The sequence below is a fragment of the Paractinoplanes brasiliensis genome (genome assembly GCF_004362215.1).
GTDB classification, from domain to species: domain Bacteria; phylum Actinomycetota; class Actinomycetes; order Mycobacteriales; family Micromonosporaceae; genus Actinoplanes; species Actinoplanes brasiliensis.
The window spans coordinates 6,059,914-6,117,584 of the sequence record NZ_SNWR01000001.1; the positions used below are offsets into that span (position 1 = coordinate 6,059,914).

Sequence of the window (57,671 nt, forward strand, 5' to 3'; positions counted from 1 at the left end):
CTCGTAACCGCGCGGATCGTCCAGTCGGCGTATCACCGCGACCGCCTGCGCGGCGGTGACCTGCCGTGGCGTGGTGCCGTAGCGTCCGACGGTCACCGGGTCGGCGTCGGGCAGCCGCAGCTGTACCGCGACCAGGACGCCTTGCTGCCAGCGCCGTAGCTCTCGGACCCATTGACAGGTGAGCGTGTACGACGGCAGCACCGGCATGCAATACACGCCGCGTCCGCCGTCACGCCCGTGGCTACGCGCGGCGATCCCCGAGCGCCGGATACGCCCGGACGCCCGCGCGGTGGTGATGTGTACGAACTCCGCCATCGCAGGCACCGTAGCCGACCGAGGGGAAGTGAGGACCCCGAATTTCGGCCGCCCAGCGAGGGTACTTTGGACTGCCGAACCCGGCCTCACGAAGATACGGAGCACGGCATGCGGTCACAGTCCGTCGCGCACCGTACGCGGCATGTGAGTAACGTCGGCGCGTGGCAGAAGAAATCACCCTTCGCCTGGACCGGGCGACCGCCGAGGACCTCTACGTGACGCTGTACGAGGTCGGCGAGCACATCGCGGCGGGCGCGCCGGTAACGGCGCCCACCAAGGAAGAAGCCGAGCGACTGGGAGCCCTCCTCCACGAGCTTGCTCACGCAATCGGCCGCCGCTGTAATGCTTACTGCGATCACCTCGGCTGAGGTCGGAGCGACATGTCAGCGGCAAATCCGGACGTTTCTTCAGCGCCTCAACAACTGCAATTCTTCGCCCCAGCTGTCGATGACAGGGGTGAGGACGGGTTCGGTGCGCTCGTTGTCGAAAGTTGTGCACAGCCTTTCGACTCGCTCGAAAGTCGTGCGGATCGTTGACGGGTCGCCGTCCAGCGTGGCGGTCAGCAAGGCAAGCAATTCCTCGGCATGCCAGTGAGGTAGCGGGTGTTGGCGCAGTTCCCACGGCAGGTATTTGTGGTAGGGACGGACCCGTCCGGCCAGTGTGAAGATGACATCCAGCAGCCAAGGCATCGACTCGGCAGCGTCCAGCCGGCGCTCCAGCGGGCGTCCGTCGCGGTCGTTCTTAAGAGCGCGATAGGCGTAGTTGAGCCAGCCATCGAGGCGGTCGTGCTCAACGAGGATCGATTCCGCCTCATCGGCGGTTACGGTTGCCTGCCGCCGCAGCGCGGGCTGCAAGCGTCCTTCGGTGCGGTCGAGCAGCACCGGTGCCCACGCGAACGACCAACGGAACCACCAGCCGTTCGTTCCGAATTGCGGTACCCGCTCCAAGCTCGAGATCGTCACGGAGATCTCATCGACCGCCGAGGATCGGCTCGTCTGGCGTCCGCGCATACCGGCGTCGGTCAGCACGACATACACGTCGAGATCGGACCGGTCGGTTGCGACGCCCCTACCCGCGGAACCTGAAAGGACGAGTCCTAGGAAATCTGCGCCGTGGTCCACCTCGTTTCGCCGCGCCAAGTCGGTGAGTAGGTTGCGCCGTTCGGGGGAGAGGCCGAGCGGGATCTCCAAGGCAATGGATCGGTCCGTCACAGACGTACCCTCGTGGCCGAACGATGGCGTTCGCAACCGAGTTCTGCATCATCGAGACGGATTCCTCTCATCGGCACGAGCGTGCACCGAGACGCCCAGCCGACAGTCACACTGCATGACCAGGCCCCGCGGGTGGCGCGCACGCTCGGCGGCAGATGCGGATGCGGACACTCCCCAGGCTGCCTGGCTTGGTCCCCTGTCGTACCCGGGCGGTACCTTGCTGCGACATCGGCTATGGGAGGGTCCGCGTGCAGGCACAGAAATCGCCTTTTCGTCCTTACTGGTGGGCGTTCGGCCTGGAAGCCGCGGGAGTGGCTAGTCGCGCGACGATGGGCACCTACGGCCAGTTCGAGTTCGAAGCCCTTCCCCCGATCCCGCGCCAGTTGAGCGACAATCTGGCTTGGCTCGAGGATCAGCCGACGCCTCAGGCGTGGAGCATCGGCACCAAGCCGGTCGTCGAACTCCCCGCATTGGAGGCGGCCTGCGGCCAGCTCGGCCTGAAGCTTCCCGTGGTCTTTCTCGACTTCCTGCGTTCGCCGCGGCTACAGAGCAAGATCCGCTCCTGCACAGCGTGCTACATCAGCGTCGGTCCGACGCCGGTCACGGTGCCGGGCATCGATGGCCACCTCATCCGCTTCCTCGCAGACCAGCAGGGCTGCCTCTACTGGTATCTGTACCTCACCGCGACCGATCATGCGGTCGTCTGCTCGGCGGACTTCTACGGCGGCCCGGGCGACAGCTACACAGACGACGGCGAGATTGAGTTCTGCGGCGAGTCTTTCGAGTCGTTCCTTTACCGCTTCTGGCTGGAGAATGAAATCTGGTTCGCAGCCAACGATGGTGAACCCATGTCGGCTGATGCTGAACAGTACATCCGCCGCTATCAGACCGACGACGCCTCTTGCGACCATTGAATCCGATGCTCCCGACCACCCCGCGTGACAGTTGCGGCTCGTCGTGGTGCACGGACGGCGGCAAAACAATGCGCCCCGCCTCAGCTTCTCGGAATAAATAGGGGGCCCGTTATGCATGGAGGTAGATCAGTGCCCTGTGAGCCCTCTCGGTCTTCCTGATTTGCGGCGAGGGCTTCCAACTGGAGGCCTGGTCGACCGCTACTCCGCGAGAGAATGACCGGACGGACGAAGAGTTGACATGATGTCTCGCGTATCCTGCGAATACATGGAGCTTACGCGTCGCATCTATGTGAGTCTGCCGGCCGACGGATGGCTCACCGCCGCACAGAACCAGCTCAAGTGGGGCATCGTCGAGGAGATCGCGAAGCTCGGCTACACCCCCGAGATCTTCACCAATCCGAAGGGTCACCCGGGACTCGCCTCGGCGAAGTCGTGGAGCCCGACGGAAGCCGACGACATCGCCCGACGCTGCACCGGCGCGGTGATCCTCGGCATGCCCCGCTGGACGTTCGACGACGGGCACGGCAACGAGGTTCGGCTGCCCACCGAATTCAATCATTACGAGGGTGCTCTGGCCCGCACCCTGGGCCTGCCCACACTCGTGCTGGTGCAGGCCGACATACCACACCGGGTCGTCTTTGACTTCGCGTTCGGCGGCTATCTCGGCCAGTTCCCGCCCGGTGCGGACGTCTCGTGGCTGCACACCGACGAGTTCCGTGTCCCGTTCGGATACTGGAAGGCCCAGCTCGAGAGTCGCCGCGACCTCTTTCTCGGCTACTGCGGCCACTCGATTGACACGGCCAAAGCCGTCAAGGAGTTCCTGCAATCACTCGGCGCCCGGGTGCTCGACTGGCGGACGGACTTCCTGCCCGGCCGTTCCATCATCGAGCAGATCGAGTCCGCCGCCGCGCGCTCGGTCGGCGGCGTCTTCCTGTTCACCAACGACGATAACCTCGCCGACCAGACGACTGCCGACACCGCAGTCCCCCGCGACAACGTCGTGTTCGAGGCCGGCTACTTCATCGGCCGCAAGGGCAAGCACAACGTGCTGATAGTGCGCGAGGCCGGCTCCAAGATGCCTGCCGATCTTGGCGGCGACATCTACGCCTCACTTCCTGACCGCACCGACATCGACCCTATCAAGCGCGTCCTGACCGCGTTCGTGGGCGCTTTGTGATAGCTCATACTTCTGCGCGGGCAGCGCCAACCCTGGGACCGGCAAGCGACACACAGCGCAACCGGCGTCCAGTGATCCGCATGAAGAACAACGATCTGCACAATGTCTTAAGGCTTCACAGATTCCGTTGTGGCGTTTCTTTTCCTAATGACTCAGATAACTCGACTCCATAGACTGGCCACGCGTCTCGAGCGCGTGATGGATGCACTCTCATCGGCTACTTATTTACTGGTGGTACGACCGCAGCCCGGCCAGGCTTGGTCGAGGTGACCGGTGGGGTCGCTCGCTCATCGGCTGTCCACCGTCTGTTGGTGTGGCTCAGATTTGGCATGCGTCCCGCCGGTCACCGTGGCGCGGAGAGGCTCAAGAGGGGACTGCCCAGCTCGAAGTAGCGCTGCCCTCCTCGCCGGATTCAACCCCGGGTTCGATCGAGGAGAGCAGGCATGGGACAGGTCATCATCGGCATGGATCCGCACAAGCGGTCCGCGACCATCGAGGTCATCAACGACCGCGAGAAGGTCCTCGCACAAGGCCGGTTCAGCACCGACCGCGACGGCTACCATTCGATGCTCAAACTCAGCCGGCAGTACAAGGACCGGATCTGGGCGGTCGAAGGCTGCAACGGCATTGGCAAACACATCGCCCAGCGCCTGGTCGCCGACGGCGAGACCGTGGTGGACGTACCCGCGAAGCTGTCCGCCCGCGCCCGGGTGTTCGATACCGGCCAAGGCCGTAAGACCGATCCGGTCGACGCGCACAGCGTCGCGGTCGCGGCGTTGCGCAGCAAGGGTTTGCGGCAGGTCGACGTCGACGATGTGACGGTGGCGTTGCGGTTGCTGGTCGACTGTCGCGACGGACTGGGCCGCGCTCACACCGACCTGCTCAACCGGATCCACAAGCTGCTGCTCGAGCTGCTGCCCGGGGGCGCGAAGAAGTACCTGTCCGCCGCGCAGGCCCGCGCGCTGCTCAACACGATTCGTCCTCGTGACCTGGTCGGGCGGACTCGTCGCCGGCTTGCCTCCGAACTGATCACCGAACTGGTCCAGGTCGACAAGAAGACCAAAGCTGCGGACAAGGAACTGCGCGAGCTGGTCGAGGCGACCGGTAGCAGTCTGCAGGACCTGCACGGGATCGGGCCGTCCGGAGCCGCCCGGCTGATCGGTGACGTCGCGGACATCAGCCGCTTCGCCAGCCGCGGGCACTTCGCGTCCTGGAACGGCACCGCACCGCTGGACGCCTCATCCGGCGACCAGAACAGACATCGGCTATCGCGGGCCGGCAACCGGCGCATCAACCGCACCCTGCACATCATGGCCGTCGTCCAACTGCGCAACGACACCCAAGGCCGCGCCTACTACCGGCGCAAACTCGCCGCCGGCAAAACCCCGGTGGAAGCCCTGCGCGCGCTCAAACGGCGGCTGTCCGACGTCGTCTACCGGCAGATGGTCAACGACGCCATACGCGTCGAGACGGGCCCGGGAGGACACGTGGGAGCGGCTCTGAAATCCAGCGCGGCCGACCTGATCCCCATGATCGACACTTCGGATAAGTCACTTCCCGGACCCGCCGAGCCTCAGCCTAGAACACAACTCCTCGCCGTCTCTTGACACAGAGGGGTGCCAAATGAGTGAATCGATCATGAAGTCTGACTCTTCAGGCTGTTACCCTCTGTAGTGGCCGATGTTGAGGAGTTGGGCTCTCGGTCGGTCCGAAGCCCGGTGGCGGGTCGGTGGGGACCAACTCTGGCGGAACGGGTCTTCTTCCTGCGTTACCGTGCGATCGTCGTTCTGGCCATGTCGGGAACGAAGCGCCACACCTGTTGGTGGTGCGGGAGCGAGAACGGCGCCTCCGCCGGCGAAAGGTAGCTCAGCGGGCGGTCACCGCCTCTGGCCGTCATGATCCACGGGCGGTGGGTGGGCGGCTGAGGCCGCAGCGCCGATGCTTGTTTGCGGATCCGATCGGTCGGACGAGGCTGCGGCTGAAGGTCGTCGTGAACTGGTCAGGGCAGGCGTTGGCGTACGGCCGTCAACGTCACGATGGTGCCCTGAACAGCGTGAATGCCGTTCGGGTTGCGCCAATCCGGTCTACCGGGTTCTGCTCACGCGGCGCGGCCTCCTGCGGGTGCGTGGCGGTTCTGATCCACCCACCTTTTACCCACCGAAAACAACGTGAACTCGTGGCAAGTGCTGACAACCCATCGAGCCGTATCGGCCGTGTTTGGCCTGGTCAGAAGCAGCTTCTGACAAGCAGTGCATAGTCTCGTGACCCCTTGATTTGGAGCAAGGGGTCGCAGGTTCAAATCCTGTCAGCCCGACAGCGAAGGGATTTTCGCAGGTCAGAGACTTGCGAGAGCCCCTTTTTCGTGTCTGGCGACGTCAGCCGGGTCGAGCACGCCGCTTGTAGACCCTTGACTCGGCAGGTGACGAGAGATGCCCCTACTGAAGCTCGACCGACTGTGCGAAGGCCTGGAGAAGGGCGACTGGGCCGGCTTCCTGCGCGACTGGGACCGCGCTCTACGGGCCGGAATCACCCGGAGACAACCCGCTACAACTACCTTCTGGCCCCTGGTATGGGCCTCGGCCGCGCTGCCCGGTGCGGTCCATGACCTGACCGCTGCCCGCAGCCACGGCATCATCGACGCGCTGACCAGCGCAGACGTCACAACATTCGCCGATAAGGGCTGCCAAAGCGCCCGCGGCAGCGTGCGCACCCGTTCAAGCGGCGCCGCTTCCGGCCGAAGCTGTCACGCCGGCAGAAGGCGGTCAACCGAGCCACGCCAAGATCCGCGCCAGTGGTGAACGGGCGATCGCCGCGCTCAAGACCTGGAGGATCCTGGTCAAGCTGCGTTGCCGCCCACGCCGAGCAACCGCGATCGTGCAGGCCATCCTCGTTCTGCACCACATCGAAGCCAACCGCTACGCAGGATGAAAAATGCTCACTGACTTCCAAATCTGGGTTGGACAGCCTGCGACTCGCCTGTTGCAGCAATTTTTGCAGACTGCCAAGTAACTGTCGAAGCGCGCCATGTACGTCCTCACCAGGCCGTCCGTCTGCAACGGGCCGGACGGTACGCCACTGTGAGGGATTGGCGCAGATGACCAGTCCTTTTGTTGAGCTTCCAGCTCTGCCTGCACGTCCCACAAGGTTCCTAATGTCGCAGGCGAGCATAGGAACAGGAGTCCCAGAAAGCGACCTGCGCTGCACCGAATAAAGCACCACGCGCGACCCTAAGTTGATGCGTCAACAAGGTGCGATAAAGTAACGGCATGTCGAAGACCGCAGCGAGCGGCGTGGGGTCCGGCGGGAGCGAGCCGGCGGAGCCAGCTGCGGAAACGCGCTGGCTGAGTGAGGATGAGCTGGCCGCCTGGTGGGCGAACTCGGCAATCATGATCAGCTTGCCCGCTGCCCTGGACGCGAGAATGCAACGTGAGACGCCGCTGACGTTCTTCGAGTACATGGTGCTCTCGGTGCTGTCCGAACAGCCGGAACATACATTGCAGATGAGTGATCTGGCCGCCCGGACGTCGGCTTCGTTGTCCCGGCTGTCGCATGTCGTCGGGCGGCTGGAGAAACGGGGCCTCCTGGAGCGGGCCCGGATTCCCGGGGCTGGCCGCCGCACCGTCGCGACGCTGACCGAAGACGGCTATCGCGAAGTAGTCGCGGCTGCGCCAGGCCATGTCGCCGCAGTCCGTGAATACCTCATCGACCAGCTCGAGCCCCGAGACCTGGCGGCATTACGCCGGATCGGCACCGCCGTCAGCGCCGCCATCGGCCGCAGGAGACCTGAACCCGATCCGGACAGCGTGACGTGACCACGCCCTCCAAGTGCGCCGCGCCCAGCCGTGTCGGGATCCTCATGCCGGGCGAGGAAAAACCGCCGTCGACCCGCTTTTCCATGCAGGTGTGGCGAGATGGCCGCTGGGTGGTGGCAGCGCTCGAGAACGCGCGCCTGCTCTCCCTGCAGACCATGTCGGCGCTCGAGTCCCTTACTGACGTTTAGGGCCGGCGAACTTTACTCGGCAAGCTGGCGCAACGCGGCATCGCCATCGGTTTCTTCAGAGCGACTCCGGCGGCCGAGATCCACCTGCCGGGTTGGGCGCTGAGCGACGGGGATGATGCTGACGCCGGGCCTCCGTTCCTCAAAGGCCGCAGGCCATTCATGCCCGGCCCACGAGCACTTTTTCAGCCAGCCAGCGTCTTCACCAGACGATCTCGGGGGCTCGCTCGCCTTGCGCCCCGACGCGATCGCTGTGGTCTTCGCCATGCCATCACTCCCTCGGGCCTTGTTGACGTATCAAGTTGAACCCTGCTTTGATGTTGATGCGTCAAGTTCACGCTAGCGGGTACCGAACTGTTCCTGGTACCCGCACCGCGCCGCATCGTTCGAGAGGAGGACCGGCCATGCAGATCACCCGTCTGGGTGGGCTCGAGGTCTCGCGCATCGGGCTCGGGGCCATGGGAATGTCGGCCTTCTACACCGGCGCAGGCCGCGACGACGAGGCGTCTATCCGCACCATCCAACGCGCCCTGGACCTGGGTGTCACCCATCTGGACACCGCCGAGGTGTACGGGCCGTACATCAACGAGGAACTGGTCGGCCGCGCCGTCAAAGGCCGCCGGGACGACGTCGTGCTGGCCACCAAGTTCGGCCTGGTCTCGCACACCGGCCGGCCCGGCCTGGACGGCACACCGGCCAATGTCCGGGCGGCGGTCGACGGATCACTGCGTCGGCTCGGCACCGACCGCATCGACCTGTACTACCAGCACCGGATCGACCCCGGCACGCCCGTCGAGGAAACGGTCGGCGCCCTCGGCGAGCTGGTCGCAGCGGGCAAGGTGCGTCACATCGGGCTGTCGGAAGCCGGCCCGGCGACGATCCGGCGCGCGCACGCGGTCCATCCGCTGGCCGCCGTGCAGACCGAGTACTCCCTGTGGACGCGCGGCCCCGAGGCGGACATCCGGCCGACATTGCGTGAGCTGGGAATCGGCCTGGTGGCCTACTCGCCTCTGGGGCACGGCTTCCTTACCGGCGGCATCCGAACCCTCGACGGCCTGGACGCGGGTGACTGGCGTCGCACCAACCCCCGGTTCACCGGCGACAACCTCACCCGCAACCTGCGCATCGTCGACGCGGTGAGCGAGGTCGCGGCCGACGCCGGTGCTACGCCGGCGCAGGTCGCGTTGGCCTGGCTGCTGAATCGGGGAGACGGCATCGCGGCCATCCCCGGCACCCGGCGCATTGACCGGCTCGAGGAGAACACCGCCGCCGACGGCCTCCGGCTCACCGACGGCCAGATCGCCCGTCTGGATCGGCTCGTACCGGCCTCGGGTGACCGTCACGCCGAGGCCGACATGGCCGTGATCGACCGCTGACACAGCCGGAGGACACCGCTTTCCCCGGTATCGACCGCGCAGCACGGATAGGCCTTGCCGCGCCTAGAAACAACGAACGGAACTGATTCTCATGTCAAGCACAACGATTCGCGTAGGGATCATCGGGGCGGACACCAGGGCCAGTTGGGCCGGGTCGGCCCACGTTCCCGCCCTGGCGGCTCAGCCGCGGTTCACGCTGGCCGCCGTGGCCACCCGGCACGAGGAGAGCGCCCGCGCCGCCGCCGAAGCCTTCGGCACCGAACGCTGGTACGCCGATCCGTACGAGCTCATTCGCGATCCGTCGATCGATCTCGTCACCGTGGCCGTCAAGGTGCCGGCCCACCGCGACCTGGTGCTCGCCGCTCTCGCCGCCGGGAAGGCTGTCTATTCGGAATCCCCGCTGGGAACGAGCGTCGCCCAGGCAGAAGAGATGGCGGCCGCGGCCGGTTCCCTGCACACGGCGATCGGGCTGCAGGGCCGGCTGAACCCTTCCGTACGCCGGGCGGCCGAGATCATCGCGGCGGGCCGGCTCGGCCGGGTGCTGTCGGCCCGGGTCACCTCGACAACCTTCGGCAACGGGCCGGAATCGATCAGCGTCTACGAGTACTTCGACAAGGCGGCGGCCGGTGCCGGTTTCCTGCCGATCGCCGTGGGCCACGTGCTGGACGTGGTCGAAGCGGTTCTCGGCGACATCACCGACATCGACGCCCGTACGGAAATCCTCTGGCCCCAGGTGAAGCTGACCGACACCGGCACGATCGCCGTCCGGGAGGTCCCGGACCATCTCGACGCCGTCGTCAAGACAGCATCCGGCGCGCCCGTCGGGGTCCAGGTGCTGGCCGGCGTCCCCGTGCCCGACGCCCGCTTCAGCCTGGAGATCCGCGGGTCGGACGGCTGGCTGACGCTGACCGGCAACCACCCCGCCGGCGTTCAGGTCGGCGACCTGACCCTGGCGTCGAGCGCCGAGTTCGACGCACCCGACCGCCCCGTGGCTGTCGACGCCGGTCCGGCCGCCATCGACATCTGGACCGGAGCAGCCATCAACGTCGGCGAGATCTACGCCAGCCTTGCCGACGACATCGCGAACGGGACCTACCACACGCCGGGCTTCGACCACGCCTTCCACAACAGCCGGCTCGTCGCGCGACTCGAACAGGCCGCACGTACCGGCATCCGGCAATGACGGGTTATCTCCCTCGGAGTCCCGCGGAAGATTGGAACCATTCAATACCGTTACCTATCCGGCCATTGGAACGTTGACTGGAAAATGGGACTAACCCGCCTTTTACGGTAAGGGTTAACAGTTAAGATCTCAGCCCCCTTTTCATGCGCGCCGTCCTCGGCGACACGGCACTCTTCTTCGCGGGCTCGAGCTACGGCACGAGACCGGGCGCGGTGTACGCCGAGATGTTCCCCGACAACGTGCGCGCACTCGTGCTGGACGGCGCGCTCGATCCGCACGCGACCACCCTCGAACGCCGCGAACAGCAACGGGCGGGTTTTCAGGCGGCGTGCGAATAAATCTTTGCCCGTCTCCGTTACGTGCGTACCGATCAGTCCTGAAAGGGACGTGACCTCACAACCGGGCCTCAAGGAGCGAGCACGCCGGAGCACGCCGCAGCGGAAGTGCCGCCGGCTCGATAAGAAGGAGAAGGATCATCATGAAAGCCACCGTCATCACCTCGTTCGGCGAACCGTCTGTGCTGCGGGTCGCAGAGGCTCCGCGGCCGGTGCCGGGTCCGGGTCAGGTACTGGCGCGGGTTCACGCCGCCGGAGTGAACCCGGCGGAGATCCTCGCACGCGCCGGCGCCTTCCGCCTGCATGCACCCGCCATCATCGGATTCGAGTTCGCGGGCGTCGTCGAGGCGGTCGGCCCGGGTGTCGATGAGGGCCTGGTCGGCGACCGCGTCGCTGGGTGGCCGGACTCCGCCACCCAGGGCTCCTACGCCGAATACACAGTGAGTAGCAACTACGCGACCATCCCCGACGGTGTTACCTTCGAGCAGGCCGCGGCCACTGTCATCGGCGCCGACAATGCGGCGAGGGCTCTCGGGCTTCTGAACCTTCGCCCGGGTGACACGCTCGTGGTCACCGGCGCGAGCGGGGCACTGGGCAGCGCTGCGGTGCAGTTCGCGCGACAGCGCGGTGTCACCGTGATCGGCGTCGCCGGCACCTCCAACGCCGACTTCGTCAAGAGCCTCGGTGCGATCCCGGTCGCTCACGGACCGGGCCTGATCGATCGCATCCGCGCTGCCGCTCCGGGCGGGGTCGACGCCGCGCTGGACACCGCCGGCAAGGGGCTCCTTCCCGCTCTGGTCGAAGTTCTCGGCGGCCCCGACCGGGTCGTGACCCTCGCCGACCGCGATGCCGCACGACACGGCGTCGCATTCAGCCCCGGAGGCAGCGGGAACCGCGACAGCGGTCCTGTCCAGGAAGCCCTGGATCTGATCGCCGCGGGCGCGTGGATCGCGCGCATCGGCCGCAGCTTCCCGCTCGACGAGGCCGCGGACGCTCATCGCCTCGTTGCCACGGGCCACACCCACGGCAAAGTCATCCTCCTTCCCTGACCCCGCCGACCGGCCATTCGAACACGACAACAATCAATTGGAGGATCCGAAATGCCTGCAGTTCTCGTCCACGGTGTACCTGATACCCACCGGCTTTGGGATACCGTCCGTTCCCATCTTCAGCGCGAAGATATTGTCACGATCGATCTCCCCGGGTTCGGTGTACCCCTACCAGCGGGATTCGCGTCGACAAAAGAGGAGTATCTCGATTGGCTTGTCAAGAAGATCGAAGAAATCGGCGAACCCGTCGACCTTGTCGGTCATGATTGGGGGTCTCTGCTGACGGGTCGTCTCGCATCCATCCGACCGGACCTGGTGCGGACATGGACAGGCATCAGCGGGCCCATCGACCCGGAGTACCGGTGGCACTACCTTGCCAAGATCTGGCAAACGCCAGGCGAGGGCGAGCAATGGATGGCGGACCTCGACCTCCAGGAGTTCGCAGCAAGCCTCAACGAAGCGCAGATGCCGCGCGACGCGGCAGACGAATCGGTCCGGCATCTCGATGCCACGATGCGGGCAAGCATCCTCGCCCTCTACCGTTCGGCGATCGAGGTCGGGGCGGAGTGGAAGCCGGGTTTGAGCAAGGTGACCGCGCCCGCGCTGGTGATCTGGGGCCTGGACGATCCGTTCCTTCCGCACCGCTTCGCCGACGAGCTCGGTAATGCAACACGCGCACGTGTCGTCTTCAAGCTCCGCAGCTCGCACTGGCCGATGATCGAGCGTCCGGCCGATGTCGCGCGCGAACTCGAGGCCCACTGGGCTCAGGTGTAAAACCTGTGCGCGGGCACCGGGCTCGAACCCCGCGGCCGTTACGCCAACGGCATCTATTGCCCGCTCGCCATGGTGAGTCCGGGGGCCCACGCATTTGTGCGAAACGAATCATCGTGACGCAGCCGAGCAAGATCTGCCGGGCTGCACGAGGCGGGAGCACTCAAGATGACGAACTCTGCAAACACCCGGATCGGCGTCGGCCTTATCGGGGCTAGTGCCGATAGGGGCTGGGGCGGAATCGCTCACGTACCCGCGCTACAGGCGCTCGACGCGTTCCAGATCCGCGCCGTCAGTACAACTCGTATGGAGAGCGCGAACGCGACCGCTCGTCGGCTGGGCGCCGATCTGGCCTTCGACACACATGAGGCTCTCGTCGTGCGACCGGAGGTCGACCTGGTGGTGGTTGCGGTCAAGGTACCGGAGCATAAACAGATCGTCTCCGACGCCCTGGCCGCGGGCAAGATGGTCTACAGCGAATGGCCGCTCGCAAGAAACCTCTCGGAAGCCGAAGCGCTGGAGGGACTCGCCCGCGAACGACGGCTGCGGACGGTCGTCGGGTTGCAGGGCGGCCTACACCCACCGATCCTCTTCCTTCGCGACCTCATCGCGCAAGGCGTGATCGGCAAGCCGCTCAGCACGAGCATCCGAGCGCACGTGACCGACGACATGTGGGTCGGCCGATATGACCCGCCGCTCGAGTACATGGCTCGCGCAGAGCACGGCGCCACGCTTCTGAGCATCATCCTCGGCCACGGGCTCGAACCCCTCGCGCGTGTGCTCGGCGCGTTCGAGAGCATCTCTGCCGTCGTCGCCAATCAGCGCGGTGACGGCATCCGCCTCTCCGACGGCTCGTCGCTGCCGAAGGACGCGCCAGACGAGATCGTCGTCGCCGGGATTCTCGAAGGCGGAACCGTCACTTCGCTGCACCACAGCGCCGGGCACCCTGCCGGCACGGCGACGGTATGGGAAATCCAGGGCACCGAAGGCAGTCTGCGTGTGGAGTCGGTGTCGGGCTACATCCATTTCACCGATTTCACCATCACGCTGCGCCGCGGCAGCGAGCCTCTCCAAGTGCTACAGGTCCCCCCCGCCTACGCGGCTCCCGACCTGCAACTCGACGCACCCGCGGTGGGGGTCGCCCGCCTCTACACCCAATTCGCCGCCGACCTCCGCGACGGAACCACCCACGCGCCCGACTTCGCGGTCGCACTCGATCACCACCGGGTACTCGAAGCAATCACAAAGGCCGCTGAAACAGGTCATCGGCAGCATCTATCCCGCCCCAACCGATCGAATTCCAGCCTCTGAAACCCGGCAGAGGCACTACTGCAGGACACGAGGAGATGGCGAGCAGGGAGCTAACCCTGGACATGGTCACACAGAGCTGACCGCACCGTGTCGAAGAACTCAGCTGACCAGCGGAGGCCCGTCGCCGAGGCGAGCGGCGTTGATCGCGTCTGCGAGAGCGAGCGGGTCGCTGACGGAGAACGCGATGCGGCCAAGCAGAAGGCCATTACAGAGATGGCACTCGGCAGTCTTCTTGTCCTCATCCAACGCGCTGGACAACCAGGTGGCGACCACCTGCGGAGTCGGCACAGCGATCCGGGTGGGGTCCCAGCAACAACTGCCGTAACTGGGGACGCACCGGGATAGCTGCCCGGATGGTGGTGACCGCGTCACGCTGGCGGCGCAACGCCGCCGCGGCCGGCGCAACGCCGCCGCGGCCGGCGCGACATGCCGCACGAGTTCACCGGCCGCGGGCATGAGCGACGCCCATTCTCTGTCGAACGCGAAGACGCCCTTACCTGCATGCGTTGCTGGTTGTCCAGGTCGATTTTGGTGCTGTTTAGTTGCTGCGGCCCGTAGTGCATCGCCTCGCCGGTGGGTGCTGTGCGAGTGGTGATGGTCTGGAGGTTTGTCCTGGTGGGGCGGCTCCGTTGATCGGTGTTTCGCTCGCGTGCGCTGCGGGTGGTGGCAAGGTGGCAGCCAGACTTACCTATGGCCGTCGGACGGTTTGGTCGTTGTCCGCGACATGATGATTGATCGGGTGGCCCTCTTGCTGGGTGCGGCCGCTCATTCTCATTGGGCCGTCCGCGGTCACCGCCGGAGCGGTGGTGGTGCGGTCTGACAGTGCATCGAGGGAGCTGGCCGCGATTGGTGCCCGTCATCGTGATGTCGGGCTGGCCGGTCCTCGCCGAGCCGGTCCCGTGATCGCTTCAGCGGGCGACGGTGGTGGGTGCGGCTGGTTGCGCGACGATGGTGAACGCGTCGTCGCCGAGGCTGGTCAGGATGTGGGTGGCGTGCCGGACGATCCGGCGGGCCTGTGACAGGCAGGCCCGGTTCGCGTCGTAGCGGTCTTTGACCTGGGTGTAGTAGTCGTAGCCAGGTGCGCAGGCGCGCGCGGAGGTCTTGGCGGCTTCGAACAGCAGCCAGCGCAGCACTTCCGGGCCCTGCCTGGAGAGCCGGCCGGGGCTGCGTTTGCCGTCGGAGGAGTGCACGGTGATGTCCAGGCCGACGAACCTGACTGCCTTGCGTGAGGAGGAGAACCGGTCCGCGCCGCCGAGCCAGGCGCATAGCGCGAGCGAGCTGAGCGGGCCGACGCCGTAGATGCCGTGCATCAACGCCCGGGCGCCCTTGAGCCCGCGGGCGCTCGACAGCAGTCGTCGTCGCAGCCGGTCGAGGTGATCGGCGAGCACGTCCATGACCGCGAGGGCAGTGTTGACCTGCAGTCGGCCGGAGATCGACAACTGGTCATCGATGATCGCGTGCAGCCGGGCCCGGTCGCCGCGGACGATGCCGGCCTGCCCGGGTGCGGTGGTGCCCTGGTGGAAGCAGACCGCCTGGATCCGCTGTGCCCAGCCGGTGTGCTGGGTGCGCAGGTCCTGGTAGAGCTCGAGCATCGCCCGGTACTCCAGAGCTTGAGCCGGCGGGATGTAGCACTCGGGGAGCCGGCCAGCAGCGAGCAGTTCCCGGAGCAGTTTCGCATCGGCCTTGTCAGTCTTGGCCCGCCGTTTCGGGCCACGCAACACGGACGTGTCGGCCGGCTCGGCCAGATGAGCGATCACACCTGCCTTGGCCATTTCCTCGGCGATGTAGCGCCAGCCGGTGCAGCCTTCCATCGCGAACGCCACCGGGCCCGCGGTGGCCGGATCGAACTTGGTCAGCCAGCTGGCCAGGTGTTCCCGGTCGGCCGGGGCAATCCGGCCGCGTTCCCACTTCCCGTTCTGCTCGTCGACCCAGTCGAATGTCAACTGCTTCCGATGGATGTCCAAGCCGCCTACGATCGACATTCGGGACCTCCTCAAGCTCCGTGACCCGCGATGTCTGACACAGGAAAAAACTTGCGTCTGGGCTGAGGAGGCCCTCCGAGTCCGCCGAGGTCAATACCTCGGACGAGGTACACCTCGCCTCAACCCACCGACCGCAACCAAGCCGATGCATGTCATCTCTTTTGCCGCCGATAATGCGCGGCTGGGCGCCGCCGACGGAGTCGTGGCTACTTTTTGTGACGGCCGGCTCCGGAAACCTCAGACCCGGTGGGACCGCCGATGCACGAGGAACCCGGCTACTTCCTGCTCGCGTTGCTCACCCACCGACATCCGATCGCGACGTCATCGACGAAGACGCGCTGAAGTCAGGTCAGGAGCCAGACGCTCGACGAGGGATGGCGATCGAGAGGCTGCGCCGATACGGTACGCCCGCTGCTGCCACACTCGAATGCTCCGGGGGAGACATGGACCTGCGATTCCAGCGCGCCGTTGCCTGGGCTGTTCTGGGCGCCTCCGCCCTGCTCACATCCGCCGCCGCCCTGGTCGCCACGAGCCGCCCGGCGTACGCCGACGAAGCCGTGGCCGACCTGGAGGTGAAGGTGTCGGCCACGACGGCGATCACCGGTGAGCTGTTTCGGCGTCTCGAGCTGACGGTGGTCAACAACGGCCCGTCGGACGTCCCCCGTTCCTGGACCATCGTCTTCGACTTCAGCGGTCTGAACGACCGCAAGGTCACTGTTCTCCCGGTGCAGTTGCCGGACTGCCTACTGAGCGACGACAAGCTGGTGTGCACCGAAACACTCAGCCTGCCGGTCGGGTTCAGCCACCTGCGAACCATGCCGTTCAACCTGGACGCCCGGCCGGGCCAGCAAGGGCCGGTCGGCTCGTTCACGATCACCGCGGCTTCCAGCTCCGTATCCGACCCCAACTCCGAGAACAACACGGCAACCATCGATGTACGCGCCGCGGAACCCTCGACGGCGCCGACCACGCCGCCCGTACCGGGGGATGAACGGTACTGCGAGGCTTACTTCTATACGGGCACCCGGACGGATCTGTGCGCCGACTTCCGTGGTGCCCACAATCCCAGCTGCGACGCCGTCAAATACCGGGTGACCCTCCCCGACTACCGGAACGACCCGTGGGGCCTCGACGGCCCCGCCGGCGCCGCGTTCACCGGCGTACGAGGGCTCGGCTGTGAGAACAACCCGCGCAAGCCGGCGCCCGCAAGTTCCGCTCCCCCAACCGGTGGCGGCGGTGGCGGTGGCGGGCTGCCGGTCACCGGCGCCGAGGTGCCCGTGACGGCCGGCTTCGGGCTGGCACTCCTGGCGATCGGCGCCGGCGCAGTATTGCTCGTGCGCCGCCGCGCGAGGAGGTTCGAGCCCTAACCTCCGTCCTACAGTAAGCCGGGTGCTTTGGTCTTGGGTTAGATCGGTGTGATTCGTGGCGGTGTCCAGGGTCAGGACAGGGGGCCTCGCCCGGCCGGAGGCCGAGGTGCTCCGTAGTCCTTGGTGGTGGATGGGCCGGGATTTATTGGCAGGTAACGTGTCCCTATGGTTCTTGTCAAGCGGCGAGGGCTAGCTTTTCTGCCGGTTTGTGTTGGTAAGGCGTATGCGTTCGGAGCATGGCGTGGAGCACGTCAACGCGGCGACGGGCCAGGCAGATGAGGGCGGCGTTGTGCTTCTTGCCTTCAGCGCGCTTCCGGTCGTAGTAAGCCCGGCTGAGCGGATCGGACAAGGCCGCGAACGCGGACAGGAAGAGCGCGCGTTTGAGCTGCTTGCTGCCGCCTTTGGGTGGGTGCTCACCGCAGATGCTGGTGCCCGAGCGGCGGGTGACGGGGGCGAGCCCGGCGTAGGCGGCCAGGTGGCCGGATGTCGGAAAGGCGTTGCCATCGCCGACTTCGAGCAGGATCCGGGCGGCGGTCCTGACGCCGATGCCCGGCATCGAGGTCAGGACCTCCGAAAGAGGGTGCGCATCGAGCATCTCCTCGACCTGCATCGCGACTTGGTCGCGTTGTTTCAGCAGTTCACGCAGGCTGTCTGCCAGCCTCGGGAGGATGGTCTCGGCTGCGGTGCTGCCTGGGACGACGACGGTCTGAGCGTCGAGCGCGGTGAAGACCTGCTCGACCAGGCGGGCACCCATACGCGGCGCCCGGGGCTCGACGACCTCCGCGAGTTTCGACCGGCCGGCCTTGCGCAGCCCGGCTGGGCCGCCGCACCGTGACAGCGCTTCGAGGACGGCCGGATGCTGCACCTTCGGCCCGAGTACGCGTTCCAGGGGCGGGGGGATCTGGGTGAGTAGGCCGCGGATGCGGTTAGCGATCCGGGTGACCTCGCCGGCGAGGTCGTCGTCGTAGCCGACCAGCATCTCCCGCTCGGCCAGGGTGTCGTCGCCGGTGTCGACCCGGCGCAGCGTGTGCGGCAGCGTCCGGGCCGCGTCCGCGATGACGTAGGCGTCACGGGCGTCGGTCTTGGCGGTGCCGGGGTGCAGGTCAGCGAGCCGGCGCATGACCAGACCGGGAAGGTAGCCGACCTGGTGTCCGCAGGCGCGGGCGACCGCGACGGGCAGCGCGCCGATCGAGGCGGGCTGGTCGACCACGGCCAGGATCCGGCCGTGGCGGGCGAGCTTGTCGAACAGTTTCCGCAACCCAGCCTCGGTGTTCGGCAGCGCCGCGTCGTGCAGCCGCTTGCCCGCCGGGTCCAGTGCGACCGCGTGATGGTCGGTCTTGCCGACGTCCAGGCCCAGGAACACGCCGTACTCGTCGTTCACGCTTTCGTCTCCCACGAAGTCCATCATGGGCTCGGCCGCTGGTCAGAGCGTCGGACTGCCGGCAGCCACGTTACGGAGAGACCTACCCGAGGGGGGTGGCCGGGTCCCTATCAGCGGTCCGCCGACGCCACCCGGCCCGGCGACAACACCCCCCGGATCATTGGTTCGACAGGGGCAGTAAGTCATACCGGACCGAGCGACCGAGCAGGCCCCGGCTGGGGACGTTCATTAGGTAACGGGCAGCCGTAGCGCCCGCGGCGGGCTACGCAGGCCGGGGCAAATCTGTTGACGGCGCCGGGCCAAGACCCGATGGTTCGGTGGTGATGATTCGACGTGAACGTTCCGCCGACGTCCCCGCGATCCACGCGATCACCGCGGCGGCGTTCCGCGACGCCCCCTACAGCGCACCGCCGGTGGAACCGGGAGGCGACCCGGGGGAGGCGACGCTTGTTTCCTGGCTGCGCGCCGACGCCGGTTGGATCCCGGAACTGTCGTTCGTCGCGGTCGAGGACGATCAGGTCATCGGCCACGTCGTCGCGACGCGGGCTCATGTCGAGGGGCGGCCGGTCCTGGGCCTCGGGCCGCTGAGTGTTCTGCCGCGCCGCCAGCGAGCCGGCGTGGGCACTGCCCTGATGCACGCCGTCCTGGGTGCGGCCGAGGCGCTCGGCGAGCCCTTGGTCGGGCTGCTCGGCAACCCCTCCTACTACGGCCGCTTCGGCTTCGTCGCGGCGGAGGCGGTCGGCATCGTCGCACCGGAGCCCGGGTGGGGCGAAAACTTCCAGGTCCGAACCCTCAGCCAGTACGAGGGTCAGGCCGGCCGGTTCGCGTATGCCGAACCCTTCGGCCGGCTCTGAACCCGTCCACGACAGCCCCCGTCCTTCAAGGCCGGCTGCGGGAAGCGGCCGGTGGCACGGTTGTCATGGGTAGGCGGTGCGGCCACGGGACATCTCCATCGGGAACCCGTGACCGTCACCGCACGTGCATGATCTTTGTATGCCCCGTCCGTTTGGCTGTTGACGGTCTCGCACTCAACCGTCAGGAGCCTCTGTGACTGCCTCGATCGGCGTCGGCTTGCCGAATGAAGTTCGTGATGTCGGCCCACGCGCAGTACGCCGAGGCCGGCTTCAACGCCGCGCGCGGCCTGGCACGCCGAGGGACGTGACGGCGAGCCCCGGCTGACGGCGCCGGCCTATTTCGTCCTCGGCGACGCCGACGAGGGCCGCCGCGACGTCTACGACTACTACTCGGTCCTGGGTGAGGACCCGGCGAAGAGCGTCACCGACCAGGTGCTCACCACCCCCGACGAGATCCGCCGTGCCATCGCCGACTGCTCAGACCTCGGCGCAGATCAGGTGATCCTCGATCCCGCCCGGAGTGACCTGTCGGAGGTCCACCGCCTCGCCGACGTCATATGAGTCGGCGATCTCCTGCAGCAGGTCGGCGGAGTCGTCCAGCGTCGGAGCCTCGGCCCGGCGTTCGGGCGGTGACCAGCCGGGGGATGGGACCGGGCCTACGGCGGTGGGTCCGGGACGGATCCCGTAGCGTTCCCGATGCTGGTGCACCGTCGCGTGCAGGCCGGCGGCTCGCGGATCCCCGGCGGCGGCGAGGGCCATGGCTCCGCTGTGCACCACCGACAGGATGCCGCTGAGGTCTTCCTCGTGCCGGAACAGGCGCAACGCCCGGCCCAGGATCGGTAGCACCTCGTCCGGCGTACGACGCTCGGCCAGCAGGCTCTGCGCCGCCATGAGGTAGCTCAGCGCCGCCGTCCACGTCTGGCCGCATGCGATGCCGTGTTCCGCCGCCGCGCGTAACCGATGCCGCGCTTCGCCGGCGCGTCCGGCCAGCAGCAGTGCCGAGCCCTGAGCCATCTCGGCCGAGGCACGCAGCCAGGCGGTGCCGGTTCGGGCGGCGATCCGGTACGCCCGGGTGGCGGCCGACCACGCCAACCGGGCGTCACCGTTCGGGTTCTGCACCAGAGCCTGGTAGTAGAGCATCTCGGCCAGCTGGATCGTGTCGTCGCCGCCCTCGGTGGCTTCCCAGTCGCGGATCGCTTCGGCCAGCAGACGCCGTGCGTCATCGCCGTCGCCACCGACGTAGGCCAGCACGGCGGACGCGGCGCGCGCCTGAGCGACATCCGGCGGTGCGGCGTCCCCGGCCGCCCGCATGGCCGCGGCGAGCGTCCTTCGGCCCTCGTCGAGCAACCCGGCCCGGATCCAGAACCACAGGAGGCCGGTCGCCGTCCGCAGTGCGTCGACCGGCGTCGTGGCCAGGTCGTGGGCGACCGAAACGCGGATGTTCGCCAGTTCTCGGTTGAGCTCGCGGGTCGCCCGCGGCGCCCCGGCGCCGAGTAGTGCCTGCGCCGCGTCCGCGACCATGGCGCGAACCGTGGCGGAATGCAGCTCGCGGCTTGCCCGCGGCGTCGGGTCGACGGCGCGGCAGTACGCCCGGACGGTTTCCAGGACCCGGAATCGGGTGGGGCGGGCGTCGACGTCGACCTCGACGAGTGATTGGCCGACCAGGGAGTCCAGCATGTCCAGCCCGGCCGGTCCGGCGGCCGCCAACGCGAATCCTCCTTCGTAGGGCCACAGCCGCACCAGCAACTCCCGTTCGGCGTCGGCGAGCAGGCCGAAGCTCCAGCCGATGGCGCCGAAGAGGGTTTCGTGGGGGTTCAGCAGGCGATCCGGGACCGTGCCGAGCAGCGCGAACCGGTCGTCCAGCCGCTCGGCGACGTCGTGGAGGTTCAACACGCGGGTGCGGGCCGCCGCCAGCTCCAAGGCCAGCGGAATGCCGTCGAGTGCGACCGCTATGCGCCGCAAGCTCGCGTGATCCCGCGCGTCCTCGGCCCACGTGGGACGGACCGCGCGAATGCGATCGCGGAGGAGGTCCACGGCCGAACCCGTTGCCAGCGGCGCCAACGGCAGGACGTGCTCGCCCGACGCGGTGAGCGGCCGGCGACTGGTCGCCAGCACCCGGAGCCCCGGCGCGCCGGCGAGCAGGACGTTGACGATGCGGGCGAGGGGAGCGGTCAGGTGCTCGCCGTTGTCGAGAATCAGCAGGCCCCGTACGCCGTTCAGCCGGCGCAGCACGGCCGTTGTCGCGTCGCCCGGCTGGTCCGCCACACCGACCGCGCGGCCGATCGAGCCGGCCAACCGGGCCGGGTCGCTCACGTCGGCCAGCCGCACGAACCAGGAGTCGCCGCCGTGCCGGGCCGCCCACTCGAGTGTCAGCCGGGTCTTTCCGGCGCCGGCCGGCCCGACCACCGTCACCATGCGCTGGGCAGAGACGAGCGTGTCCAGGAGGGCGAGCTCGGCTTCTCGTCCGACGAAGGACGAGAGCGGCCGCGGAAGCCTGGCCGGACCGGCGGCGCCCGGATCCCGGAGGAGCAGGCCGGCGTCGTGCCGGAGGATCCGGCCCTCCACCTCACGCAGCTGCGGCCCCGGTTCCACGCCGAGCTCCTCGGCCAGCAGGGCGCGGACCCGGCGGATGGCCGCGAGCGCGTCGGTCTGACGATCGCATCGATAGAGCGCCTCGGCCAGTTGCACCCATCGCCGTTCCCGGAACGGCGCCGACCGGACCAGCGCCTCGAGTTCGGCCACGGCGCGGGCGTTCTCACCCATGCCGATCAGACACTCCACACTGTCTTCCTGCGCCGCGTCATGAAGTTGCTGCAGGGCGGCACGCTTGGCCGTCAGGGTGTCGTCATCCGGAACATCGCTGTAGGGCTCGCCGCGCCACAGTCGCAGAGCGGCCTCGAACAGCGACCGTGCTTGGGCGACGCGACCGGCGGCAGCGGCGAGACGGGCCTCCTCGGTCAGCTCACGGAATCGGTCGACATCCGTTCCACCGGGCTGGATCGCAAGTTCATAACCCGATTTCGTACGCCGCAGGGTGCCCGGCCCCCGATCGCCCATCGCGCGGCGCAGCCGGGAGACGTAGACCTGCAGGGCGATCTCGGGTTTGCCCGGAGGTCGCCCCGCCCACACCGCCTCGACCAGCCAACTGTCGGGGACGGGACGACCTTCGGCCGCCACCAGCACGGTGAGGAGGCGCCGCGGCAGGACCCCGCCGAGGCCGCCGACCCGCCGTTGCCCGTCGAGCAGCTCGATCGGTCCGAGCACCGCCAGCATGCGCACCTGTGCCATTTAAACGCGCCGGCTCAAGCGTCCCGGGCTTCGCGGCTCTGACCGGTCGAGGAGGCCACGGGGCGGACCTGCGGGACAGGGAATCTCACCCGGCATGCCCCGCCGGCTCAAGCTCGGGATCGTCGTCCTCGCCGTGGTGCTGATGGGCCTGGCCGGATGGCTGGCGATCGCCGCCGCGTAGGTCAGAGCCGGCCGCGGTCGTGCTGGACGGCCCAGTTCGCCACCTGCGACAGCAGGTGGAGAAGCGCCTGTCCGGCGGAGGTCAGGGCGTACTCGACCGAGGGCGGCACGGTCGGAGTGGACCGTGCGACGCACGAGCCCGTCGGATTCCAGCGCCCGGCCGGCGAGGTTGCGCCGGATGCCGCGGAACATGGCGACCAGGGCCGCGCGGCCCGGCGCGTAGTTGAACAGGTAGACCGCCGGTGAGCGGGGCCGAATGCCCCGGATTGATCTCCACCTGGCCGGCTCCGTACTCGGGTTCGCTGGCCTCGACCGCAATGCCGGCCTCGAGCAGCGCGGCCTGCACGTCGCGCACCACCGGCCACAGGTACGAGTGGCGAGTTTCTGCGACGTCGGCGGGAGGCTTTGCCGCCGACGTCGGTGGGTTTGCCGGCGCGGGGCCGGAGTCGCACGCCGGGGTTGCGCCGGGAAGAGGTCGCGGCGCTGGCGGCCACCTACTACGAGGTTGGAGCAGGGCCGGGGCCCGTGGCCGTCGGCGCCGGTGCTCGGCGCGATCGCCGTGGCGCTGCGGCTCAGCGGCGACGAGCGGGCTCACCGGTTCCGGTTGGCGGGGCACGCCGCCCCGACGCCGGAGCCCGGCCCGGGCGACGGCGTGGATTCCGGCTTGGCCTACCTGCTCGAGGCGGTGGCGCAGACGACACCGGCGTTCGTGACCGATGATCTGGGCACCGTGCTCACCGGTCGCCGCGCAGGTAGCGGGTCACCATGTCGACCAGTTCGGCGGCGAAGACTTCCTCCGGGATGCTCTGCGGCGCGGCCATCAGTTTGTGGGTGTTCAGCTCGACCGTGGTCACGATCAGCTCCGCGGCGGTGTCCACGTCGGTGACCGCGACGTCGGGGTGGCGGGCCAGCAGGTCGCGGACCTGGGTGACCCGGCTGCGGCCGTGGCGTTCCATCGCCTCGACGAGTTCCGGCGAGACCCGGGCCTCCTCGATCATCATTCGTAACAGGGCCGGGTCGTCGCGGTGGTTGTCGATGGCGTCGCGGACCAGCGCGCGGATCGCCGCGGGCAGCGAACCGGGGGAGAGGTCGATCTCGTCGGCGGCGGTCCAAGCGCCGCGGTCGAGGTGCTGCACCAGCAGCGCGGCCAGGATCGCGTCCTTGTTCGGGAAGTACTGATACAGCGAGCCGATCGAGATCCGGGCCCGCTCGGCGATGCGGTTGGTGGTGCCGGCGGCATAGCCGTGCTCGGCGAAAACGTGAGCAGCGGCGGTCAGGATGCGTTGCCGGGTCAGTTCGGCGCGCACCTGACGAGGCTTGCGACGTGGCTGGAGACGGCGGTCGGCCGGCGGCATGCGGTGGTCCTTCCGGGGGCGCGGAAAGCGAGTAGCCAAGAGTTGAACCATTGCTCACAATAGTGTCGTGAACTGGGAAAACAAAAATCTGCACCGGTTGTCGACGGCGACCGAGGTGGAGGCCGTGGTGGGCCGGCCGGCACCGATGATCGTGCGGAAGGAGATCAGCGCCCTCGACGCCGGCTGCCGGTTGATCCTCGACCGGTGCCCGGCCGCGGCCTTCGGCTACCGGGACGTCGGCGGCACGAGCCGCACCACGATCATCGGCGGCGCGCCCGGATTCGTCCGGGTTCGGTCCGCGACCCGGTTCTCGTTCTTCCTGCCCGAGCCGGGCGAGCCGGACGGTCCGGTGTCGTTCTGCTTCCTGCTGCCGGGCGTCGGCGAGATCCTGCGGGTCAACGGCGTGATAGCCGGACGCGACGGTGCGCGGGTCACCGTCGGCGTCGAGCAGGCCTACGTGCACTGCGCGCAGGCCGTCATGCGGTCACGGTTGTGGCACCCGCCCGTTCGGTCCGCCCCCGGACCGGTGGCGGTCGCCGGCGACGGACCCCTGCGCGGGCCGGGGGTGGCCGAGTTCCTCGCCTCGTCGCCGTTCCTCGCCCTGTCCACCTGGGATTCCGCCGGCGGCAGCGACACCAGCCCGCGCGGTGACCACCCCGCGGTGGCGCACATCCTGGACGGCCGCACCCTGGTCATCGCCGACCGCAAAGGCAACAAACGCGCTGACACGCTGCACAACCTGGTGCACGACGACCGGCTGTCGTTCGCCGCGCTCGTGCCGGGGCGCGGCGGGGTGCTGCACGTCCGCGGTCGCGGCGCGATCACCGACGACGCGGCGTTGCTGGCGACGATGGCGCTGCGTGGGATGCCGCCGAACCTGGCGCTGGTCGTGGACGTCGAGCACGCCGAGGTAAGCGGCAGCGACGCCGTGACCCGCGCGCGGCTGTGGTCGCCCGGCACCCACCTCGGCCGGGACACCGCACCCGATCTGGTGGCGATCGGCGGTGCCCACCTCGCCGGCGAATCGGCCGCCGCCGGCCGCGTGGTCAGGGCGGTCGCGGCGATTCCCGGGATGAGCCGCCTGCTGCGCCGGGCAATGGATCGGGCCTACCGGTCCGGGCTGGGCAAACAAGGCTACGATCTCATCGAGCCGGGCGGCCACGAACCGGCCTCTGGCGGCCTTCCCGAGCGACCGGTACGCGTGGTCCAGGTGCGCCGGGAGACACCGAGCACGGTCACTCTCGTGCTGGCGGACACCGGCCCGACACCCGGCTCCTTCGACTTCCGGCCCGGCCAGTTCTTCACCCTCGTCGCCGACATCGACGGCCGGCCGGTGCGGCGAGCCTACTCGGCCTCGTCGGCGCCGGGCTCGCCTCGCCTCGAGGTCACCGTCAAACACGTCGACGGCGGACACTTCTCCGGTCACGTGCATCACGGCCTGCGCCCCGGTGACCGGCTCGCCGTACGCGGACCGGCCGGATCGTTCCACGCCGGACCGCACCCGCTCGTGCTCGTCGCCGCGGGCAGCGGCGTCACCCCGATGATGAGCATGATCCGCACACGCCTCGCCGGCCGGGCCGAGGACGGCCGGATCGACCTGCTCTACAGCAGCCGCCGTGCCGAGGACGTCATCTTCGGGAGCGAGCTGAACCGGTTGGAGCGGGAGAACCCGGGCCGGCTGTCGGTGACCCACGTGCTGACCGAACGGGACGGGCGGCTCGGCGCCGAGGGTATGCGCCGCTGGCTCGATCGCCTCGCCCCGACCGACAGCGCCCACTACTACCTCTGCGGACCGGAACCACTGATGGAGACGGTCCACGCCGTGCTGACCGGCCTCGCCGTGCCCGGCCAACGGGTGCACCGGGAGCGATACGCCAGCGCGGCGGGCGTCGAGCGGGCGTCGACCGTGCCCCAGGAGATGACCGTCGAACGGGACGGGAGACCTCTCGGCACGGTGGTGGTCGATCCCGGGCAGACCCTGCTCGACGCGGGCCTCGCGGCCGGCTTGCCGATGCCGTACTCCTGCACCGTCGGCAGTTGCGGCGACTGCGTGGTGCGGCTGCGCGACGGCGACGCCGCGCAGAACGAGCCCAACTGCCTGACCCCGCGGCAGCGGGCCGCCGGCTACGTTCTGGCCTGCGTGGGCAGCCCTCTTTCGAAGGTCACGCTGGACATCACCGAGCCGAACAGCCGCGGCGCGCGAGCCGTTGCCGACGCCGCGGAAGGATGACACCGATGGCGGACGTTCGATGCGTATCGCGTGCGCCGGGATAGTGGTCAAATACGGCGGATCGGGCGCCCGGCGTATTCCTCGACCAGCTCGTGGCTGTCGATATGATGCTCGAACCCTCGCCGGAACGTGATGTCATAGATCACCGTTTCCGGTTCCGGCGGCGAGGTGTCCGGCTTCTCGAGGAACTGCGGCACATCGTATTGAAAGGCAATGTCCCGTCGAACGTAGTGGTCGTCGTCGAGAACCGTGACGTCCGGACCGGCATGCGCGACCGGCATCGTGACCAGATCATATTCCAGCACGTCGGCGAGAAGCGCGCGATGGCGGCCGGAGACGTTCGGAAGGACGTGGTGCACCCACCAGGCGCGCAGCAACGGATGCAGACTTTCCTGCCGATGAACCAGCAGCAGGGCCTCTTTGATCTTCGTGGTGTCGAGCCGGTCCACGACACGGTCGCGGCACCGCGTGAGGTCACGTGCCAGCGGATCGGTCTGCCGTGACATGAACACGTCGAGGGACGCGAGCAAGGCGGACGGCTTGAGCCCGGCCAGGTCGTGCGCCGGCTTCCAGATGTGCCGCAACACGCGATGCTCTCCGATGACGCGGGCCCAGAACAGAAAGGCGTGCATCCGCCGGTTCTCGTCGAAGGTCATCGACTCGTGCTGCAGAACATATTCGAAGTCGTCGTCGGCGCCCCGGATCAGCACCAGGCCGTAGTCCCGCCGATTCTCGTAGAACTCGGTGTTCGGCAGGATGAGGTGGGAGTACACGGCGACGCGTGACACCTCCAAGGCCAGTTCGTCGTAGCCGGCGAGGAACGATTCGCTCGTCTCACCTGGAATACCCCAGATCAACTCGGCGTACGAGTCCATGCCCCGCTCGTTGAGCCGTTCGACCAGGTCCTCCCAGTCGTTGACCTTCATGTTGCGCCGCCGCATCGTGGTCAGCGCCGCCGGCGAAAGACTCTGCAGCGCCAGGGTGAAGGCGCTGTGCAATCCGGCGCCTTTCATCTTTTCCAGGATGCGGTAGAAGACCGGACCCTTGTTCTTCGCCCAGGAGGTGTCGAAGTTGAGCGGATAGCCGTAACGCCGGCGTACCTCGATGAAGGTGTCGACGAAGTCCTCGTCCTCCCGGAACATACCGAAGTTCGCATCGCACAGGATCACCCGTTCAACCCGCTGCTCGGCGCAGAACTCGAGTTCGCGGCGGAGGCGGTCGGGGGAGAATTTACGGACCTTCTGGCCGGTCGCCCCACCCCAGTAGCAGAACGAGCAGGAGTAGGGGCACCCGCGGTTCGTCTCCAGCAATACGACGTCATATCTCGGTTGGCCGTCGGCGGTCCGCAACTCGATGGCGCCGGTGAGTATCGGCGACGGAATGACATCCAGATCCACGATGCGGGGTCGAGGTGTCGTGGTCCTGACGCTGCCGTCCGACGCCCGGTAGGTTATGCCGGCGATGTCGGGGAGGGCTGCCCGGAAGCCCGGCCCGGCGTACGCCCGCAACAACTCGACGACGGTGAGCTCGCCTTCGCCGTTGACCACCACATCGACGGCCGCGCATCGTTGCAGGACCCGGTTCCCCTGGTCGGTGACGTGATTGCCGCCGAAGATTGTCAGCACGTCCGGGTTGAGCTGTTTCGCGAGTTCGGCGAGCTTGCAGAAGTCGTCGAAGTTCCAGCCCAGCACCGAGAAACCCAGCACGTGCACGGCGGGCGCCTCGAGCAGCAGGACCCTGGCCATGTCGAGCAACGTCGCCCCACCGCCGAAGTTGCAGATGTCCACCTGATAGGAGCGGCGGGTGTCGGCGTCCGACTCGATCATTGCTTTGAAGTAGCCCGCTGCCAAGGGCATCGACTCGCGAGTCATGTCCCAGATGCCTTTCTGCACCAGGGCCACGCGTTTACGCTCAGAATCCACTAGTTGTCCCCTGCGGATGAAGCGGTCAGTGGTTTGCCGAGATCGCTGCTCAACCCGCGTATCGCGCCGACACCACGTGGCAACGGCCCAGGATCGATGCGAGAGGATTGCCGGACGACTCGCCCGGGAGTCCGTGACGAGTTCGGAGGGCGTCCGCGGTGATCGCCTGGGCCTGCCAGCCCAGCGATTGCAGCAGTTGCGCACTGGCGGCTCGCGGTCGCATGTCGAACATCGCGGGCGAGTGCTCATCGCGGGCGGCGCCGGGGGCGTCGAGCACCCGCTGAACACCGCGAAGCTCCTCCAGCGGAGCATCGTCGAGCGACAGATAGCTCCCCGCGGCGGACAGGGCGGTGATGTCCCGGAAGAGAGCCTCGCGCACATCGGGCGGAAGGTAGATCAGCACCCCTTCGATCACCCACACTGTCGGCCGGGAAGCCTGCCAGCCTCGCGCGACGAGCGGCCCACGCCAATCCGACGCCAGGTCGGCGCTGACGGGCCGGCGTTCGCACCGCGGTCGCGCGTCGAGGCCGGCCAGCGCTCGCGAGTTGAACGCGGTCACCTCGGGCTGGTCGACTTCGAACACCACACAGTCGGGCTCCTCGATGAGCCGGTAGGCCCGGGCATCCTGCCCCGCCGCCAGGATCACGACCTGCCGCACACCCGACGTGACCGCCTCCTCGATGACGCGGTCTCCGAACCATGACCGCAAGCCGACGTGACGGGCCCGGACGAACCACGCCGAAGTGTTGCGCGAACCTGGATCCAGCGGCCGGCCGTCCTCGTCGAGCACCGACGGCTCGAGCACGCCCTCGGTCACCCCGCGGCGGAGGAAGACCGCGGCCAGGAAGTCGTCGATGAGGGCGTCGGCACGCTGAGACTCCAGCGCCCGGGCAAAAGTGCCATCCAGCGACTTGGCACCGATTCCCGGCTTCAACAATTGTTCACGACCGTCAGTCATCACAGCGCTCCGAAATGGCGAATGTGTTGCCGCACATCAGCAGGTCAAAGATCATGTAACTCGTAGAAACGTGCCGGACCATTTATGCGGCCGACAAAACAGGAATGGCTCGCCTGTCCGCGCCCGAAGCCTTCCGAGTACATGTGCGAGCTGACGCCGTGCGTCGTCGTGTAGTGCCGCCATGAGTCTCGAGGTCGCGGCCGGCGAGCACACCGAGTGCCTTCGGCAGACCGCGGCTCGGCGATCGATGCCACGACGCAGGGCAAGCGGCCGCTCAACTACCAGAACTGCTCGGTCTCGCCGCGTTCGCCCGTGTCGCACCAATCAGACATCCGCGGCGTTTGAGTGCCTGGAGAGTCTGGCGCCTTGCCGCGTTGTCTGCTTCTCAAGAGTGGTTCGATGCTGAGGCCAGTCGTTGGCGATACCTGTGATATGCGCGCTCGCCGAGCGGTCTGAACACGTGCCAGGCGATGGCCGGGACGGAAGTGCGCAGGAGTTCGATCTGCTCCTCCCGGGCCTGGTAGACGGCCATGCCCATCATCATGGGTCTCTTCGACATGGGCACCTTGCCCAGTGAAGCGGCGATCATGGCCTTCCATTCGCGGTCGGTCAGATAGGCGTCGACGAGGGGCAGGACTTCGCCTTCTTCTTGCGCGAGGTGTTCTTGTAGCGGTGGCACGACGCGCTCGGCGATGTCAGCGACGGCGTCCCGGTCGGATGCGTGGGCGGTGGCACGCCAGCGGCGGGTGGTTTCGGACAGCGCCTTGAGTTCGGTGTCGATGAACTGGTGCTGGCCTGCCATTCTCGCCACGATCGGCTCGGCCGCCGCGGGACAGCGTTGCTGCAGTTTCGGCCACACGTGGATGTCTTCGCTGGTGTGGTGGGCGTGCAGGAAGTCGATCATCAGTGCGATGTGGTCGGCGATCGTGGCTGTCGCGCGTGCGTCGCCCGCCGCCACGCCGCGGGCGAGGGCGGCGAGTGCGCCGAACTCACGCCGGATGGCATCGTGCGCGCCGATCATGTCTCGGCTGTCGGCCATCTTCTCGTTGTGCATGATCGCACTCTCGTGGAGCGTGCCTACAGTTCTCATACAATCCGAATACGACGTATCACCGCGCCGGGCTCCGGACCGGCCGCCGAGTCGAGCCGCTCGATCACCATCGGGCGGACCATCTTCGATGATGGGCACCTTGCGGGCGCGCTCGCCCTTGGTGCCCTTGTCGATCAGGCCGCCCGGTCCCGGTGTGGTCTGCCTGCGCACAGTCCACGTCCACGTTGCCCGGTCGATGCTGATCATGGGTGACGCCGACGTGCCGCAGCGGTGGATGGCGGAGAAGGGCGGAAAGCCGCTGTCGCCCAATGGCATCAAGCTGATGCTCAAGCGTCGTGGTGCTGCCGCTGGCGTGACGGATACGCACGCGCACCGGTGGCGGCACGACTTCGCCCACGAATGGCACAAGGGCGGAGGCAACACCGGCGACCGCGCCGGTGGATTTGGGGCTCAGGGCATGGCCTTGGGCAGCGTGAGCGCCGAATGCGCCGGTCGTCCGCCCGCGGGGGGCATGACGCTGAGACTGCGCAGTCGGTTGTTGCGCTGCTGCAGTTCCTCGTCGGTGGTCGGGAAGAGGGTGGCGCCGCCCCGGCCGGCCAGCCCTTGGTTCGCCGTTACGAAGTCACGGGTGTCGCGCTCGTAGGCGGCGAAGCCGGCGGCGTGATCCCGGTCGGCCAGGGAAGCGGCGAGCATGTAGGCGCCCACGAGCGCGAGGCTGGTGCCCTGCCCGGTGAGGAACGAGGGCGCGTACGCCGCATCGCCCAGCAAGGCCACCCGGCCGCTGGACCAGCGGGGCAGGTGGATCTGGCTGACCCCGTCGAAGAACAAGTCGTCGGCCTTGTGCATGGCGGCCAGCATGCCGGGGACCTCCCATCCGGCCTCGGCGAAGACCGAGGTGAGCAGCTTCCGCTGGATGTTCGGGTCGGAGAAGGCCTCGAACGGTGGTTCCGTCCGGGCGAAGTTCAGGAAGGCGTGCACGTCGCCGTCGCCGGCGGCGTAGAGCGCGGCGGCCCGGCCGGGGCTGTTCCACATCACAGTCTCGTCGCGGAGCCCGAAGGTGTTGGGCATGGTGAACACGGCGAAGCAGTAGCCGAGGTAGCGGTGGAACTGTTGTTCGGGGCCGAGGACCAACTGCCGGGTGTGTGAGTGCACACCGTCGGCCCCGACCACGACGTCGAAGGTTCGCCGGCCGCGTCCGCGGAAGGTGACGTCGACGCCGTGGGCGTGGTCGTCGAGGGTGTCGATGGAGTCGCCGAACAGGAACTCCACATCGTCCCGGACCGCGGCGTAGAGGGCGTCGGTGAGATCTCCCCGCCGCACCTCCAGATCTCGTCCCCCGACACCGCCGGTGACGGCATGCGGGTGCAGCGAGACCACCTCGCTGCCGTCGCCGTCCAGGAAGGTCAACCGGCGCACGTCGATGTGCGCCTCCTGCAGGCGATCGAGGAGGCCCATCCGGCGGACGACCTCCAGCGCGGTGCCGCGGACGTCGATGGGATAACCACCGCTGCGGACCGTGCCCGCCTTCTCCACCACCGTGACCGCGTACCCGCAACGGTTCAGCCAGAACGCGAGGGCGGGCCCCGCGACGCTGGCTCCGGATATCAGCACCGTGCGTTTCGGCGTGGTGCTGGTGCTGCTGGTCGGCTCAGCAGAAATCAATTTCTGGCTCCTTTGCTCATGGTACGGAGGGCTAGCAGGGACAGTGTCGTCACGACGCCGGCGATGACCAGGGCGGTGACGTAAGCCGACTCGGCCGGGATGTCAGACCCGGCCGGAGTCCCGGCGGTGAGGACGGCGCCGCCGATCTGTGCGCCGGTGGCGAAGCCGAGCACCCGGATGACCAGGACCATGCTGGTGGCGGTGCCGGTGTTGCCCTGGTCGACCGAGGTGGCGGTCTTGATGACCAGCGCCGTGATGCAGGCGCCGTTGGCCAGGCTGATCAGCGCCTTGCCGACGACCAGATGCCAGACCTCGGTGTGGACGAGAGCCATGCCGATCAGGCCGGCTGTCATGAGCACGATGCCGGCGGCGACCACGGCGGTCGAGCCGAAGCGCCGCACCCCGAGCCCGCCCAGGGGTCCGCTGATCGCCGCCATCGCGGCGGCGGGCAACAGGTAGCGCCCGATGTCGGTGGGACTGGCTCCGAAGCCGTACCCGTCGCCGGACACCGCGAACAGCTGCGTAACCAGGTAGATCGACAGCGCGGCGCCGACGCAGGTGGCGAAGGTGACCACATAGGAGCGCCAGATCGCCGGCCGGGCCAGCAGGCGCAGGTCGAACATCGGCGTGGCCGTGCGGCGTTCGACGGCAACCCAGCCGGTCACGAAGATGGCCAGGAGCACGACGACGCCGATGAGCAGGAGGGGCTGGGAGCCCATGTCGGGCGCCGTCGCGAGCCCGGCCATGAAGGTCAGCACGATGCCGCTCAGCAGCAGCATGCCGGGCCAGTCGATCCTGGCGTCGGTCCGGCTCGGTTGATCGCCCGGCAACAGCCGGTGGACGAGTACGGTCGCCGCGACGATCGCCATGGTCGGGATCGCGAACATCCAGCGCCGCGACAGCCCTTCGGCGATGGGACCGGCGATCAGCGTCCCCAGCATGCCGCCGCCGACGAAGAATCCGCTGACCACGCCGATGGCCACCGGGGACCGGTCGGCCGGGAGGAGCTTGCGCATCAGGATGAAGGAGAGCGGCATCGCGCCCACCATCGCGCCCTCCAGGGCCTGTCCGGCCAGCAGCACCGGGAGGTTCGGCGCGAGTGAGGACACCAGGCCGCCGGCCGTCACCACCACCATCAGCCAGATCATCACCCGTTTCCCGCCGTGGCGGTCGCCGAGGACGCCGGCGATGGGCGCGGTGAGGGCGCCGGTGATGAGCATCGCGATGCTCAGCAGTGCGCCCTGGGCGGGGTCGATCCCGAGCTCGCGCTGCAACAGCGGGAGCGTCGGTGACACCACCGATTCGAGCGTGCCGAGGGCGCCGGCCAGGATACCTACGGCAGCGACGGCGGAGTTGCCGACGGTGCGAATCGGAGGAGCCGCGGGTGCGGTCATGGACGTCCTGCCTTCTTTCGAGGGATGTCGGCCGTGATCGCGGCGAGGCCCGGGACAGCCGGCCCGGTCGTGCCGGCCGGGTGGCCGGCGGAGGCGTGGCCGAGGACGGTCACCGCCAGCGCGACCAGCGCTGCGGCGGCGACCGCGAGGCCTTCGTGCAGCTGGCTCAGCGCCGCGCCGGCGACCGCTCCGAGGGCGATGAGAGTGACGGCGGCGCCTCGGCGCAGTGCCGGTTGGCCGCGGCCGCCGCCCAGCCGCGAGTCCGCCGCGAGGCTGGTCAGCGTGGACGTGACAACCACGGTGGTGACGTCCTTGACGGCCAGGTGGCGTGCTGTCGCCGCCTGTACGCCCATGGCCAGTGCCAGCAACAACGCCATCGTCGCGCGGGCGGCCGGGGTGCCCGCCCCGAGCAAGGCCAGGCCGAGCGCCGTGCCGGCCAGAACCACTCCCACGACACTGAGCAGGCCCGTGCATCGGCGGCTCCAGCCGGGGCCGGCGAGGCGCAGCACGCGCCCGGCCACGGCAGCGCCGACCAGGAAGAACACCAGCGCCAGGACCGGTCCGAGCACGGGCAGATCCGTCGTGCCGGTGGCTGCCATGCCGAGGATGACCACGTTGCCGGTCATGTTGCCGGCGAACACCTTGTCCAGGCTCAGGTATCCGACCGCGTCGACGATGCCGGTGGCGAAGGTGAGGGCGAGCATCAGGCCCACCGGCGTGACGAGCCGTCTCATCGGCCCGCCGCGTAACCCTGGGCGCCGCGTGGGTTCGCCGCCGCCTGCAGGAGGCCGCTGTGCGGATCGCGGGTGACCACGGACAGCCGGCCGAGGCTCCACGGTCCGGAGACGGTCACGTCGTGGCCGCGGTCGCGCAGTGCGTCGATGACCGCTCGGCCCGCTCGCTCCTCGATCACCAGCCCGCCCGGTGTCCAGGTCCGCGGCCAGAACGAGCTCGGCATCGCGGTGGTGTGGAACGCGGGCGCGTCGATCGCCTCCTGCGGGTCCATCCCCAGGGCGAGGGTGCGTACGAGGTAGAGCAGTTGCCATTGGTCCTGCTGGTCGCCGCCCGGTGTGCCGAGCGCGGCGACGGGACTGCCGTCGCGCAGCAGCAGCGTCGGCGACAGGGTCGTCCGCGGCCGCCGACCCGGGGCCAGGCGCGTCGGGGCGGCCGGGTCCAGCCATGTCATCTGGAGCCGCGTGCCGAGTGCGAAACCGAGTTCCGGCACCGCCGGGGAGGACTGCAGCCACCCGCCCGACGGCGTGGCGGAGATGATGTTGCCCCAGCGGTCGACGATGTCGATGTGACAGGTGTCGCCGCGGGTCTCGCCGGTCTGCTGCACGGTCGGTTCGCCCACGCCCTCGGCCCGGACCGAGGGCTGCCGGGCGATCAACGGCGGAGCGTACGGTGTGATGCCGATGTCACCGGGCCGGAACGCGGTCGATGCACCCGGGCCGATCAGGCCGGCGCGCTCCTTGCTGTACCGGGAGGACAGCAGCCGGTGCGCCACGGCCTCCGCGTCCGCCGGATCCCGATGCCCGTAGTACGCCTCCCGGTCGGCCATCGCCAGCTTCAAAGCCTCGATGATCGTGTGGACTCCTCCGGCGGTCGACGGATCGATCTGTGCGTCGTCGAAGTGGTCGAGAATGGTGAGGGCCTGCAGCAGCACGGGACCCTGGGACCACAGACCCGCCTTCGCCACCGTGACACCCCGGAACTCCGCGGTGACCGGGGGCTCGACCGACGGCGTGAAGTCGGCGAAGTCGGCGGCGCTGAGCACGCCGGCGTGGTCGGTGCCCGAGGAGTGCCGATGTGGCGTCGCCGCGAACTCGGCCACGGCGGTGGCCACGAAGCCGGTTCGCCAGGCGCGCCGGGCGGCGTCGATGCGGGCAGTCCGGGTGCCGCCGGCGCCCTCTGCGCAAAGCCGGCGCAGGGTCCGTGCGTAGACCGGGTTGACGACAGTATCGTGCGGTTGCGGGACTCGCCCTTCGGGCATCCACAGCGCGTACGACGTCGGCCAGTGCGTCCGGAAAAGATCCTCGACCGTGGCCAGGACGCGTGCCAATGGGGGTACGACCGGAACTCCACGCTCCGCGTAGTCGATCGCGTAGGCCAGGATGTCGGTGAGCTCCCAGGTACCGAACTCGGCGAGCAGCCACAGCCAGGAGTCGACGGCGCCCGGGACTGCGGCGGCCAGGGCGCCCGCGCCCGGGACATGGTCGAGTCCTTCGGCCCGGAAGTGCTCTATCGTCGCTGCCCGCGGAGCGTGGCCCTGTCCGGCCAGCACCAGCGGGGACGTTCCCGCCGCCGTTGCGAAGACGGCGACGAGATCGCCGCCCGGCCCGTTGAGATGGGGTTCGGCCACGTGCAGCACGAAGGCGCCGGCGGTCGCCGCGTCGAACGCATTGCCGCCCCGCTCCAGCACGGACTGGGCCGTGGCGGAGGCCAGCCAGTGCGTCGACGCGCACATGCCGAACGATCCCCTCAGCGTGGGCCGGGTCTTGTCGGCCATGTCCGTCACCTCCCGTTCCTCATCGCGCGTGGTGGGCGGCGTGATGGGCGGCCAGGACGTCGCCGCCGAAGTCTGTCTCCGGGTCCCGCCACACCGCGTGCGCGTGGTTGACCCCGCGATGGACGTTGGTCCACTCGATGAGGAGCCGCGGGCCCTGCAGGCGGTAGTAGTGCGGCTGGCCCGCCGTGGTCGAGCCGGCCCAGGCGAGGTGCACAGCGTCCAGCGCCTTCGGGTCGTTGTAACGGGGCAGTGGCGATATCCCGCCCGGCACGCGGTCGAGGTAGGTGCCGAGCAGTGCCCGCAGCAGCTCGCGCTGAGCGGCGTCGAGCTCGGCGCCCGGCACGCCCTTGGGCGTAGGGGTGAGGGCCAGCGCCCGCTGGTCCGCACCGGCGAGGCCGGTGGCCGGTTCGTCGGCACGGTCCGGCACGTGCGGGCCCGGGCGCCAGAGTTCGCGGCGCTTCACCACGCGGCCGCCGATCCGGGTGCTGTTGCCCGCCACAATGTCGTTCGGGGCGCGCGCCAGCAGCACCGCGTGGGCGGGGTCGGGGCGCAGGGAGCGGACCAGCTCGCGGGCCAGGTCCTCGGCCGTTCCCAGCGGACGCAGCGTCGCTCCGCCCAGGAGCGGGGAAACGGCCGGGTCGGCGCCGAGGAAGCACGGCGTGGTCGCGACGACGCGCCCGTCGACCACGAGGTAGTTGAGCGAGACGTGGTGGCCGCCGAACCGCCATCCCCACGGTTGGGTTCCGCCGGGCTCGCCGAAGACCCGCAGGTAGTACATGCCCGGGTCGCGGGTGCGCTCCCGGCCCCAGTGCACCGAGAAGCCCTCGACGCGGTCGAGTACGTTCTCCAGGCCGAGCACGGTGGCGACGGTGGTGTACCCGGCTTCGGAAAGCCCGCTCGCGACAAGCCGCATCACCAGCCGGTGCTGGACGGGGTGCTGCTGGTGGAAGGTGAGCCCGCCGTGATCGGTGGGCGTGTAGAACCAGCGGGTACGTTCGGCCTCGGCCACGCCGCCGGCGCTCGGCGCCGGCCCGACCGCCACCGTGCGCTGGTCCGCGTCCAAGGAGTCCAGCCACGCCTGGGCTGCCTCGGCCATCCGGTCCGCGACCTCGCGGGCGACGTCGGTCATCGCCCGCGCGCGCCTGACATCAAGGCCCGCCGGCCGTGGGCCTGCGTCGCGCTGCTCACCGCGAGGCCATTTCGAGGAACTCGCGCACCCAGAGGGCGATCGTGTGCGGGAACTCCGGCGCGATCGCGTGTCACCCACCCTCGATCGAACGCAGTCGGGCGTCGGGAATCCGTTGCTCCATCAAGATGGCGCCCCTGTATGGCGCCGGCCGGTCCGCCGTGCCGCGGTCTGCCTGTTGTCCTAGCCACTGCTGACTCCTTGTCACGTAGTGAAGAGTCGACCTTATTTGAGATGGTCCTATCATATATGCCTTGCGAGAAAGCCGAACCGCAGGGCGGAGGCGGATCGCCTGTGGGCAACACGGTCGCCCGTCTGGGAAAGGTGTGCGCGGCAGAGGCGAGAGCACCGGATGAGCGGCTGGGTTCCAGGCAGCGAGTCTTCGCCGATGCCGCGCGATCTCAGCCCGAAGCCATCAGCGCGCTGCCCGTCGCGGCGGCGATAAATGTATTGAGCCCGGTCTCAAATGCGATATATACCTCAGATCAGAGAGACCAAAAGCCACATGGCGTTCGGGCGCAGAGATCGCTGATACGAACCGCTCCACCGAGGGCTATTCGAGGGCGAGTGCCGCCTCGGCCGGCCGGTTACGCGTCACCTGCCATGCGGGCAGGAGCATGGCTCCGAGCGTCAGCAGCGCGGCGAGTGTGGCTGTCGACAGGTAGATCCACGGGGACCCGGCCGGTAGGGCGGAGCCGAGGCGCTTGAGGCTGACCGGCACGAGGATCCCGGTCACGGCAGCGGTGCCCAGCGCGATGCCGCCGGCGGCCAGGATCGCGCCCTCCAGGCCGACCATCCGCATCACCTGGCCACGAGTCGAGCCGGCGAGCCGCTGCAGCCCGAACTCCCGCCGCCTCGCCGCCGTGCTCGACACCAAGGTGTTGATCACCGTGATCGCCGCGTACCCCGCGATCATGAGCACCATGATGTAGATCGCGAAGTTGGCGGTCTTCTTCTGCTCGTCAAACTCCGTCAACAGGACGTCGCGGCCAGTCACTGCCAGTCCCGCCTCGGCGGAGGTCACCTTGGTCAGCTCCGCCACCAACTGCTCGGGGGTGATGTTCCCGTCAGAATTGACCAGGATGCGCGTCGCATGTCCCTCGGTGGTGTGGGCGGCCAGGGTGTCGGCGGGGAGCAACAGGGTGTTGTAGTCGTCCGGGGCGGAGAACAGCGCGGCTACTCGCAGGTCGAGAGGGGTGTTGTCGCCCATCCGCAGTTTGATCGTGTCGCCGACGTCGACGCCGAGCTTGTCGGCGTGCTGGTCCTCGATCGCGATCGTTTCGTCGTGCAGGTCGGAGATGCGGCCCGCGGTGACCTTGACTGGCGTGATGGCGTCGGCGCCGGCGGCGGTGACGCCCTGCAGGGTCCAGCCCTCGTTCATCGGCGAGCGGTCCTTCGGACTCTCGATGAAGCCGACACTGTCGATGTGCTCCGAGGCGCCGGCGACGCTCGGCAGATCGCTGATCCGTTCCAGCAGGCCCGCGTCGAGGCGGTCCTGAGTGGTCACCACAGCGTCGGCGACCAGGTTGTCCGCGAAACTTCGCCGATCAGCCTCGTCGCTCGTCGCCTGGAGGTACAGCATCCCGGTCGACACCGCGGTGAGCAGGATGACCGGCCCCATGACGGCCGCCAGCCGGCCGCTGCGCCCACGTGCGTTGAGCACAGCGAGCTGGCCGGTCACGCCACCCAACGCGCGCACGGGCCACTGCACGGCAAAGGTCGTGACCTTCGTCAGCACGGGTGCCAGCAACGCGAACCCGATAGCGAGCAGGATCACGGCGGGCGCGGCGGTGGCCGGCGAGAGCGGTCCACTCATCACGGCGATTGTCACGATGGTCAGGGCCATCCCACCGGCGAGGACGATCACCGCCAGCAGCAAGCGTCCGGCGCCGATCAGCTTGCCTTCGACAGAGACCTCCGCGAGCGCCTGGGTCGGCTTGACGCGCGACGCCCTTCTGCCGGCACCCAAGGCGCCGGCCACGGCCGCGAGGATCGCCACCGCCATGGCGGCCACGGTGGGGATCCAGCCCTGGTGGAAGGCCACGCCGTCCGCGGCGATCCCGCGCTCGGCGAGCTGCTCGAACACGAACTCGCCCAGGAACCGGCCCGGGAAGGAGGCTAGTGCGGTGGCTAGTAGGGACAGCAGCAGCGTCTCGCGAAGGATCAGCCGGCGCAGTTGGCGGGGTGTCGCGCCCACGGCTCGCAGCAGCGCCAGGTCCTGCTGGCGCTGGGCGATCGAGAGGGCGAGCATGGAAGCCACCCCGAAGATGGACACCAGGATCGCGAAGGCGGTGAGGATTCCGGCCAGGCCCATCACCGTGACGCCGCTCTCCCTGGCCTCGCGCAGTTCGGCCTGCCCCCGTTGGTCACCGACCAGGGTGACGGTCGTGGCATCCAACTCGGCGTCGATCCGCTTCCGGAGCTCGCTGATGTCCACTCCGGGATCGGCCACCACACCGATCGCGTCGACCGTGCCCGCCCGCGGGACACCCTCGAAGACGAATCTCTCGGTCTTTCGCACACCAGGCAGCGCCGCGATCGTGTCCGCCAGCCCCGCCTCGATACGGACCCGCTCGGGCAGGATCGGAGGTTCGTCGGGGTCGCCACCGGAGTCGTGGTACTCCTGGTCGCCGGCGACGACGACGTCGGCCGAGGCAAGCTGTCGGGGAGGAACATCTGTACGAATGCTGGTCTCGATCAGGCCGCCACAAGCCATCATGATGGCAGCCGCGAAGAACATGGCCAAAAACGCCGCCACGAACATGCCCGCGCGAAACCGCAGGGTGCGCAATGCGAACGCCAGCATCAGCGCTGCCCTCCCCGGCTCGTGGCCAACCGCGGGAGAGGGCCTTCGTTGGCGAACGCACCCAGGTGGGTCATCCGGTCGGCCACGGATTGAGGTGTCGGCGAGCGCAGCTCACCGGCCAGGCGCCCGTCGGCCAGAAACAGGACGCGATCGGCGTACGACGCGGCGACCGGATCGTGGGTCACCATCACGATCGTCTGGCCGGCCGTCTGCGATGCCTCCCGCAGCAGCGTGAGAATGTCGCGTGCGGTCCTGGTGTCCAGCGCGCCGGTCGGCTCGTCCGCGAAGATGACCGCGGGGTCACTGACCAACGCCCGAGCGATGGCGACCCGCTGCTGCTGCCCACCGGACAGCTCCGCCGGACGGTGGTTGCTTCGATCAGCCAGGCCAACCTGTTCCAGGATGTTCGAAACCCGGCCCTGAGCCGGCTTGCGGCCGGCGAGCCGCAGCGGCAACGTCACGTTCTGCCGTACGGTCAGGACCGGCAGCAGGTTGAACGCCTGGAAGACGAAGCCGATCCGGTCCCGCCGCAGCTTCGTCAACTCGCTCTCGTTCATCTCGCTGAGCTCATGCTCCTCGATCAGAACCGAACCCGACGTCGGCTGATCCAACCCGGCCGCGCACTGCAGCAGAGTGCTTTTGCCGGAGCCCGAAGGCCCCATGATCGCCGTAAACGTTCCTCGAACGAACCGCGTCGTCACGCCATCGAGCGCCACCACCTGGTTGTCGCGCCGTCCGTAGACCTTGCGCACAGCCGTCAGCCGCACCGCATCAGTCGTGTCTCCGGTGTTATCCAACATTCTTCCCGCCGGACAGCCGTCCGACCCGGTGCCGGACGATTCAGTAACCACCCTGTCGTCCACGGCGGCGCCGCACATCGTTTGGCCACACCGTCTCCGCCTGGTGCGCGCGGACCAGACCGGAACCGCTTCTGGTGCAGATGCACTACACGCATGGCCCGTGTCCGGGGGTGGCCGTCCCGTAGCCTGACCGTGTGTCGCGTGAGTGGACATCGCGGGCGAGGCGACCCGGCACGCGGTGGTGGCGGGAGGCGGCGGTCGTCGCGGTGGCGTTCGTGCTCTGCCTGCTCGGAGGTTTGCTGCACGACGACGACACCCTGGCGCCGCCGCAGGCGCCGACCTACCTCATCGCCGCGGTGTCGTCGGCGATGCTCCTGGCGCGGCACCGCTTGCCCGTGGCCACCGTGACGGCCACGACCGTGTGCGGCATGCTTGTGGCGCCCTTGGGCCTGTTGCCCAGCCCACTCGTCATTGCCCCCGCACTCATAAGCGCTTACTCGCTCGCCGTACGCAGCGAACTCCGGGTGACGGTCGTGATCCTGCTCCCGTCGGCCGCGCTGCTGGTCGCCCCCACCCCGTTCTTCGAGACCGACTTCTCGTGGGAGGACACGAGCAGGCTGGTGACCGTGGCCGCGTCCCCGCTCATAGCCGCCCTGCTCGGCCGCTCGGCGCAGCACCGGCGGGCCTACCTGACAGTCGTGCAGGAGCGGGCACGCCGGGCCGAGGAAACCCGGGACAGCGAGGCCCGCCGTAAGGTCGCCGAGGAGCGGGTCCGCATCGCCCGCGAACTGCACGACCTGGTAGCCCACCAGATCACCCTGGCCAACGCGCAGGCCTCCGTCGCCGCCCACCTCTTCGACACCCGCCCAGAGCAGACTCGCGTCAGCCTGGAGGAACTGGTCAAGACCACCCGCAACGCCCTGGACGACCTGCGGGCTACCGTCGGCCTGCTGCGCCAGCCCGACGACACATCCGCACCCATCGATCCGGCGCCCGGGCTGTCGCAGGTCCCCGCCCTGCTGAGCGCCTTCCGCCGCGCGGGCCTGGAAGTGTGGATGCACGAGGACGGCACAGCCAGGCCGCTACCACCGGCAGTGGACCTCACCGCCTACCGCATCATCCAGGAAGCCCTGACCAACGTGACCAAGCATGCACCCGCCGGTAGCGCCCAGGTACGCCTCAGCTGGCACAGGGATCACTTGAGCATCACCGTCACCGACGACGGCAAGGGCCCCGCTACGCCGAGGCGCCCACCCGGTTACGGTCTGATCGGCATGCATGAACGGGCGACCGCGGTCGGCGGAACCCTCACCGCGGGCGCGCGCCCTCAGGGAGGATTTCTGGTCTCCGCCGACCTGCCTCTTCGATCTGCTGAGAACACAGCACGGACGACTGAGGCGGCAGCCGGAAGTGAGGACCGATGATCCACGACGCACCAGGTCAGGGACGCGCGGTGCCGCTCCGGGTCCTCCTCGCCGATGACCAGGCGCTGCTACGCGGTGCTTTCCGCACCCTCCTCGACAGCGCCGACGACATCACCGTGGTTGGCGAGGCGAGCCACGGCGGGCAGGCGGTGGCCCTGACCCGCGAGCTACACCCAGACGTCGTGATCATGGACATCCGGATGCCCGACATGGACGGCCTCACCGCCACCTTGACGATCTGCGCCGACCCGGACCTGCGTGCCACCCGCGTACTGATTCTCACCACGTACGAGACCGACGAGTACATCGCTCAAGCCCTGCGCGCCGGGGCCAGCGGCTTCATCGGCAAGGGCATCGAGGCCCCGGACCTGCTGAACGCCGTACGCACGGTAGCCGCCGGCGACACCCTCTTGTCCCCAGCCGCGACCCGCTCTCTGGTCGCCCGATTCCTCGCCACACCGGCCGAAACCCCACCACGCCATCCGCAACAACTCGCCGCACTCACCCCGCGCGAACGCGAGATGGTCGCTCTGGTGGCAACCGGCCTGTCCAACCTGGAGATCGCTGACCGGATGTACCTCAGCCCCTTCACCGTCCGCGCCCACGTGCAGCGCGCCATGACAAAGCTCGGGGCACGCGACCGCGCGCAACTCGTTGTCATCGCGTATCAGACCGGGCTGGCCGGCGCCAACCACGACGGCAGCACCGACGGGGGGTGACGGCCTCCACCATGGCAGTCGGTCTTCGAGTCGAAGCAACGTCCCGTCGTCGCCTCGCCCGGTAGTGCGGATCGATCGGATCGTCGGCGAGCCGGCGCGTTGGACACACCGAGGTGAGCGATCTTCGACATCGCGGTAGGAGAGCCCGTAGCGCAGGTACCGCCGGATCGCCACCTCGATCGCCTCGGCCGGGAGGCGGAACCCTGCGAACGTGGCCGGCATCCGCCGATCGCCCGGCAGCCGTCAGCCGGCGCGCGCCCACCCGCGCAGGGCGCCGCCGTACGCCTCGGTCAGCCGCGTGATGATTTCCTGGCGCGACATCTCCGTCTGCCGCAGCAGGTCCTGGATCTCCCGCGGATCGAACATCATGTTGGCCAGGAACAGCGCGTATTCGACCATCGTGTCCGGGAGGCCGATGTCGTCGAGCAGCCCCCGCACCGGCTCACTCCAGGCATCCCGCAGGGCCACGATGATCGCGTTCCCGCTCCTGAGCCGCTCCAGGTAGCCCAGCCGGGACCGAAGCTGCACCAAGGCCGGGCCGTGCTCGGCCAGCAGATCCACCCACTTGTTCACGACCGAGTCGAACAGCGGCCGCCCTTTCGCCGTCGATGTCGCGCTGAAGTCGCGGAGCTGCTCGACGACGCTGAGCACGTAAGCCGCGAGCACGTCGTCCAGCGAGGAGTAGTAGCGGTAGGCGGTGGCCGGCCCGATCTCCGCGCGGGATGCGACGGCCTGCATGGTGAGCTGATCGGGATCCTCCCGGGCAAGCTCACCGACGGCCTTCAGCAGCTGCCGATGGTTGCGGCGAGTGTCACTGCGTAGCTTGCGTCCCCCATGTGGCGAGACCTGCTGGTCGGACATCGGCCCCCTCCGCCCTGTGCAAGAACAGCCGAAGGATATCGCCCCCTCAGCGACCCGGATGAGGCCGAGTGTGCCGGCGCGGTACACATTACCCGCATCTGACCTCGCCTTCAGACGCGTGCACCGCGGAGATGGGAGACGATACGGTCCAACCCGATGCGCAGGTCGTCGTCGGATGCCGCGAACGAGATCCGGACGTACCCCTCGCCCGACGGGCCGTACTCGACGCCGGCCCGCACCATCACCTTCCGCTCAGCGAGCTCGCGGGCGACCACCTCGGAGGGCAGGTCGGCGTCGTAGCGGAGGAACCCGTAGAACGCACCCTCCGGCGGGACGAGGTGCACGCCGGGAACGTCGGAGAGCTTCGCCAATACGGTCGCGCGGCGCCGCCCGTACGTGTCGACCATGGCATCGACGACGGTGTCGGGCAGCTCGAGCGCGGCGAGGGCCGCATGCTGGACCGCCGTGTTCACCGAGCCGTTGTAGGTGCGGTGCACGTGCGCCGCCGCGTCCACCACCTCCCGCGGCCCCGCCAGGTACCCCACCCGCCAGCCCGTCATCGCGTACGTCTTGGAGAACGTCTGCACGTACGCCGTCCGGTCCCGCAGCGAGGCGATCTCCAGCGCGGAGGTCTGCGTATGCCCGGGGTAGACCAGCCGGTGGTACGCCTCGTCGCTGACGACCAGGGTGTCCGAGCCGTCGAGGAGCTTTCCGAGGGCTTCGAGCTCATCCTCGCGGTGCACGATGCCGGTCGGGTTGGACGGATTCGAGAAGATAATCATCGCGGCGCCGGGAAGCGCGGAGGCCAGCGCGTCCAGGTCCCAGTGCAGGTCCGGAGCAAGCGGGACGAAATCCACGGTTCCCCCGGCAAGGACGACCAGGTCGGCGTAGAGCGAGTAGGCAGGCTCCGGTATGACGACGCGGTCGCCGGGGCCGATCATCGCCAGCACGACGGCCGCCAGCGCCGCAGTGGCGCCATGGGTGACCACGACGTCCTCCGCGGCCCACGTCCGGCCCGGATGCGCCGGCAGCCTGGAAGCGAGCGCGGCTCGCAGCTGCCGCAGTCCGCGCTGGTCGGCGTAGTGGGTCTCGCCGCGGCGTAGAGCGGTCATCGCGGCCTCGATCACCGGCGCCGGCGTTGGGAGATCGGGCTCACCCATGGCCAGCGATACGGCGCCCGCCGGCGCCGGTGTGAGGGCCGGGCGTCGCGAGCAGCGGCGCAGCTCCGTGATCCGGAAGGCGGGCGGCATGGTGGTCATCGGTTCACCGCCGGACGGCTGGTGCGCGCCGAGAGGATTCGCTGCCGGAGCTCCTTCTCCTTCTCGCCTATCCGGTCGACCGCGTCCACGACCTCCTGGACGCGGTGCCGAGGAACAACGACGACACCGTCGGCGTCGCCGACGAGCACATCACCCGCGGCTACGACCACGCCGCCGACTGCCACCGGGACACCGATGGCGCCAGGTCCCTCCTTGAAGGGTCCGGCCGGGGTAACCGCACGCGCGTAGACGGCCAGGCTCATCCCGGACAGCGCCTGGACGTCGCGGACGGCGCCGTCGATCACCGCCCCGACCACGCCGGTGTTCACCATGATCTCGCCGATGAGGTCGCCTATCAGCGCACGGGTCATGTCCCCGTGGCCGTTGACGACCAGGACGTCGCCCGGGCGGGCTTCGTCGAGCGCCCGGTGGATGGCCAGGTTGTCACCCGACCGGACGTCCACCGTCAGAGCGTTTCCCAACAGGGCGGGACCCTCGGTGAGCAGCCGGATGCCGCCGTCCATGACGGTCATCCGCTGCAGCGCATCGCCGACGTTGGCCGCCGGCACCTCCCTCAGGCGGCGGGACTTCGCCTCTGCGACACGCTCCCAGGCCGGAGTGATGCGCACGCTGTCCATTGCCGCAATGATGAACACTGTGGATTCCAATCTCAAATAAGAGACGCGTCTCATATCACGGCGACTCTAGCCGTTTATGACCCCGTTCACAACCACCCGATCGATACGATATTCTCAGATGAGATAGCGCTATGATGATGGAGTTCACCGACCCGGGAGGAGCCCCCGTGCTGTCCGACACCCACCCCAACGCCCTGTGGCTGGCCGAGCTGTATCGGGGAGGCGCGGCGATTGCCTCCGACCTCAGCCTGAGCGAGGACGAACGCATTCGGCGGCAGGAAGAGCGCGTCAAGGAAGTGATGGAGCGCATGTCATCAGACTTCGTGATCCACACCGGTGGCGTTCGCCTGGCGGCGACCGGGGGGATGGACTTCATGCGCCGTTACACGAAGCGGCGAGCGAGTCTGGCCGACGCCAACGTCGAACCCCTCGAGTTCGACCAGATCTTGGCCGACGACCACTACGGCATCGTCCATGGGACTTTCCGCACGTCGCGTGACGAATGGAAATGGACCCGCGTCGGCATGGGCGCATGGCGCTTCAAGGACGGCGTAGCCGTCGAGCACTGGGAGCTCTCCGATGGACCAACGTGGGACAAGTTCTTCCTCGCTGGCGACCCAGCGTCGTTCACGGGCTCGGCCGAGGAGTTCTGGACCCACGGCGTTTGACCCCTTCGGGCGACACCAGGCGGCTGGATGACGTGGCTCAGCCATCCAGCGGCCACCTTCGCGGAGCTGAACGGCGGTGGCGCCCCACGGTGGCGGGAACTGGCCGAGGTGCTCCAGGTGCCGGTATCAACACTGCACCGGCAACACCGCGACAGCACCGGTCACACGCCCCGATTTTCTACAGCCTGCTCGTCGAGGTCTGCCACGCCGCCGTGCCCGAGCAGCGTGAGCGTGGTGCTGATCTCCTCGCGGAGGAGTTCCAGCACGGCGAGGACGCCGGATTCGCCGGCCGCGGCCAGGCCGTGGAAGATGAGCCGGCCCAGGATGACCACGTCGGCACCGAGGGCGAGTGCCTTCACGACGTCGGAGCCGCGCCGCACGCCACCGTCGAAGGAGATCTGGGCGTGGTCACCTACGGCGGCGGCGATCGCGGGGAGGGCGTTGAGAGCAGCCGGGAGGTCGTCGAGTTGGCGGCCGCCGTGGTTGGACACCCCGATCGCGGCGGCGCCGGCGTCGAGGGCGGCTTGGGCGTCCGGCTCGGTCATGATGCCCTTGGCGAGCCAGGGCAGGCTGGTGTGCCGCATCGCGCGGCCGAGGGTCACCCAGTCCCAGCCGGTTCCGCCCGCCGAGAACAGGTTTTGGAAGGTCTCGCTGTCGTTCGGATAGTTGCCACCCACCACCTCCTGCGGCGGGATGAAGCCGTTGCGCCGGTTGCGTTCCCGCCAGCCGGCGACCGGGCAGTCGCAGGTGACGACGATGGCGTCGAAACCGGCGTCCTCGAACCGGCCGAGCATGCGGAGAAAGCTGTCCCGGCTGCCGGTCGGGTGCAGCTGGCCGAACCGGACCGCTGCCGGCGCCGCGGCGCACAGGTCCTCCAGGGAGAACGAGCCGGCCTCGGGGGCCATGCTGGCGATGCCGGCCGTGGCGGCGGCGCGGGCGACCGCCTGCTGCCCGTCCGGGTGGAACAGCCGGTCGGCGCCGAGCGGCCCGGCCAGCAGCGGCAGGTCGAGGTCGACGCCCATGAACCGGGTCGCCAGTGACGGCTCGCCCAGCCCGCGCATCAGCCGGGGCCGTAGCTGCCAGTCGTCGAAGGCGGCTGTGTTGCGGGCCAGGGTGCGCTCGCGGCCCGCGCCACCCTCGAGGAAGTCACGGACCTCGGGCGTCAGCGCGGCGAGGCCGGCGGCGGTGATCTGCGGCAGGGTCGCCAGGTCCCGGCTCATCCTCCGGCCCCGGCCACGCGGGCGGTGCTGATCGCGTCGATGTGCGCGGTGTTGGCGCCGCAGCAGCCGCCGAGCACGGTCAGCGTCGTGTGGTTGTCTCGCACCTGCCGGTAGCGCTCGGCCAGCTCGCGCAGGGAGGCCTCGTTGCGACCGGACACAGCGAGGTGAACGCCGGATCGCGCCAGCGCGTCGGCGATGCGCCGGCCGAGTCCACCGGTCGCGCCGGTGAGCAGTACGGTACGGCCTTGCAGGGCTTGGAACGGCATGATTCCAGGCTGGCCCTTGTCGCGAGTGGACGGTATGGGTGTTGCCACGTACCGTGCCCCGCAACTCGTACCGCGTACTGTCCTCTGCATGACATCGCTGGTCGGGCGCGATGCCGAACTTCGGACCATCGGCCGTCTGCTGGATCAGGTGCGTGGCGGCCAGGCCAGGGCCCTGGGCGTACGCGGTGAGGCCGGCATCGGCAAGTCGCGCCTGCTGCTGGAGCTGGCCGGGCAGGCCCGCGACCAAGCCGCCCTGCTGTTGAGCGGGCGGGCCGCCGAACTGGAGCGCGACCTGCCCTTCGCTCCGCTTGCCGACGCCCTCGACATCGCCCTCGGGGACCTGGCCGGACTGGACCCGGAGCACGCGAGCGCGCTGGCGGCCGCGATCCCCGCGTTCGGAACACCCTCGGTGCCGTTCTCCGGCGAGCGGCACCGGGTCGCCGCCGCCATCCGGGCCCTGCTGGAACGGCTGGCCCGCCACCGGATCGTCGTGCTGGCCCTCGACGACGTGCAGTGGGCCGACCCGGCCTCCACGGACGTGCTCGCGCTCCTGCTGCACCGTCCGCCTCGGGCCGGTGTGTTACTCGCGATGGCGACCCGCACCGGCCGGGCCCCCGACCTGGAGGGCGAGCTGGCCCAGGCCGTCCGGAACGGTACCGCCGAGTTGGTCGACCTCGCCCCGCTGTCGGCCGGTGATGTCGCCACCTTGTTGCCGGAGGTGGACCGGGTCGCGCGGGAACGGCTCTACCGGCAGAGCGGCGGAAACCCGTTCTATCTTGAGGAGCTGGCACGCGCGGCGGGCGACGAACCGCCCGGCGACCCCGACGCGGCCATCGCGGGGGTGCCGCGGGCGGTTCGCGCCGCGCTCACTGCGGAGTTAAGTGCTCTTACCGTACGTTCGCGGCTGTTGATCCAAGGCGCGGCCGTGGCCGGCGACCCGTTCGACCTGGACGTGGCCGCCGTGGCGGCGGGGCGCTCGCCGGACGACGACGTGGCGGTGCCGGCCGACATCGACATGTTGCTGAAGCACGACCTGATCCGGCCCACCTCGGCGCCGCGCCGGTTCCGCTTCCGGCACCCCCTGGTGCGCCGGGCCGTCTACGAGGCGTCCGGCGACGGCTGGCGGCTCGTCGCGCATGCCCGCGCCGCCCGGGCCCTGGGAGCACGCGGGTCGGCGCCGACGCAGCGGGCGCACCACGTCGAACGGTCGGCCCGCCCGGGCGACCACGACGCGGTCGAGCTGCTGACTCGGGCCGCCGACGAGGTGCTCCCGACCGCCCCGGCGACCGCCGCGACGTGGTACGAGGCCGCGTCCCGGCTCCTCGGCGACGCACCGGCGCAGCAGCTCCGGTTGCTGACGGCCCGCGGACAGGCCCTCGCCTCGGCGGGCCACGCGCTGGCCGCCCGGGACGTGTTGCGGCAGATCCTGGGTCTGCTCCCGAACGACGGCTCACCGGCGCGGATCCAGACCGTCGAGGCCCTGGCCCAACTTGAAGGCCTGTGGACCGGCAACCCCGCGGCAGCGCGCCGGTTGCTGCACGCCGAACTGCAGGCCCTCGGCGACGGTGTATCCAGGCAACATGCCACGCTGACCCTGGCCCTCGCCCGGGACCGCGCCACCCGCGGCGACCATCCGGCCGCGGTCAGCCTCGCCGACGAAGCCCGCCGAACCGCCCAGCTCGCCGGCGACGATGTGCTGACCGCCGACGCCGCCGTGCAGGCCGCCGACTCGGCCCACTGCGCCCTGCGCGCCGACGATCCCGCCGCCCTGGCTGCGGTGGACGCGCGAATTGCCGACGCGGCCCGGCTCGTGGCCGCCCTGCCGGACGAGCGTCTGGCGACCCGCCTGCAGATGCTCGGCTGGCTCGGCGTCGCCCAGTTCTACACCACCGACGTCGTCGCCGCGCGCGCCGCCGCCGACCGGGGCCTGGCCCTTGCCCGCGCCACCGGCCAGGGTCTGCTGGCCCCGTCCTTCCTGGTGCTGCGATCCTTCACCGACGAGATCCGCGGCGACCTCCGGGCGGCCGCAGACGCCGCCGACGAAGTGCTCGACAACGCCCGGCTCACCGGCAACCGTCACCTAGGTCTGTGGGGAGCGCTGGTCGCCAGCCGGGTGGAGCTGGCCCGCGGACGCGTCCAGGCCGCGATCGCCCACGGCGAGGCCGCCCACCGCTTCCTCGGCGTGGACCCGACTTCCGCCGCCGGCTTCACCCTCGCCGACGCCCAGTTGGCGGCGGGCGATCCGGCAGCCGCGCTCACCGCCCTCGACGCCTTCGGCTGGGTCAATCCCGGCCTGTGGTCCGGCGACCGGCTGCTCTGCCTCGACGTCGTGGTCCGCACCCTGGTGACGCTGGGCCGCCTCGACGAGGCCACCACCTGGGCCGAACGAGTGCCGGCGGAGACTGGCGGGCGTCGCACCGGCTACTACGCTCCGATCATCGCCCACATCGACGCCACTCTCCGCATCGCCCGCAAGGATTTCCACACCGGCGGCGCCGTCGCCCTCGCCGGCGCCCGCGCCGGCGATGAGGCGGGGACGCCGTTGTGGTCGGCCCGCTGCCGGATTCTCGCCGGCCAGGCCCTGATCGCGACCGGCCATCCCGACGAAGCCAGGCATGAACTCCGGCACGCGGCGGCCGTGACGAGCGAACGGGGCGCCCACGGCATCCGTGACATGGCTCTGTCCGCCCTGCGCCGGCTGGGCGACCGGCCGCGCGTGCCCGCCGGCCCGCACGATGCCCGGCTCGGTGCGCTGACCCCGCGCGAGCAGGAGATCACCGCCCTGGTCGGCGACGGCCACACCAACGCCCAGATCGCCCGCCGCCTGCATCTGAGCGAGCGCACCGTTGAGAAACACGTCTCCAACATGCTGGCCAAGCTGGGCGTCACCAGCCGCAGCGCCGTCATCCGCCTGGTCGCCCAGAACGGACGTTCCAGCCACCCGACTCCACCGGACTGAGGAGCGCGCCCGCCCCGCCAACGTACTGTGCAGAAACCGGTGCCGCCGTTGAGGGGCTCCCGCCGCCGCAGGCTCTCGACTTCGACGGCGGTCGAACGTGTCGGTCCGTCGTCAGATGCCTGCGGTGGCATCGGGCCCTGTTCGGCCGGGTCGTTGTGCGGTTACCCACCCGGTGATGGCGGTGAGCCCTCCGGGTCAGGCACGGGCCTCGATGACGAGGTTGGTCATCGTCGAGGTGGCGACCTTCGCGGAGGTGAAGCCGGCGTCGCGGAACGCCTGGACAAGGCGGGCTGGGCCGGCTTGGGCGCCGAACGCCGCGCCGCCGTCGGAGATGCTGTGCGGGACACACAGGGCTGAGCTGCCGACGTAGAAAACGGGGGCGATCGGGTTGGCCAGATTCGCCTCGAGCGTGTCCTCGGCATAGGGTTCGATTGCCACGACCCGGCCACCAGCTGCCAGTACGCTGCGGGTGTGCGCGAGGGCGCCGACGGGGTCGCCGAAGTCGTGCACCGCGTCGAAGAAGAGGACGAGGTCGTAGGTGCCGTCGTAGGATGTCGCGTCGCCGACGAGGAACTCCACGCGGTCGGAGACGCCGGCCTCCGTCGCCGCAGCAGCGGCCTGCCGGACAGAGTCCTCGTGGTAGTCGAAGCCGACGAACGTCGAGTTCGGGAACGCCTCCGCCAAGAGGATGGTCGCGACGCCCAAACCGCAGCCGACGTCGAGGACCCGGATGCCGGTCTCGAGCTGCTCGATCAGACCGTCCACCGCGGAGAACCACTCGCTGAGCATCGAGTTGCGGTACATCGTTCCGTAGAAGCGAGCGACGGCGGTGAACAGGCGGGGGTCGTGCTCGTGCCAGCCGAGCCCTTCGCCGGTCGTGTAGATGTTCGCGAGCTTGTCGCTGGCGGCCCACACCGCGGCGATGAGCTCGAAGCCGGACATCATCGCGGTGGGGCTCTCCTCCTCGGCCAGGCAGGAGGCGGCCTCGGGCGACAGGTGGAACGTGTCTCCGGCGGCGTTGTAGGTCACGTAGCCGTTGGCGGCCTGGGCCGCCAGCCACTCCTGAAGGTATCGCGGAGCCACGCCGGCATGCTCGGCGAGCTGGGCCACGGTGGTCGTACCGAGCGTCGCGAGTGATCGCCAGATGCCGAGCCGGTCGCCGAGGTAGACAAGGACGGCGTTGTACGCTGCCGCCTGGTCGCCGGCGACCTTGCCGGCGAACTCCTCGAGCCTGTCGGAGTCCAGGACGGGTGCGTCGAGCTGTGCGGTCATGATGCGTTGATGCCTTTCGTCGGTGCGCCGGGTTGCGCTGTTGACGAGCATGGAGGAGCCCGATCCCACGGCCCTGTCCCCACGGTGACAGCGCCGTGACAGGTGTCGCGGGCATCCTCGGGCCATGAAGCATCTGGGAACAGTCCTGATGATGTGGGCTCATCCGGACGACGAGACCTATCTGGCCGGCGGGCTGTCGGCGGCACTGACGGATGCGGGTCACCGTGTCGTGTGCGTGACGGCTACCCGCGGCGCTGCCGGCGGCGACGCAGACGTGCGCTCCATCGAGTTGGAGGCCGCCCTGACGGTGCTCGGGGTGACCGAGCACCACTGGCTGGAGTACGACGATGGCGCCTGCGCCTCGGTCGACCCGGCTGAGGCCGCAAACCGGCTGGGCCGTCTGCTCGACGACGTCCGGCCCGACACGGTGATCACCTTCGGCCAGGACGGCTTCACGGGCCACCCGGATCACCGGGCGGTGAGCGAGTGGACCGACCGGGCCGTCGCCGGCGCCCGCGAGAAACCGCTGCTGTTGCATCCCGTCGCGCGTTCCCAGCCGCTCGACGCGGACCTGGACGACAACTTCAACGTCTTCGAACTGGGTCGTCCACGGGTATGCGCCGACGACGAGCTCGCGTTGCTGCTGGAGCTCGAGGACGAGCTCCTCGACCGCAAGGTCGAGGCACTGCTCCGCCAGTGGTCACAGACCGGCGGCCTGGTCGAGGCGGTGGGGCTGGATCGCTATCGGACCTGGGTGTCACAGGAGGCCTTCGCGCCGCCGCAAACCACGTGACTCCTCGGTGGCTCTGCGGCAGAGTGCGGGAATGGACCGGTCCCGACTCCCGCTACGCGTCGACCTCCTCGGTCCGCTCGCCGTCGTGGTCGAGGGCCGAACCGTCGACGTCCCCGGCAGCCTGCGGCGAGCCCTGTTGGCGCTGCTCGCTCTCGAGGCCGGGCGGACGGTGGGAGTCCAGCGGCTGATCGATGCGTTGTGGCCCGACGATCCGCCCGACAACGCGGTGCAGGCGCTTTACAACCACATCTCCCGTGTACGCGGCCACCTCGGTCGGCTGGCCGGGCGGCTGGAACGGCGGGCCAACGGCTACCGTCTTCACCTGGAGCCGTGGGAGCTCGATGTCGATGCCGTGCGACGCCTCGCCACTGACGACCCCGGGGCGGCGCTGTCGCTGTGGCGCGGGCCCGCCTTGGAGGAGTTCCGCTCGCTGCCCGAGCTGGCGAATGAAGCGGTCCGGCTCGGCGAGTTGAAGCTGGAGCTGGTCGAGGAATTCCTGGAGCGCCGCCTGGCCGCAGGTGAGCATGTCGCCGTCGACGCCGCGGCCGCGGCGACTGCAGCTCCGCTGCGTGAGCGGACTGCGCTCCTGCAGATCCGCGCGCTGGCTGCCGAGGGCCGCGCAGCGGAGGCGATGACGGCGGCCCGGGCGTTCCGCCGCCGGCTGGCCGACGAGACGGGACTGGACCCGACGCCCGTGCTGGCCGAGGTGGAGAAGCGGGTGGCGGCCGGGTCGCTCGGGCGGCCCGCGGTCGCCGCGCGTGTCGCCAGGCCGAGCGGTCCGATGGTCGGTCGGCAGCACGAGCGCGAGGAAGTGCTTCGACTGCTTGCCGATCATGCGGTGGTGATTCTCACCGGTGCGGGTGGGGTCGGCAAGACCCGGTTGGGGCTCGACATCGCGGCGGACGCCGACGAGGCGGTGGTCGTGCCGCTGGCCGTGGTCGACCGGGCCGAACACGTGTGCCAGGCGGTGGCGTCCACGCTGGGGCTGCGGATGACCGGCGAGGTCCACCCGGCTGACATCGCAGCCGCTCTGGCGGACCGGTCGCTCTTCCTCGTGCTGGACAACTGTGAACACGTCGCCGCCGCCTGTCGCGATCTGGTGGTCGCCGTCCGACGCTTGTCGCCGGGCGTGCGGGTACTGGCCACCTCGCGTGTGACGCTGCAGGTGCCGGGGGAGTACGTCGTGCGGCTGCAGCCACTCCCGGTACCTCGCGATGCGGCCGACCTCGGCGCGTTGCGTCGCATGCCGAGCGTGCGCGCCTTCGTGGAGCACGCTCGGCGGCGCAGGCCGTCCTACGAGCTGGCCGCGCAGGAAGCGGTCGATCTTGTCGAGATCCTGCAACGCCTCGACGGTCTGCCGCTCGGCATCGAGCTGGCCGCCAGACAGGTGGGACTGATGCCGATGCGCGATGTGCTCATCCGCCTGGACCGGGCCCTCGACCTCGCGACCGGGCTCGATGGCCCGGAGGCCCAGCGACAGCGGACCTTGCGGGCGACCATCGCGTCGTCGTACCGCCTGCTCACGCCCGACCAACAGTGGCTCCTGCGCGCGATCGCGCCCTTCGTCGGCGGGGTGGACGTCGCCACGGTGGAAGCACTGGGTGTCGGGCTGCCCGACGACCCTGTGGACCTGTTGCACCGGCTCGTGGACGCGTCACTGCTGGTCGTGGATGCGGTCGTGGGTCGTTTCCGGCTGCTGTTCACCGTCCGCGCCTTCCTCCACGACGAGATCGAGCGCCTGGCCGAGCGCGACGAGGCATCCGCGCGGTTCGTGTCCCGGTGCCGCGTCGTCGCCGAGGAGATCGGCGTCCGGATGCCGGGGGCGGAAGAGGCACTTGTCGATCGGAAGCTGCGGGCCGAGCTCGACAATCTGCGCGCCGCCCGCGGCCTGGCGTCCTTCGACGACCGGGTGGCGATCACGCTCGGCGTGAACCAGGTCGCCACGTGGCGCGATCTACCCGAAATCTGGTCCTGGGGCACGGAGCTCGCCGCCGACCCGGCGATCGCCGGTCACCCCGCTCGCGCCGCCATACTCGCCGCCGCGGCGGAAGCCGCGCGTCTCACCGGGCAGTTGGGCGAGGCCGAACGGCTTGCCGGCGAGGCGATCGACGCGGGCGACGAGATCCGCGGCTGGAGTGTGCGCGGGGTCGTCGCGCACTTTCGTGGGGACTTCGGAACGGCTCGCGAGCACTGGCTGCGCGCCGCCGTGACACCCAGCCCGGACGAGGCGACGTTCGTCGGCTCCGCCGCCCTCGCCGCAGCTTACGACGGTGATCGCGCAACGGCCCGTTCGCTGCTGGACCGGGCGCGAGCGACCTCCCGATGCGGATCGCACCGCGCCTTCGTCGCCTATGTCGAGGGTGAGCTGCTGCCACCGACGCAGGCGATCACGTGCTACTCGACCGCGATCCGGGAGGCCGCCTCGGTAGGCTGCAGCTTCGTCGAGGGGGTGGCGCGGGTGTCCCTGGCCCTGGCACAGGCACGGACCGGGGACGCGGCGGGTGCGGCTGACGGCTTCGCCTACCTCATCGAGTTCTGGCGGCGCACCGGGCAGACGACCCAGCTGTGGACCACCGCCCGCAACGCGGCCGAGCTGCTCGCCTCGGCCGGCCGGACGTCAACCGCGGCCCTCCTGTTGGTCGTTGCCGACGCCATACCCGGGGCTGCCGCCATCAGCCCGGAGATCGCCCGGTACAGCACGCGATCGTTTGTGCGTGTGGGGGAGATCGTGGACGAGGACGAGCTGCAGCATGTGCGCAACGAAGCGGCGCAGCTGGGAGGGCCCGCCGTGCTCGACCACGCTGTGACGGAGCTGGGTGAGCTGGTGTCCCGACCGTGTCGATCGGCGCCCCGCTTTTGAACTCGGCCGTGTGATCCGTCGGCTCCGACGACGGTTCGGGCAGGCTGTCCCTCTCGCTGTTGTGGGAGAGGTGGTGCCGTGCGGAAGATCACGCGGACCGCACGATACCGAGAGCAGCCACTGGGTCGTGATCTACGCTCCGATCGACTGAGGGCACGGCTTCGAAAGCGTTGCAGCAGTTCTTCGGCGGGCTCGTTGCTGAGGGTGAGATCAGACGGTCGCCGATGGGCGAGGTGGCCGGGCCGACGGCAGGTCAAGAGCTGGTCGAGGTCCTCAGCGACGAGGAGACCCGGCGACTCCTTGAGGTCTGTCGTGGGCGTGACTTTGTGCAGCTGCATGACCAGGCGCTGGTGGCGGATCATGAGTTGTTCAGTCGGTCCGCCGGTTCGTCCCCTTGCCCGATCGCCGACGCCACCTCGCGCGCCTGTTGAGCCTGCCGGCGGGCATGGTCCGCTCGATCGCGGTACTTGGCGTCACCACGGGTGGCCGCCAGGTGATCGTTGGTCGCCGCGACCTGCTCCTCGACCTCGGCCACCCGTTCCTCCGTCTCGGCAAGACGACGGACGAACTGCCGAGCCCGCCCGATCTCGCTACGGAGCCGCTCCTGTGGGGAAGAATCGTCCATTGACAGAGGATGCCCCGCCGCGGGGATCATCACACCAGCCCCAGCGGGCCTCGTCGTGGCCAGGGCACGGACAAAGGCGCTCGGGGCGAGCGTGGGCCACCCGCCGGCTTGTCGGCCTCGCGAATGGCGGGGTTCTGAGATCGGCGGACGAGCGCAATCCGGGATAGCGTCCTGGCACATGGCTACCTACCGCAGCGCCTCGACACTGATCTCCTCGGACGGCACCAGAACTCCCGGCACAGCCGCACTCTTCGCCGAGCCCGGGCGCAAGGGCGGGATCCCGCCGTGGGCCGGCGACTTCCGGCCCGCGAACAGCGCCGACGACATCGGCGCCGATGACGTCGGGAAGGCCTTCACGTTGGAACTGCCCGACGGCAGCACCGGCAAGGTCGTGGTGCAGGGCCTCAAGAACGGTAAGGGGGGCCTTACAGTGGTGCTGATGGGCGAGGATGCTCCGCCCTTCTGATCCGGGCCCCGCGATCGTGCGGTGCACGGCCCCTTTCCGGTGGAGCGACGTCCTCATCCGGCTGGGCGCTCGACGCCCTGGTCCCTGGTGCTGCTCGTTTCTCGCCGGGCGTGCGTCCGGCGCCATCCAGCGGCCCGCTCGGGCTCGTCCACGACAACCCGTCGGCACGTGACCGGATGGAGCAGCCATGGAACGACGCATTGTGGGACTGGAAACCGAGTACGGCATCACCTGCACCTGTCGTGGACAACGGCGACTGTCGCCGGACGAGGTGGCCCGCTACCTGTTCCGCCGCGTGGTCTCCTGGGGGCACTCCAGCAACGTGTTTCTCCCTAACGGCGCCCGCCTCTACCTCGACGTCGGCTCCCATCCCGAATACGCCACCCCGGAGTGTGATTCCCTCACCGATCTGGTCGCCCACGAGCGGGCCGGCGAGCGCATCCTCGAGGGTCTGATGGTCGATGCGGACAAGCGGCTGCACGACGAGGGCATAGCGGGCGAGATCTACCTGTTCAAGAACAACACCGACTCGGCCGGAAACTCGTACGGCTGCCACGAGAACTACTCCGTGCCGCGGCACGGCGAGTTCGGCCGGCTCGCCGACGTCATGATCCCGTTCCTGGTCACCCGCCAGTTGATCTGCGGTGCCGGATGCGGGACCTTGTTCTGGAGAATCCGATCCGCGCGATCCGCGAGATCAGCCACGACATCACCGGCCGCCACAAGGTCCGCCTGGCCAACAACAAAGAGGTCTCCGCGCTGGAGGTGCAGCGGGAATACTTGGCCAAGGCCACCGAGTTCGTCGAGCGTCATGGCGACCCGAGCGCCAAACGCATCATCGAGCTGTGGGGCCGGGTCCTGCATGCCATCGAGAGCGGCAACCTCGACCCGATAGCCCGGGAGATCGACTGGGTGTCGAAGTACCAGCTGATCGAGCGCTACCAGGCCAAACACCAGATCCCCATGAACCACCCGCGGATCGCCCAGCTCGACCTGGTGTACCACGACATCCGCCGGGGCCGCGGGCTGTACGCGCTGATGGAGAAGCGCCGGCAGGTCGACCGGGTCGTCGGTGAC

48 protein-coding genes and 3 pseudogenes (2 of these 51 only partly in view) are annotated in these 57,671 nt (G+C 69.1%); 24 read left to right on the forward strand and 27 right to left on the reverse strand.

Annotated features, from left to right (window positions below):
- Positions 1–315, reverse strand: the 5' portion of a protein-coding gene (locus C8E87_RS43845) for a HEAT repeat domain-containing protein (protein ID WP_166661249.1). The gene continues 432 nt to the left of window position 1, outside the view; 315 of the gene's 747 nt are visible here — the first part of the coding sequence; its start codon is at positions 313–315; its stop codon lies beyond the left edge, outside the window.
- Between the two features lie 161 nt (positions 316–476).
- On the opposite strand from C8E87_RS43845, the gene C8E87_RS27515 reads away from it, so the two are divergent.
- Positions 477–683: a hypothetical protein gene (locus C8E87_RS27515; protein ID WP_133875772.1), complete on the forward strand. Its 207-nt coding sequence runs from the start codon at positions 477–479 to the stop codon at positions 681–683.
- A 39-nt stretch (positions 684–722) separates the two neighbouring features.
- On the opposite strand, the gene C8E87_RS27520 is transcribed toward C8E87_RS27515, so the two are convergent.
- Entirely contained in the window at positions 723–1,526 is an 804-nt protein-coding gene (locus tag C8E87_RS27520; protein ID WP_133875773.1) for a hypothetical protein, read from the reverse strand.
- Between the two features lie 248 nt (positions 1,527–1,774).
- Here C8E87_RS27520 and C8E87_RS27525 point away from each other — a divergent pair, with 248 nt between their 5' ends.
- From C8E87_RS27525 to C8E87_RS27550, 6 genes and pseudogenes are all read left to right on the forward strand, one after another.
- On the forward strand, positions 1,775–2,440 hold the full coding sequence (locus tag C8E87_RS27525) for a hypothetical protein (RefSeq protein ID WP_133875774.1): 666 nt from the start codon (positions 1,775–1,777) through the stop codon (positions 2,438–2,440).
- Between the two features lie 265 nt (positions 2,441–2,705).
- A complete protein-coding gene (locus tag C8E87_RS27530; RefSeq protein ID WP_166661250.1) occupies positions 2,706–3,617 on the forward strand; it encodes a nucleotide-binding protein in 912 nt (303 codons plus the stop codon).
- Positions 3,618–4,060: 443 nt separating this feature from the next.
- On the forward strand, positions 4,061–5,224 hold the full coding sequence (locus tag C8E87_RS27535) for an IS110 family RNA-guided transposase (protein WP_133875776.1): 1,164 nt from the start codon (positions 4,061–4,063) through the stop codon (positions 5,222–5,224).
- Positions 5,225–6,181: 957 nt separating this feature from the next.
- Positions 6,182–6,545 (forward strand): annotated as a pseudogene (locus C8E87_RS27540) (transposase family protein); the annotation flags it as partial.
- A 338-nt stretch (positions 6,546–6,883) separates the two neighbouring features.
- Entirely contained in the window at positions 6,884–7,429 is a 546-nt protein-coding gene (locus C8E87_RS27545; protein WP_133875777.1) for a MarR family winged helix-turn-helix transcriptional regulator, read from the forward strand.
- Complete coding sequence (locus C8E87_RS27550; protein ID WP_133875778.1) at positions 7,426–7,617, forward strand: hypothetical protein; 192 nt, start codon at positions 7,426–7,428, stop codon at positions 7,615–7,617. Before C8E87_RS27545 ends, C8E87_RS27550 begins: the two co-directional genes overlap by 4 nt.
- 12 nt (positions 7,618–7,629) lie before the next feature.
- Here C8E87_RS27550 and C8E87_RS27555 read toward each other — a convergent pair whose 3' ends face one another.
- Positions 7,630–7,881: a hypothetical protein gene (locus C8E87_RS27555; RefSeq protein ID WP_133875779.1), complete on the reverse strand. Its 252-nt coding sequence runs from the start codon at positions 7,879–7,881 to the stop codon at positions 7,630–7,632.
- Between the two features lie 137 nt (positions 7,882–8,018).
- Here C8E87_RS27555 and C8E87_RS27560 point away from each other — a divergent pair, with 137 nt between their 5' ends.
- The 6 genes from C8E87_RS27560 to C8E87_RS27585 all read left to right on the forward strand — a co-directional run bounded on the left by C8E87_RS27560 (position 8,019) and on the right by C8E87_RS27585 (position 13,639).
- Positions 8,019–8,990, forward strand: a complete 972-nt coding sequence (locus C8E87_RS27560; protein ID WP_133875780.1) for an aldo/keto reductase — start codon at positions 8,019–8,021, stop codon at positions 8,988–8,990.
- 91 nt (positions 8,991–9,081) lie between these two features.
- Complete coding sequence (locus C8E87_RS27565; protein WP_133875781.1) at positions 9,082–10,173, forward strand: Gfo/Idh/MocA family protein; 1,092 nt, start codon at positions 9,082–9,084, stop codon at positions 10,171–10,173.
- A gap of 143 nt (positions 10,174–10,316) precedes the next feature.
- On the forward strand, positions 10,317–10,511 hold the full coding sequence (locus C8E87_RS27570) for an alpha/beta fold hydrolase (RefSeq protein WP_133875782.1): 195 nt from the start codon (positions 10,317–10,319) through the stop codon (positions 10,509–10,511).
- A 140-nt stretch (positions 10,512–10,651) separates the two neighbouring features.
- Positions 10,652–11,557 (forward strand): NADP-dependent oxidoreductase, encoded by a 906-nt coding sequence (locus C8E87_RS27575; protein WP_133875783.1) that lies wholly within the window; start codon positions 10,652–10,654, stop codon positions 11,555–11,557.
- A 51-nt stretch (positions 11,558–11,608) separates the two neighbouring features.
- Positions 11,609–12,331 carry an alpha/beta fold hydrolase gene (locus tag C8E87_RS27580; protein ID WP_133875784.1) on the forward strand — a complete coding sequence of 241 codons (723 nt, stop codon included), beginning with the start codon at positions 11,609–11,611 and terminating at the stop codon, positions 12,329–12,331.
- Positions 12,332–12,496: 165 nt separating this feature from the next.
- A complete protein-coding gene (locus C8E87_RS27585) occupies positions 12,497–13,639 on the forward strand; it encodes a Gfo/Idh/MocA family protein (protein ID WP_133875785.1) in 1,143 nt (380 codons plus the stop codon).
- A 99-nt stretch (positions 13,640–13,738) separates the two neighbouring features.
- Here the strand turns inward: C8E87_RS27585 and C8E87_RS43850 are convergent, their stop codons facing one another.
- Together C8E87_RS43850 and C8E87_RS27590 are read right to left on the reverse strand one after the other, a co-directional pair.
- Positions 13,739–13,912 carry a hypothetical protein gene (locus C8E87_RS43850; RefSeq protein ID WP_166661251.1) on the reverse strand — a complete coding sequence of 58 codons (174 nt, stop codon included), beginning with the start codon at positions 13,910–13,912 and terminating at the stop codon, positions 13,739–13,741.
- Positions 13,913–14,547: 635 nt separating this feature from the next.
- Entirely contained in the window at positions 14,548–15,621 is a 1,074-nt protein-coding gene (locus C8E87_RS27590) for an IS110 family RNA-guided transposase (RefSeq protein WP_133875786.1), read from the reverse strand.
- A 443-nt stretch (positions 15,622–16,064) separates the two neighbouring features.
- Between C8E87_RS27590 and C8E87_RS27595 the strand changes: the two genes are divergently transcribed.
- A complete protein-coding gene (locus C8E87_RS27595) occupies positions 16,065–16,988 on the forward strand; it encodes a hypothetical protein (protein WP_133875787.1) in 924 nt (307 codons plus the stop codon).
- Positions 16,989–17,163: 175 nt separating this feature from the next.
- Here C8E87_RS27595 and C8E87_RS27600 read toward each other — a convergent pair whose 3' ends face one another.
- Complete coding sequence (locus C8E87_RS27600; protein ID WP_133877114.1) at positions 17,164–18,393, reverse strand: IS110 family RNA-guided transposase; 1,230 nt, start codon at positions 18,391–18,393, stop codon at positions 17,164–17,166.
- Positions 18,394–18,692: 299 nt separating this feature from the next.
- Here C8E87_RS27600 and C8E87_RS27605 point away from each other — a divergent pair, with 299 nt between their 5' ends.
- On the forward strand, positions 18,693–19,223 hold the full coding sequence (locus tag C8E87_RS27605) for a GNAT family N-acetyltransferase (protein WP_239080342.1): 531 nt from the start codon (positions 18,693–18,695) through the stop codon (positions 19,221–19,223).
- Positions 19,224–19,700: 477 nt separating this feature from the next.
- Here C8E87_RS27605 and C8E87_RS27610 read toward each other — a convergent pair whose 3' ends face one another.
- The 3 genes from C8E87_RS27610 to C8E87_RS27620 form a co-directional block, all read right to left on the reverse strand.
- A complete protein-coding gene (locus tag C8E87_RS27610) occupies positions 19,701–22,496 on the reverse strand; it encodes an AfsR/SARP family transcriptional regulator (protein WP_239080352.1) in 2,796 nt (931 codons plus the stop codon).
- A gap of 197 nt (positions 22,497–22,693) precedes the next feature.
- Entirely contained in the window at positions 22,694–22,801 is a 108-nt protein-coding gene (locus C8E87_RS45740; RefSeq protein WP_239080341.1) for a winged helix-turn-helix transcriptional regulator, read from the reverse strand.
- Positions 22,802–23,425: 624 nt separating this feature from the next.
- Positions 23,426–23,998: a TetR/AcrR family transcriptional regulator gene (locus C8E87_RS27620; protein ID WP_239080340.1), complete on the reverse strand. Its 573-nt coding sequence runs from the start codon at positions 23,996–23,998 to the stop codon at positions 23,426–23,428.
- 115 nt (positions 23,999–24,113) lie between these two features.
- Here C8E87_RS27620 and C8E87_RS27625 point away from each other — a divergent pair, with 115 nt between their 5' ends.
- Positions 24,114–26,276 carry a 2Fe-2S iron-sulfur cluster-binding protein gene (locus C8E87_RS27625; RefSeq protein ID WP_239080339.1) on the forward strand — a complete coding sequence of 721 codons (2,163 nt, stop codon included), beginning with the start codon at positions 24,114–24,116 and terminating at the stop codon, positions 26,274–26,276.
- A gap of 47 nt (positions 26,277–26,323) precedes the next feature.
- Here C8E87_RS27625 and C8E87_RS27630 read toward each other — a convergent pair whose 3' ends face one another.
- From C8E87_RS27630 to C8E87_RS27680, 11 genes and pseudogenes are all read right to left on the reverse strand, one after another.
- The gene (locus tag C8E87_RS27630; protein ID WP_279536897.1) at positions 26,324–28,198 is read right to left on the reverse strand and encodes a KedN5 family methylcobalamin-dependent radical SAM C-methyltransferase; all 1,875 of its coding nucleotides are present in this window, start codon (positions 28,196–28,198) and stop codon (positions 26,324–26,326) included.
- 49 nt (positions 28,199–28,247) lie between these two features.
- Positions 28,248–29,156, reverse strand: coding sequence for an SAM-dependent methyltransferase (locus C8E87_RS27635; RefSeq protein ID WP_133875791.1), 909 nt, complete (start codon positions 29,154–29,156; stop codon positions 28,248–28,250).
- 385 nt (positions 29,157–29,541) lie between these two features.
- Positions 29,542–30,246 carry a hemerythrin domain-containing protein gene (locus tag C8E87_RS27640; protein ID WP_341771759.1) on the reverse strand — a complete coding sequence of 235 codons (705 nt, stop codon included), beginning with the start codon at positions 30,244–30,246 and terminating at the stop codon, positions 29,542–29,544.
- 32 nt (positions 30,247–30,278) lie between these two features.
- Positions 30,279–30,444, reverse strand: a pseudogene (locus tag C8E87_RS46685) (site-specific integrase); the annotation flags it as partial.
- 213 nt (positions 30,445–30,657) lie between these two features.
- Positions 30,658–31,869 carry an FAD-dependent monooxygenase gene (locus C8E87_RS27645; RefSeq protein WP_239080338.1) on the reverse strand — a complete coding sequence of 404 codons (1,212 nt, stop codon included), beginning with the start codon at positions 31,867–31,869 and terminating at the stop codon, positions 30,658–30,660.
- A complete protein-coding gene (locus C8E87_RS27650; RefSeq protein WP_133875792.1) occupies positions 31,866–33,263 on the reverse strand; it encodes an MFS transporter in 1,398 nt (465 codons plus the stop codon). The genes C8E87_RS27645 and C8E87_RS27650 overlap by 4 nt, the downstream gene beginning before the upstream one ends.
- Entirely contained in the window at positions 33,260–33,997 is a 738-nt protein-coding gene (locus C8E87_RS27655; RefSeq protein ID WP_133875793.1) for a YoaK family protein, read from the reverse strand. The genes C8E87_RS27650 and C8E87_RS27655 overlap by 4 nt, the downstream gene beginning before the upstream one ends.
- The gene (locus C8E87_RS27660; RefSeq protein ID WP_133875794.1) at positions 33,994–35,772 is read right to left on the reverse strand and encodes a gamma-glutamyltransferase family protein; all 1,779 of its coding nucleotides are present in this window, start codon (positions 35,770–35,772) and stop codon (positions 33,994–33,996) included. The genes C8E87_RS27655 and C8E87_RS27660 overlap by 4 nt, the downstream gene beginning before the upstream one ends.
- A 19-nt stretch (positions 35,773–35,791) precedes the next feature.
- On the reverse strand, positions 35,792–36,901 hold the full coding sequence (locus C8E87_RS27665) for a DUF3500 domain-containing protein (protein WP_133875795.1): 1,110 nt from the start codon (positions 36,899–36,901) through the stop codon (positions 35,792–35,794).
- Between the two features lie 610 nt (positions 36,902–37,511).
- Complete coding sequence (locus C8E87_RS27675) at positions 37,512–39,764, reverse strand: ABC transporter permease (RefSeq protein WP_133875796.1); 2,253 nt, start codon at positions 39,762–39,764, stop codon at positions 37,512–37,514.
- Positions 39,764–40,564 carry an ABC transporter ATP-binding protein gene (locus C8E87_RS27680; protein ID WP_166661349.1) on the reverse strand — a complete coding sequence of 267 codons (801 nt, stop codon included), beginning with the start codon at positions 40,562–40,564 and terminating at the stop codon, positions 39,764–39,766. The genes C8E87_RS27675 and C8E87_RS27680 overlap by 1 nt, the downstream gene beginning before the upstream one ends.
- 194 nt (positions 40,565–40,758) lie before the next feature.
- Here C8E87_RS27680 and C8E87_RS27685 point away from each other — a divergent pair, with 194 nt between their 5' ends.
- The gene (locus C8E87_RS27685; RefSeq protein WP_133875797.1) at positions 40,759–41,988 is read left to right on the forward strand and encodes a sensor histidine kinase; all 1,230 of its coding nucleotides are present in this window, start codon (positions 40,759–40,761) and stop codon (positions 41,986–41,988) included.
- A 29-nt stretch (positions 41,989–42,017) separates the two neighbouring features.
- Positions 42,018–42,707 (forward strand): response regulator, encoded by a 690-nt coding sequence (locus tag C8E87_RS27690; RefSeq protein WP_133875798.1) that lies wholly within the window; start codon positions 42,018–42,020, stop codon positions 42,705–42,707.
- A gap of 243 nt (positions 42,708–42,950) precedes the next feature.
- On the opposite strand, the gene C8E87_RS27700 is transcribed toward C8E87_RS27690, so the two are convergent.
- The 3 genes from C8E87_RS27700 to C8E87_RS27710 form a co-directional block, all read right to left on the reverse strand.
- On the reverse strand, positions 42,951–43,568 hold the full coding sequence (locus C8E87_RS27700; protein ID WP_133875799.1) for a TetR/AcrR family transcriptional regulator: 618 nt from the start codon (positions 43,566–43,568) through the stop codon (positions 42,951–42,953).
- 110 nt (positions 43,569–43,678) lie between these two features.
- On the reverse strand, positions 43,679–44,827 hold the full coding sequence (locus C8E87_RS27705; protein ID WP_133875800.1) for a pyridoxal phosphate-dependent aminotransferase: 1,149 nt from the start codon (positions 44,825–44,827) through the stop codon (positions 43,679–43,681).
- Complete coding sequence (locus C8E87_RS27710; RefSeq protein WP_203720735.1) at positions 44,824–45,465, reverse strand: RraA family protein; 642 nt, start codon at positions 45,463–45,465, stop codon at positions 44,824–44,826. Before C8E87_RS27710 ends, C8E87_RS27705 begins: the two co-directional genes overlap by 4 nt.
- 167 nt (positions 45,466–45,632) lie before the next feature.
- Between C8E87_RS27710 and C8E87_RS27715 the strand changes: the two genes are divergently transcribed.
- Complete coding sequence (locus C8E87_RS27715) at positions 45,633–46,133, forward strand: hypothetical protein (protein WP_133875802.1); 501 nt, start codon at positions 45,633–45,635, stop codon at positions 46,131–46,133.
- 161 nt (positions 46,134–46,294) lie between these two features.
- On the opposite strand, the gene C8E87_RS27720 is transcribed toward C8E87_RS27715, so the two are convergent.
- Together C8E87_RS27720 and C8E87_RS27725 are read right to left on the reverse strand one after the other, a co-directional pair.
- The gene (locus C8E87_RS27720; RefSeq protein WP_133875803.1) at positions 46,295–47,353 is read right to left on the reverse strand and encodes an alpha-hydroxy acid oxidase; all 1,059 of its coding nucleotides are present in this window, start codon (positions 47,351–47,353) and stop codon (positions 46,295–46,297) included.
- Complete coding sequence (locus tag C8E87_RS27725) at positions 47,350–47,619, reverse strand: SDR family NAD(P)-dependent oxidoreductase (RefSeq protein WP_133875804.1); 270 nt, start codon at positions 47,617–47,619, stop codon at positions 47,350–47,352. Before C8E87_RS27725 ends, C8E87_RS27720 begins: the two co-directional genes overlap by 4 nt.
- An 88-nt stretch (positions 47,620–47,707) precedes the next feature.
- Between C8E87_RS27725 and C8E87_RS27730 the strand changes: the two genes are divergently transcribed.
- Positions 47,708–50,578, forward strand: a complete 2,871-nt coding sequence (locus C8E87_RS27730; protein WP_166661254.1) for a helix-turn-helix transcriptional regulator — start codon at positions 47,708–47,710, stop codon at positions 50,576–50,578.
- A gap of 195 nt (positions 50,579–50,773) precedes the next feature.
- On the opposite strand, the gene C8E87_RS27735 is transcribed toward C8E87_RS27730, so the two are convergent.
- Positions 50,774–51,850 carry a class I SAM-dependent methyltransferase gene (locus tag C8E87_RS27735; protein ID WP_133875806.1) on the reverse strand — a complete coding sequence of 359 codons (1,077 nt, stop codon included), beginning with the start codon at positions 51,848–51,850 and terminating at the stop codon, positions 50,774–50,776.
- 124 nt (positions 51,851–51,974) lie between these two features.
- On the opposite strand from C8E87_RS27735, the gene C8E87_RS27740 reads away from it, so the two are divergent.
- Together C8E87_RS27740 and C8E87_RS27745 are read left to right on the forward strand one after the other, a co-directional pair.
- Positions 51,975–52,643 (forward strand): PIG-L deacetylase family protein, encoded by a 669-nt coding sequence (locus tag C8E87_RS27740; protein WP_133875807.1) that lies wholly within the window; start codon positions 51,975–51,977, stop codon positions 52,641–52,643.
- Between the two features lie 31 nt (positions 52,644–52,674).
- Positions 52,675–55,503: an ATP-binding protein gene (locus C8E87_RS27745; protein WP_133875808.1), complete on the forward strand. Its 2,829-nt coding sequence runs from the start codon at positions 52,675–52,677 to the stop codon at positions 55,501–55,503.
- Positions 55,504–55,861: 358 nt separating this feature from the next.
- Here the strand turns inward: C8E87_RS27745 and C8E87_RS43860 are convergent, their stop codons facing one another.
- Positions 55,862–56,038 (reverse strand): hypothetical protein, encoded by a 177-nt coding sequence (locus C8E87_RS43860; protein WP_166661255.1) that lies wholly within the window; start codon positions 56,036–56,038, stop codon positions 55,862–55,864.
- Between the two features lie 268 nt (positions 56,039–56,306).
- On the opposite strand from C8E87_RS43860, the gene C8E87_RS27750 reads away from it, so the two are divergent.
- A complete protein-coding gene (locus tag C8E87_RS27750; RefSeq protein ID WP_133875809.1) occupies positions 56,307–56,594 on the forward strand; it encodes a hypothetical protein in 288 nt (95 codons plus the stop codon).
- A gap of 187 nt (positions 56,595–56,781) precedes the next feature.
- Positions 56,782–57,671, forward strand: a pseudogene (locus C8E87_RS27755) (proteasome accessory factor PafA2 family protein) (it continues 213 nt past the right edge of the window).

Excerpts from the sequence above, each read along its gene's own strand:
- C8E87_RS27530 (WP_166661250.1), top strand. The coding sequence starts at position 2,706 with ATGGAGCTTACGCGTCGCATCTATGTGAGTCTGCCGGCCGACGGATGG.
- C8E87_RS27535 (WP_133875776.1), top strand. The coding sequence starts at position 4,061 with ATGGGACAGGTCATCATCGGCATGGATCCGCACAAGCGGTCCGCGACC.
- C8E87_RS27545 (WP_133875777.1), top strand. The coding sequence starts at position 6,884 with ATGTCGAAGACCGCAGCGAGCGGCGTGGGGTCCGGCGGGAGCGAGCCG.
- C8E87_RS27555 (WP_133875779.1), bottom strand. The coding sequence starts at position 7,881 with ATGGCGAAGACCACAGCGATCGCGTCGGGGCGCAAGGCGAGCGAGCCC.
- C8E87_RS27560 (WP_133875780.1), top strand. The coding sequence starts at position 8,019 with ATGCAGATCACCCGTCTGGGTGGGCTCGAGGTCTCGCGCATCGGGCTC.
- C8E87_RS27565 (WP_133875781.1), top strand. The coding sequence starts at position 9,082 with ATGTCAAGCACAACGATTCGCGTAGGGATCATCGGGGCGGACACCAGG.
- C8E87_RS27570 (WP_133875782.1), top strand. The coding sequence starts at position 10,317 with ATGCGCGCCGTCCTCGGCGACACGGCACTCTTCTTCGCGGGCTCGAGC.
- C8E87_RS27575 (WP_133875783.1), top strand. The coding sequence starts at position 10,652 with ATGAAAGCCACCGTCATCACCTCGTTCGGCGAACCGTCTGTGCTGCGG.
- C8E87_RS27580 (WP_133875784.1), top strand. The coding sequence starts at position 11,609 with ATGCCTGCAGTTCTCGTCCACGGTGTACCTGATACCCACCGGCTTTGG.
- C8E87_RS27585 (WP_133875785.1), top strand. The coding sequence starts at position 12,497 with ATGACGAACTCTGCAAACACCCGGATCGGCGTCGGCCTTATCGGGGCT.
- C8E87_RS27590 (WP_133875786.1), bottom strand. The coding sequence starts at position 15,621 with ATGTCGATCGTAGGCGGCTTGGACATCCATCGGAAGCAGTTGACATTC.
- C8E87_RS27595 (WP_133875787.1), top strand. The coding sequence starts at position 16,065 with ATGGACCTGCGATTCCAGCGCGCCGTTGCCTGGGCTGTTCTGGGCGCC.
- C8E87_RS27600 (WP_133877114.1), bottom strand. The coding sequence starts at position 18,393 with ATGGACTTCGTGGGAGACGAAAGCGTGAACGACGAGTACGGCGTGTTC.
- C8E87_RS27605 (WP_239080342.1), top strand. The coding sequence starts at position 18,693 with ATGATTCGACGTGAACGTTCCGCCGACGTCCCCGCGATCCACGCGATC.
- C8E87_RS27610 (WP_239080352.1), bottom strand. The coding sequence starts at position 22,496 with ATGCTGGCGGTGCTCGGACCGATCGAGCTGCTCGACGGGCAACGGCGG.
- C8E87_RS27635 (WP_133875791.1), bottom strand. The coding sequence starts at position 29,156 with ATGACTGACGGTCGTGAACAATTGTTGAAGCCGGGAATCGGTGCCAAG.
- C8E87_RS27640 (WP_341771759.1), bottom strand. The coding sequence starts at position 30,246 with ATGAGAACTGTAGGCACGCTCCACGAGAGTGCGATCATGCACAACGAG.
- C8E87_RS27650 (WP_133875792.1), bottom strand. The coding sequence starts at position 33,263 with ATGACCGCACCCGCGGCTCCTCCGATTCGCACCGTCGGCAACTCCGCC.
- C8E87_RS27655 (WP_133875793.1), bottom strand. The coding sequence starts at position 33,997 with ATGAGACGGCTCGTCACGCCGGTGGGCCTGATGCTCGCCCTCACCTTC.
- C8E87_RS27660 (WP_133875794.1), bottom strand. The coding sequence starts at position 35,772 with ATGGCCGACAAGACCCGGCCCACGCTGAGGGGATCGTTCGGCATGTGC.
- C8E87_RS27665 (WP_133875795.1), bottom strand. The coding sequence starts at position 36,901 with ATGACCGACGTCGCCCGCGAGGTCGCGGACCGGATGGCCGAGGCAGCC.
- C8E87_RS27675 (WP_133875796.1), bottom strand. The coding sequence starts at position 39,764 with ATGCTGGCGTTCGCATTGCGCACCCTGCGGTTTCGCGCGGGCATGTTC.
- C8E87_RS27680 (WP_166661349.1), bottom strand. The coding sequence starts at position 40,564 with ATGTTGGATAACACCGGAGACACGACTGATGCGGTGCGGCTGACGGCT.
- C8E87_RS27700 (WP_133875799.1), bottom strand. The coding sequence starts at position 43,568 with ATGTCCGACCAGCAGGTCTCGCCACATGGGGGACGCAAGCTACGCAGT.
- C8E87_RS27705 (WP_133875800.1), bottom strand. The coding sequence starts at position 44,827 with ATGACCACCATGCCGCCCGCCTTCCGGATCACGGAGCTGCGCCGCTGC.
- C8E87_RS27710 (WP_203720735.1), bottom strand. The coding sequence starts at position 45,465 with ATGGACAGCGTGCGCATCACTCCGGCCTGGGAGCGTGTCGCAGAGGCG.
- C8E87_RS27720 (WP_133875803.1), bottom strand. The coding sequence starts at position 47,353 with ATGAGCCGGGACCTGGCGACCCTGCCGCAGATCACCGCCGCCGGCCTC.
- C8E87_RS27725 (WP_133875804.1), bottom strand. The coding sequence starts at position 47,619 with ATGCCGTTCCAAGCCCTGCAAGGCCGTACCGTACTGCTCACCGGCGCG.
- C8E87_RS27730 (WP_166661254.1), top strand. The coding sequence starts at position 47,708 with ATGACATCGCTGGTCGGGCGCGATGCCGAACTTCGGACCATCGGCCGT.
- C8E87_RS27735 (WP_133875806.1), bottom strand. The coding sequence starts at position 51,850 with ATGACCGCACAGCTCGACGCACCCGTCCTGGACTCCGACAGGCTCGAG.
- C8E87_RS27740 (WP_133875807.1), top strand. The coding sequence starts at position 51,975 with ATGAAGCATCTGGGAACAGTCCTGATGATGTGGGCTCATCCGGACGAC.
- C8E87_RS27745 (WP_133875808.1), top strand. The coding sequence starts at position 52,675 with ATGGACCGGTCCCGACTCCCGCTACGCGTCGACCTCCTCGGTCCGCTC.
- C8E87_RS27750 (WP_133875809.1), top strand. The coding sequence starts at position 56,307 with ATGGCTACCTACCGCAGCGCCTCGACACTGATCTCCTCGGACGGCACC.